The 57,671-nt window shown below is 45.0% G+C and carries 44 protein-coding genes, 1 tRNA gene, 1 other RNA gene and 2 other annotated features (1 of these 48 running past the window's edge); of the genes, 8 read left to right on the plus strand and 38 right to left on the minus strand.

The features are described 5' to 3' along the window. Positions 1–158 precede the first annotated feature (158 nt). Positions 159–320: a hypothetical protein gene (locus tag NE671_RS12270; RefSeq protein ID WP_256164038.1), complete on the plus strand. Its 162-nt coding sequence runs from the start codon at positions 159–161 to the stop codon at positions 318–320. Between the two features lie 582 nt (positions 321–902). On the opposite strand, the gene NE671_RS12275 is transcribed toward NE671_RS12270, so the two are convergent. The 16 genes from NE671_RS12275 to NE671_RS12350 all read right to left on the minus strand — a co-directional run bounded on the left by NE671_RS12275 (position 903) and on the right by NE671_RS12350 (position 24,718). Beyond that, on the minus strand, positions 903–5,960 hold the full coding sequence (locus NE671_RS12275) for a leucine-rich repeat protein (RefSeq protein WP_173740885.1): 5,058 nt from the start codon (positions 5,958–5,960) through the stop codon (positions 903–905). 6 nt (positions 5,961–5,966) lie between these two features. After that, on the minus strand, positions 5,967–7,040 hold the full coding sequence (locus NE671_RS12280; RefSeq protein WP_173740884.1) for an OmpA family protein: 1,074 nt from the start codon (positions 7,038–7,040) through the stop codon (positions 5,967–5,969). Between the two features lie 14 nt (positions 7,041–7,054). Continuing rightward, positions 7,055–8,716 carry a MotA/TolQ/ExbB proton channel family protein gene (locus NE671_RS12285; RefSeq protein WP_256164039.1) on the minus strand — a complete coding sequence of 554 codons (1,662 nt, stop codon included), beginning with the start codon at positions 8,714–8,716 and terminating at the stop codon, positions 7,055–7,057. A gap of 145 nt (positions 8,717–8,861) precedes the next feature. After that, positions 8,862–9,074: a ferrous iron transport protein A gene (locus tag NE671_RS12290; protein ID WP_044962386.1), complete on the minus strand. Its 213-nt coding sequence runs from the start codon at positions 9,072–9,074 to the stop codon at positions 8,862–8,864. 296 nt (positions 9,075–9,370) lie between these two features. Further along, a complete protein-coding gene (locus NE671_RS12295) occupies positions 9,371–9,979 on the minus strand; it encodes a histidine phosphatase family protein (protein ID WP_022427216.1) in 609 nt (202 codons plus the stop codon). Continuing rightward, entirely contained in the window at positions 9,979–12,396 is a 2,418-nt protein-coding gene (pheT, locus tag NE671_RS12300) for a phenylalanine--tRNA ligase subunit beta (protein WP_256164041.1), read from the minus strand. Before pheT ends, NE671_RS12295 begins: the two co-directional genes overlap by 1 nt. A gap of 66 nt (positions 12,397–12,462) precedes the next feature. Next, positions 12,463–13,482: a phenylalanine--tRNA ligase subunit alpha gene (gene pheS / locus NE671_RS12305; protein WP_044962388.1), complete on the minus strand. Its 1,020-nt coding sequence runs from the start codon at positions 13,480–13,482 to the stop codon at positions 12,463–12,465. Positions 13,483–13,577: 95 nt separating this feature from the next. After that, positions 13,578–13,799 (minus strand) — a binding site (T-box leader). Positions 13,800–13,846: 47 nt separating this feature from the next. After that, positions 13,847–14,740 carry a YihY/virulence factor BrkB family protein gene (locus tag NE671_RS12310; RefSeq protein WP_021652921.1) on the minus strand — a complete coding sequence of 298 codons (894 nt, stop codon included), beginning with the start codon at positions 14,738–14,740 and terminating at the stop codon, positions 13,847–13,849. A 24-nt stretch (positions 14,741–14,764) separates the two neighbouring features. Further along, on the minus strand, positions 14,765–15,352 hold the full coding sequence (locus tag NE671_RS12315) for a GNAT family N-acetyltransferase (protein WP_015526760.1): 588 nt from the start codon (positions 15,350–15,352) through the stop codon (positions 14,765–14,767). Positions 15,353–15,387: 35 nt separating this feature from the next. Beyond that, the gene (locus NE671_RS12320) at positions 15,388–16,446 is read right to left on the minus strand and encodes an aldose epimerase family protein (protein WP_129975317.1); all 1,059 of its coding nucleotides are present in this window, start codon (positions 16,444–16,446) and stop codon (positions 15,388–15,390) included. Positions 16,447–16,505: 59 nt separating this feature from the next. Further along, positions 16,506–16,683: non-coding RNA, 6S RNA (gene ssrS / locus NE671_RS12325), on the minus strand. Between the two features lie 82 nt (positions 16,684–16,765). Further along, entirely contained in the window at positions 16,766–18,256 is a 1,491-nt protein-coding gene (thrC, locus tag NE671_RS12330; protein WP_059086358.1) for a threonine synthase, read from the minus strand. Between the two features lie 216 nt (positions 18,257–18,472). Next, entirely contained in the window at positions 18,473–19,306 is an 834-nt protein-coding gene (locus NE671_RS12335) for a cell wall hydrolase (protein ID WP_022427220.1), read from the minus strand. Between the two features lie 486 nt (positions 19,307–19,792). Beyond that, a complete protein-coding gene (locus tag NE671_RS12340) occupies positions 19,793–21,739 on the minus strand; it encodes a DUF2142 domain-containing protein (RefSeq protein ID WP_173722727.1) in 1,947 nt (648 codons plus the stop codon). A 123-nt stretch (positions 21,740–21,862) separates the two neighbouring features. Continuing rightward, entirely contained in the window at positions 21,863–23,518 is a 1,656-nt protein-coding gene (locus tag NE671_RS12345) for a 2-isopropylmalate synthase (protein WP_173722725.1), read from the minus strand. Positions 23,519–23,615: 97 nt separating this feature from the next. Then, positions 23,616–23,889 (minus strand) — a binding site (T-box leader). Between the two features lie 148 nt (positions 23,890–24,037). After that, complete coding sequence (locus NE671_RS12350; RefSeq protein WP_227589151.1) at positions 24,038–24,718, minus strand: VanZ family protein; 681 nt, start codon at positions 24,716–24,718, stop codon at positions 24,038–24,040. A gap of 256 nt (positions 24,719–24,974) precedes the next feature. Between NE671_RS12350 and NE671_RS12355 the strand changes: the two genes are divergently transcribed. The 4 genes from NE671_RS12355 to NE671_RS12370 all read left to right on the plus strand — a co-directional run bounded on the left by NE671_RS12355 (position 24,975) and on the right by NE671_RS12370 (position 29,488). Next, positions 24,975–27,245, plus strand: a complete 2,271-nt coding sequence (locus NE671_RS12355) for a glycoside hydrolase family 3 C-terminal domain-containing protein (protein WP_173740881.1) — start codon at positions 24,975–24,977, stop codon at positions 27,243–27,245. A gap of 569 nt (positions 27,246–27,814) precedes the next feature. Beyond that, on the plus strand, positions 27,815–28,297 hold the full coding sequence (locus tag NE671_RS12360) for a hypothetical protein (RefSeq protein ID WP_114002949.1): 483 nt from the start codon (positions 27,815–27,817) through the stop codon (positions 28,295–28,297). A gap of 134 nt (positions 28,298–28,431) precedes the next feature. Continuing rightward, positions 28,432–28,505, plus strand: a tRNA-Pro gene (locus NE671_RS12365). 86 nt (positions 28,506–28,591) lie between these two features. Beyond that, the gene (locus tag NE671_RS12370; RefSeq protein WP_173740880.1) at positions 28,592–29,488 is read left to right on the plus strand and encodes a LysR family transcriptional regulator; all 897 of its coding nucleotides are present in this window, start codon (positions 28,592–28,594) and stop codon (positions 29,486–29,488) included. Between the two features lie 162 nt (positions 29,489–29,650). On the opposite strand, the gene ilvC is transcribed toward NE671_RS12370, so the two are convergent. The 3 genes from ilvC to NE671_RS12385 all read right to left on the minus strand — a co-directional run bounded on the left by ilvC (position 29,651) and on the right by NE671_RS12385 (position 32,469). Further along, on the minus strand, positions 29,651–30,670 hold the full coding sequence (gene ilvC, locus NE671_RS12375) for a ketol-acid reductoisomerase (RefSeq protein WP_059086364.1): 1,020 nt from the start codon (positions 30,668–30,670) through the stop codon (positions 29,651–29,653). A 96-nt stretch (positions 30,671–30,766) separates the two neighbouring features. Beyond that, the gene (gene ilvN / locus NE671_RS12380; protein WP_021652933.1) at positions 30,767–31,264 is read right to left on the minus strand and encodes an acetolactate synthase small subunit; all 498 of its coding nucleotides are present in this window, start codon (positions 31,262–31,264) and stop codon (positions 30,767–30,769) included. 164 nt (positions 31,265–31,428) lie between these two features. Next, entirely contained in the window at positions 31,429–32,469 is a 1,041-nt protein-coding gene (locus tag NE671_RS12385; RefSeq protein ID WP_092070937.1) for a tyrosine-protein phosphatase, read from the minus strand. Positions 32,470–32,622: 153 nt separating this feature from the next. Here NE671_RS12385 and NE671_RS12390 point away from each other — a divergent pair, with 153 nt between their 5' ends. Next, on the plus strand, positions 32,623–33,567 hold the full coding sequence (locus NE671_RS12390; protein ID WP_173740879.1) for an AEC family transporter: 945 nt from the start codon (positions 32,623–32,625) through the stop codon (positions 33,565–33,567). Between the two features lie 182 nt (positions 33,568–33,749). On the opposite strand, the gene NE671_RS12395 is transcribed toward NE671_RS12390, so the two are convergent. The 17 genes from NE671_RS12395 to eno form a co-directional block, all read right to left on the minus strand. Further along, on the minus strand, positions 33,750–34,559 hold the full coding sequence (locus tag NE671_RS12395; RefSeq protein WP_173740878.1) for a Cof-type HAD-IIB family hydrolase: 810 nt from the start codon (positions 34,557–34,559) through the stop codon (positions 33,750–33,752). 17 nt (positions 34,560–34,576) lie between these two features. Beyond that, positions 34,577–35,845: a M18 family aminopeptidase gene (locus NE671_RS12400; RefSeq protein ID WP_015526779.1), complete on the minus strand. Its 1,269-nt coding sequence runs from the start codon at positions 35,843–35,845 to the stop codon at positions 34,577–34,579. An 84-nt stretch (positions 35,846–35,929) separates the two neighbouring features. Beyond that, positions 35,930–36,988, minus strand: a complete 1,059-nt coding sequence (locus NE671_RS12405) for an FUSC family protein (RefSeq protein WP_022426516.1) — start codon at positions 36,986–36,988, stop codon at positions 35,930–35,932. Positions 36,989–37,211: 223 nt separating this feature from the next. Continuing rightward, positions 37,212–38,486 carry a peptidoglycan-binding protein gene (locus NE671_RS12410; RefSeq protein ID WP_274603120.1) on the minus strand — a complete coding sequence of 425 codons (1,275 nt, stop codon included), beginning with the start codon at positions 38,484–38,486 and terminating at the stop codon, positions 37,212–37,214. Positions 38,487–38,566: 80 nt separating this feature from the next. Then, positions 38,567–39,391 (minus strand): hypothetical protein, encoded by an 825-nt coding sequence (locus NE671_RS12415; protein WP_173740877.1) that lies wholly within the window; start codon positions 39,389–39,391, stop codon positions 38,567–38,569. 157 nt (positions 39,392–39,548) lie between these two features. After that, positions 39,549–40,826, minus strand: coding sequence for an RIP metalloprotease RseP (rseP, locus tag NE671_RS12420; RefSeq protein ID WP_286188030.1), 1,278 nt, complete (start codon positions 40,824–40,826; stop codon positions 39,549–39,551). Positions 40,827–40,836: 10 nt separating this feature from the next. Then, complete coding sequence (gene dxr, locus NE671_RS12425) at positions 40,837–41,979, minus strand: 1-deoxy-D-xylulose-5-phosphate reductoisomerase (RefSeq protein ID WP_015526782.1); 1,143 nt, start codon at positions 41,977–41,979, stop codon at positions 40,837–40,839. An 11-nt stretch (positions 41,980–41,990) separates the two neighbouring features. Next, a complete protein-coding gene (locus NE671_RS12430; RefSeq protein ID WP_173740876.1) occupies positions 41,991–42,785 on the minus strand; it encodes a phosphatidate cytidylyltransferase in 795 nt (264 codons plus the stop codon). Positions 42,786–42,788: 3 nt separating this feature from the next. Next, positions 42,789–43,496, minus strand: a complete 708-nt coding sequence (locus NE671_RS12435) for an isoprenyl transferase (protein ID WP_015526784.1) — start codon at positions 43,494–43,496, stop codon at positions 42,789–42,791. Positions 43,497–43,562: 66 nt separating this feature from the next. Continuing rightward, on the minus strand, positions 43,563–44,114 hold the full coding sequence (gene frr / locus NE671_RS12440; RefSeq protein WP_015526785.1) for a ribosome recycling factor: 552 nt from the start codon (positions 44,112–44,114) through the stop codon (positions 43,563–43,565). A 44-nt stretch (positions 44,115–44,158) separates the two neighbouring features. Further along, positions 44,159–44,854 carry a UMP kinase gene (gene pyrH / locus NE671_RS12445; protein WP_173740875.1) on the minus strand — a complete coding sequence of 232 codons (696 nt, stop codon included), beginning with the start codon at positions 44,852–44,854 and terminating at the stop codon, positions 44,159–44,161. Positions 44,855–44,868: 14 nt separating this feature from the next. Continuing rightward, entirely contained in the window at positions 44,869–45,894 is a 1,026-nt protein-coding gene (locus tag NE671_RS12450; RefSeq protein ID WP_022426542.1) for a hypothetical protein, read from the minus strand. A 150-nt stretch (positions 45,895–46,044) separates the two neighbouring features. After that, complete coding sequence (locus NE671_RS12455) at positions 46,045–46,536, minus strand: acyl-CoA thioesterase (RefSeq protein ID WP_021652953.1); 492 nt, start codon at positions 46,534–46,536, stop codon at positions 46,045–46,047. Positions 46,537–46,590: 54 nt separating this feature from the next. After that, the gene (smpB, locus tag NE671_RS12460; protein WP_021652954.1) at positions 46,591–47,061 is read right to left on the minus strand and encodes an SsrA-binding protein SmpB; all 471 of its coding nucleotides are present in this window, start codon (positions 47,059–47,061) and stop codon (positions 46,591–46,593) included. Between the two features lie 11 nt (positions 47,062–47,072). Then, a complete protein-coding gene (rnr, locus tag NE671_RS12465) occupies positions 47,073–49,364 on the minus strand; it encodes a ribonuclease R (RefSeq protein WP_173740874.1) in 2,292 nt (763 codons plus the stop codon). A gap of 155 nt (positions 49,365–49,519) precedes the next feature. Next, on the minus strand, positions 49,520–49,753 hold the full coding sequence (gene secG / locus NE671_RS12470; RefSeq protein WP_021652956.1) for a preprotein translocase subunit SecG: 234 nt from the start codon (positions 49,751–49,753) through the stop codon (positions 49,520–49,522). A 70-nt stretch (positions 49,754–49,823) separates the two neighbouring features. Next, the gene (gene eno / locus NE671_RS12475) at positions 49,824–51,173 is read right to left on the minus strand and encodes a phosphopyruvate hydratase (RefSeq protein WP_256164044.1); all 1,350 of its coding nucleotides are present in this window, start codon (positions 51,171–51,173) and stop codon (positions 49,824–49,826) included. Positions 51,174–51,794: 621 nt separating this feature from the next. On the opposite strand from eno, the gene NE671_RS12480 reads away from it, so the two are divergent. Then, a complete protein-coding gene (locus NE671_RS12480) occupies positions 51,795–52,652 on the plus strand; it encodes a polysaccharide deacetylase family protein (protein ID WP_092070896.1) in 858 nt (285 codons plus the stop codon). 177 nt (positions 52,653–52,829) lie between these two features. On the opposite strand, the gene NE671_RS12485 is transcribed toward NE671_RS12480, so the two are convergent. Continuing rightward, complete coding sequence (locus tag NE671_RS12485; protein WP_015526804.1) at positions 52,830–54,137, minus strand: O-acetylhomoserine aminocarboxypropyltransferase/cysteine synthase family protein; 1,308 nt, start codon at positions 54,135–54,137, stop codon at positions 52,830–52,832. Between the two features lie 261 nt (positions 54,138–54,398). Then, the gene (mnmA, locus tag NE671_RS12490) at positions 54,399–55,487 is read right to left on the minus strand and encodes a tRNA 2-thiouridine(34) synthase MnmA (RefSeq protein WP_092070899.1); all 1,089 of its coding nucleotides are present in this window, start codon (positions 55,485–55,487) and stop codon (positions 54,399–54,401) included. Positions 55,488–55,692: 205 nt separating this feature from the next. Between mnmA and NE671_RS12495 the strand changes: the two genes are divergently transcribed. Next, positions 55,693–57,671 carry the 5' portion of a SulP family inorganic anion transporter gene (locus NE671_RS12495; RefSeq protein WP_173722685.1) on the plus strand. 181 nt of this gene lie beyond the right edge of the window, so the window shows 1,979 of its 2,160 coding nt (coding positions 1–1,979); its start codon is at positions 55,693–55,695; its stop codon lies off the right edge, out of view.

The following is a 57,671-nucleotide window of genomic DNA, read 5'->3' on the forward strand; positions in this document are numbered from 1 at the left end:
GAATGTAACATAAAGAATCATCTACAAAATGTTCTATCTAAATGGCATTGGCCCGAAGGCCCTCCCCCTGCACCCCCACCCTCTTGGGCACGGAAGTAGTTCTTCGTTGTTGTGTGTGCTGCGTTGTTGACTTTTTTCTGTATGCTGCGGTACTCAGAATGGAACGTTGTGCCGATCTGGTTTCTGTATTCTTCGGTACTTATGGTGGTACGCTGTGCCGATCTGCGATCTGGTTCTGGGATTCTTCGGTACTTATGGTGGTATGCTGTGCCAATCTGGCTCCTGGATTCTTCGATATTTATGATGTAATGCTGTGCTGATCTGCGATCTGGTTCCTGGATTCTGGATCCTTTGATATTTCTTTGATGTTTGCTTCCGTCCCATGCTCCGTTTTTTTCCTGTCGGTTGGAAGTGTCAGCCAGAGGAAGGTGGCATCGGGCCGGGCTGCTGCGGAGGAGGGGTGATTACTACTTGGGCTGCGGGAGACGGCGTTATTGCGGCAGGGTCTGCTGTCTGAGCCGCAGGCGAGTTCTGGCCCTGCCGCAATGCTTTTAGCCGTCTCACGGAGCCCTAGTAGTATCCCCCGACGGAGTCCCTGCCCGGACCGATGCCACCTTCCTCTGGCGTCCCTCTATACCTCCACACCACAAAACCTTAACAACACCCCCGACTGCATCCCCACAGACCAATTCCACCTTCCTCTGGCGCCCCCTCTATACCTCCAACAAAAAAGCCCCGGTGCCCAGCAAATACAACACTGCCAGACACCAGAGCAAAAAGAACAAATGTCAAGCGGATATTCACAATCCACTTCGCTACTTGCTCATAACCGAATAACTGCTCCACAGCTTATCGCTTTTCGCAGCCCCGCAAAGGACTTAATTGATCCAGTTAAACCTCAATCACTTCCCATACACTGCATTAGACTTACATCCCGAAATATAAGCTTCATAATTCAACGCACTATCATAACGAGCCAAATGCCCCTGCATAACATACGGATTCCTCACAACTGACGCCACATATCCCCCGGACTTCTTCAGGCAAGTCAGATAAGTCCTCATCAGTAGCTGATAATCCCCAATCTGCTGATTCGAAGCTCCACCATTATTCTTCGCCTGAATGATCTCATTCCGAAGCTGCATAGCAGAATTTCTCAAAGTCATCGTATTTGACACCGAAACCCATGCCTGCTTATAACCCTCGATCGTCGGTCCAGGGATCATTGTACCGGTAACGTTAAAGATCAGCTCCGCGAGCTCAACATAACAGCTGCCAGTATACCCCTTATGAGTCCATACTGTATCCAGAACCTTCGTCAATGACTTCGTCAACATCTTCTTCACTTTCTTCATACACCTGTCTGACGCATAATCCACCATCAGAGTTTTCAGCGGCTGGTCATAATACTGCTTCAAAAGATCGATTCCCCTCTTCAAAGAAGAATCCTCCTGCAACCGATAATTCAGTCTGTCAAGGCAATCCCGTCCAACCGTAACCAACGTCAGAAAATTCATCAGATAATCTCCAGCACTCATAATAGCATCTGCACTGTTAAAAGTTTTATCAATGGTATCCCACCTGGAAACCCCTTTATCGTTTTTCTTGTAAAACCAATCAAGCATATCATTAAGCTCAGTTCTGCTATACTGCGTCACACCCTCCAGCTTCATAGCCAGCTGATATTTCGTGTCACCATTTTCAAAGAAATGATCCGAAAGATCCTTTGTATTATGAATGATATCATAAGCCTCTGCCAAAGTATCGTTACCATACGTCAGCATAGAACTCTCCGCAGTTTCCACAATAAGCTCCATAGCCAGACTCTGTTTCAGTTTATCATCTGAAAAATCCGTCCCATACGCCTTATTAAACAAATTACACATCGAATACGCAAATCCGTTCAGCATATTGGATTTAACCGTAGCCCAATATGTTGAAGTGCCAAAGCCCGAAGTAGCACTGGTATCCGCACTTAACGCATCAAACATCTCACCCTGAAGATCACCTGTAACCTTATCAAAACCGGCATTGTTCAGAAACTCCGGATACTTTCTGAAAAGATCATCCGTTGAAAGCTTCGTATCCACGCTGGAATCAACACCACCACCTGCATTAAAGACCACATTCGCTGTCAGCTTCTCGTTGCCACCTGCGATTTTAATCTGAGTCCATTTATATTTCGGCCCCGCATAATAAACCTTATTAATATTATTGCAGCCTCTGAATGCATTTGCCTCAACACTGGTCACATTGGAATACACCATTACCGTACGGATCTTAACACAGCCATCAAATGCACTGCTACCGATCTTCTTGGCATTTTTCGAAATATAGACAGAACCTGAAAGCGAGCTACACCCCTTCATCAGACTTGCGGAAATCTCTTTCAGACCATCCGGCAGATCAATAGAAGTCAACGATTTACAGCCGGAAAAAGCCTCCGCACCAATAGATACGGTCTTACGGTTAAGAGAAACCGATTTCAGTGCAGTACAATTCTTAAACGCCTTTTTACCAATAGTAAGAACACCCTCTTCTGCGATTACAACCTTCTGTATCTTCTGTCCTTCAAAAACACTGTCCCCAAGTCCTTTTACCCGAACCATTTTCATTCCGATCGTGATCGTCGTAGGAACTGTAACATTCACAGCCTTTCCGGTATATTTCATCAGGATCACTTTTCCATCACTATCCTGTTTAAATACCCAATCACTATTCTGGACTTTTCCCGTCAGATTGATCGTAAATACTCTCTTGGAAGCCAGGTATACCTGATCTGCACTTGTCTTCGTAGTAACCGTCACAACAACTTTGCCCTGGCCTCTCACCATCAGACCTTTGCCGCTTTCATACCATGCCGCTGTTTTTCCGGAATTTGATACTGCGCAGGAATATTTTGCTCCTCCAAGGACAAAAATCCTGATCGGCTGATTAAAATTATCACTGGATATCGTATAGCGGTTCAGGCCACTACTCTTCAAGGCTTTGGAAACCAGTCTGATATTCTGCCGCCCCTGGAAAATAACCTTCATTTTTCCGGATGCAGCTTTATAATGCTTTGTCTCAGCCGCATGGACCGTGATCGTGGCAGCTCCCGGTTTTTTCAGTGTAACCTGCTTTTTCCCCTTCACCACAGCAATACCGGAAAAATTACTGGACAGGCTGATCCTGGCATTCTCTTTCGCTGAAACACTTAAATTCTTTGTTTTTCCATTCTCTGTTGCTGCATAGATCTCATTCACTGCCTTGATCGTCTGCTTTGCCTTCGCAATGGTAAAGCTTCCGTTTTTGCTCTTAGATTTCGCAAAAACCCCTTTACCTTTAATCGTGACAGTAACTTTACCCGGCTCAATATTTTTCCCGGAAGGATAAGAAACCGTATAGTGTGTTTTTTCTTTTAAGGTCTGTCCGTAAAACTTCACGGTAACCTTTGGTTTCTGTGGCTTTCCATTCCAAGTACAGTTTTTCACTGTGATCTTTGCCTTCCTCAGATCTGTTTTTGCCCAGTGGGCATACAGCTTCTGATTCCGTTTCAGATTAAATTTTGTTTTTGCGGTAACCTTCTTACCCCCATCCTTAGGAGTCGTATACCAGCCAAGAAAATAGTAATTCTTCCTGGTCGGAGTCGGAAGTTTACCATAGACACTTCCATTTTTTACAGTTTTTGTTTTATCTTTTGACGCAAGCTTCGCATCCTTCGCATTTTTATCAAACGTGATCTTAAAAGTTGTTTTCTCTGTGATTCCCACTGAAATGAACGGTATGGAGAATTTTTTTGCGTAAGCTTCCGCAAAAGAACCTGTAGAACCTTTTATTGCAAAGTCGGATGAAACATTAACAAAAATCGTATCTTCATTCAAATATGTAATATCATTATACCACGCCATTGTTTTTACACTTGGCGGAATCATAACCCATTTCAGTGATTTACAATCCTCAAAAACATACTCATTGATTTTCTCCACAGAGGAAGGTAATGCAAGGTTTTCCAGCTTCTCACACTTGTAAAACGCCTGTTTCCACAAAACTTTAAGTCCGCTGTTGATCACAACTTTCTGCAGATTTACACATCTTCCGAATGCGATATAATCAACTTCTGTAACCGTTGAAGGAATCTCTATGGATTCGATTCCCGTACATCGGTAAAACAGTCCCTGTGGGATTTTCTTGATCCCTTTTCCAAAGGTTACCTTTTTCAGATTCACGCAATCTGCAAAAGGGCCGCCCATATCATAGTGATTTCCTGTAGCTCCATTTGTCTCCACACCAGCCGGAATATTCACTTCTGTCAGACTCTGGCAGTTATAGAACACACTTATCCCAAGATACTCCAGGGAATCTGGAAGTACAACATTTTCCAGGCTTGTACAGTTAGCAAAAACATTATCACGGATCGTTTTCAGCGTTTTCGGAAGGTCGCGTTCTGATAATTTCATATTTTTGCAGTTCTGAAAAGCTTCTGAATCAATACCCTCCAGCTTTTTGGAAAGAGTCACCTTTTTGAGATTTTTACAGCCATAAAACGCACTGTACCCGATCCATTTCACACTGTCCGGAATCACAATTTCCTCCAGGCCTATATCACCGGAGGGTGCATAAAAAATCCCTCTTGGAACTTCCTCCATTCCGTTGTCCAAAGTCACATTTTTCAGATTTTTACAGCCATAAAAGGGACCTGGCCACTGCCGATTCGCCGCTGTGGTATCATGGGTCTTCATTTTTGGCGGGATGTTGATCGTTGTAAGACCTGTACAGTCTCCGAAAGCTCCTACATCCAGAAATTTCAGCGTAGATGGAAGCTTCACGGAAGTCAACCTCTCACTGTAGGAAAACGCTCCATTATAAATATTTTCCAGACCTTCCGGAAGAGTCACTTCCGTAAGTGCAGAACAACTCCGAAACGCATATGCCTCGATATTTTTTACAGTATCCGGAACAACGATCTTTCTCACACCAGGACACTGCAAAAATAATCCCTTGGCGATCTTTGTGATCCCTTTCCCAAAGGTGACCGTCGTCAGACCTGCATCTCCCGCAAAAATCCCCGGATACGCCGGACTCTCACCCACATAACCATGCGTTACCATTGATGCGGGGATATGGATACGGGTAAGACTTGTACATTGCTTAAATGCACCTGCTTCTACCACCACCCCATTATCCGGAATGCGGATGGACGAAAGGGATGTACAGCCGAAAAAAGCTTCTCGTCCGATCTCTTTTACAGAATCCGGAATATTCAGACTTGTCATATTAATACAGTCTGAAAATGCCCCGGTATCGATCCGGACAACCGGCTTGCCATTGATCGAAGATGGAATGTTTCCATTCACATAAGCGCATCTGTCACTTTTTATCTTATTGTTATTCTTATCATAATGGTCATCGTTAATGACCGCTTTGATCGTAACCTCACCTTTTTCATTGGAAGCACAGCGCAATCCGTTCCATTCAAATTCTGCATTATCCGCACCTGCAGAAAATGCATCTTCACTGCCATCCTCAAGCTGAGCTTCTTCCACTTCCTCAGCATCCCCAGATTCAAAATCTTCTGCCAGCCTTTCCGTGTCCTCTTCCAGCTCTGTGTCCTCTTCGGGCTCCGCTTCCTCTTCCAATTCCGGTTCTGTTTCCAGTTCCGTAGAAATATCCGCTTCATTCACACCGGACTCTGTCATTTCTGATCCATCTTCTCCGGGATCATCAACCTGCTCTGTCTCAGAAGCAGCTGCCTCATCAGATGGCAGCTCCTCCTCTGCATCCGTCAATTCCTCAGCACCGTTTTCCTCGGTTGGCTGCGGTTCCTCTTCCACTGCCTGTTCCACACTCTCTTCTGCTGAAAAATCAGCTGCACTGACCAGCATTCCCGAATCCAGGCTGCCAGCCAGAAGCGTCATTTCAGCATCAATGCCAGTTTTCTTTTCATACCCAATCCTCCTTAAAAAATATAAAGCAGCCATATTTTATTACTGCTTATTATCCTGATTTTCTTTCTGATTCTTTTCTTTTTTCTGAGCAGTACTGTCGGACTCTGCAGAATTTCCCTGCATGATCTTATTCAGTTCCTGGATCATCTCTTCATCCTTCAAACGGAATTTTACCTCTACACGTCTGGACGCATCCTTATCTACATTTCCATCTGCATCCAGAACCGGATCTGACATGGAATGCCCATTCACTGTCAGACAATCCTTCAGTTCCTGAACCTGTGAATCCTTCAGAAAATCACTCTTAATATCCAAAAGATACTGCGCTACCGCCAGAGACCTCTTCTGTGACAGCTCCAGGTTATAACTGTAATCTCCGTCTGTATCCGTATAACCATCAATAATAATCTCGCCAAGATATTTCTTATAGGAATCATCCAGCAACACCTTACAATATGTCGGCAGTACCATAGACAATGTCATCTTACCGGAATCGGTAAGCTCTGCCTGATCATAATCAAACATAACATTGGCATTCAGCGTCAGCGCACCTGTCTGTGGATCAATATCCACATTGAGGTTCTTTTTCTCAAATTCCTTCTGCAAAGCTTCCACAACCTCAGCTTTCACGCCGATGATCTTGTCAATCTTCTCCTGTTGCTCTTCCAGAAGCTCTGTTTTTTCATCCAGCGCAGACTGCTGCTCTTTCAATGTATCCTGTTGGCTGGAAAGCTTCTTTTTCTGAGAGGCCAGCTTTTTCTGCTGCGCCTCAAGCGTTTCCTGCTGTTTGGCAAGCTTCTCCGCCAGAGAAGACAATTCTTCATCCTGAGATTTGATCTGCTTGTCCTTGGACTTGATCTGCTCATCCTGGCTTTTTAATGTCCCCGCCTGCTCATCCAGCGCATTCTGTTTTTCCAGAAGCTCTTCTGTATATTTTTCCTGAAGAGCGATTTTTTCATCCCGTTCCTTCAGACTGTCCTGATAGCTCTTCTGTGCCTGAAAAAGTGTCACACACATGATCAGAACAAAAAGCAGCAAAACTCCTGCCATCATATCCGAATAAGAACGCCAGACATTAAACCCATGCTCCTCCGGCTTTCTTTTTTTGCGCATTGACAATTCCTCTCTTATTTAAATAAACCAAAACGACTTTTCTGTGCTGCCTTCGTTGCCTCACGGATACTGCGCTCGATCTCATCCAGCAGCGCTTCCTGTCTTGCACCCTGTCCCTCCAGAAGATCCTCCAGATCCGTCAGCTTATCCTTAAGTTCTTGGATACCGGCATTGCTTCCATAGCCCCAGGGCTGTCCGGCGATCAGATGGATATCACGGTTATTTTTTGCCGTCTTGATCTCAGAAAGAAGCCTGCGTACCTCATCCAGAACACTATTGACCATCTTCTGGCTCTCGGTAAATTCTTTCACTCTGGCTTCAAAATCTTCGATCATCTTCTTATCTTCTCGAAGAAGCTCCTCGCTGATCCTATTGGAATCCGCAACTGCTTTCATCCCTTCTGCAGCACTGTCCACATACTGGCGCATAGATGCATTGCAGTTTTTCCAGAGATCTGCGGATTCTTTTTCATTTTCATGCATATGCCGGGCAAACTTTTCGTAATCCTGTTTCTGCAGCTGCTGGATCATCTGATTATCCCGGATAATACGGTCTGCAGTCTTCATATAACTGCTCTGCATCTCATCGATTTCCTTAATGGCATCCTTCATGGCACGTTCCTGCTTCGTAAAAGTTTCACTCAGCTGACTGCTCATGGTCTTGTACAATTCTGATGTATATTCTGTATTCTCCTTCTGCACCTTCTTAAGTTCTGCCAGAGCATCATTAAAATCTTCAAACTGCATCTGAAAGGAACCATGCATCTCGCTTAAAAACGTATCCAGGATCTCCCGGATCGCATCCTGCTGCCCTTTTGTCACAGATGCGGTAAGAACGTCCAGAGAATCATTCATCTTCTGAAAAGTAGGCGTGATCACTTTCTCAAAGCTATCTGCCATCTGCACAGAAAACTGTTCCGCCATCTGTTTCATGGCTTCTGTCTGCGTCTTCTGGCTGGAAACAAGGAGATTCCAGGACTCATTCTCCGCAGTAGGGAGCACCAGTGCGTGAAAACGATCCAGAAAATCCTGCATCGCCTGGGACATCGCAGAATATCCGCTTTTCATCCCAAATGTGTACACAACAGAAAGTGCAACTCCATAAATGGAAGTCAGAAACGCAACTTTGATGCCATCTACAAGAGCGGATACCGAGCTTGTCATCACTTCATAATCTGTGGGCTGAAAATTCTTAAGTCCCCACACAAGACCGATAAATGTTCCAAGGATACCAAGGCTTGTAAAAATGTCCGGAGCCATCTCAAGGAGTCTCTTGTGGATATGTACATCTACATCCTCAATATTCACAAAATCCTCTACTTCAGCGATCCCTTCTTCCGTTCTGCTGATGCTGTCAACAAAATCATCCATCTTTTTGTCGAGATAGCGGTCACCAAAAATCCCTCGCAGCTGCCCAATCTCTTCTTTTCTGGCTCTTCCCGGAAGCTGAAACACTTCTGTGATCTCACCAGAGCCATGCTTCAGTGCTCTTGACAGGTTATCCATCCGATATAAACCTGCAAAAAGCCCCACTGCGTATATGATCAGCATAAGTCCCAGAAATGTAAAATTATAAAGCAACACATTCCCGGAGCCTTTTCCAACATAAGCAGTCAGGGTTGCCGCGGCCACTGTTACTGCCAGAAACAGCACTGTATTCATAAACTTTTTTCCCATAATATGCCTCCCCTGTCTTTATTTTTGAAAAAAGTTACTCTTTTGTTCCCATACTATCATAACATCTTCCCTAAAACAACCAGAAAGGACAATTCCTTCGCCAAAAGAATTGTCCTTTCGTCTTTTTTCTATTTTATACTTTTATTTATACTTTTATACGGCAGGCTGCATCATCGCTGATCAGGATCCTGCGTCCGCAAACACCTACGATCACTCCGCCAAGTATCCTGCTTATGATCTGTACGGTCTTTCCTTCACTGACATCATATTGCCTGATCTGTTCCATAGTCTCCGGCATTCCGGTCATCCACTTGATCGTGTAGCTTTCCCCTGCTTTTGTCTCATTTAATGACTGCATATACTCACCCCATTCCATATATCACATCACTATCAGTAATTATCCTCTATCCGTAGGCGGATATTCGCAATCCGCACTTGGTTAAATGATTTCATATAATCCCAACACAATTCTGCATCTTTATATAATTAGTAAAGTTTAACTTTTATTTTTCTGAATTATCCATTACTTTTATATATTTTATCTCATTTTATCTCAATTAGTCAATCATAACCTGTGAAATTCCACCAATAAAAACAAGCAAAAAAAGAAACGCAGAACAGCCATTACAGTTATTCTGCGTTTCTCATTATTTTCTATGCATAAACTCTATCTTCTTCCAGAAGCGTTGTCTTTCCATTCTTTACTTCCACAAGATTAACACAGCAGTTTGGCGGCACGGAGCCTCTCCAGAAATTCTCCGGATCAGGATCTACATTCTGAAGAAGAGCACGGACTGCACATCCATGAGAGGCAACAAGAATTGTTTTATCCGCAAGAGTCGGATCTGATGTTATTTCATCCCAGAAATCCTTTGTCCTGGCGATTACATCAAAAATATCCTCGCCCTTTTCCGGTCGTTTAAAATTTACCGGAGCACGGAAAAAAGTCTCGATCTGCGGATCGATATAATTGCCATCTGCATCTCTTACCTGATCACCCTCCAACACACCAAAATCGATCTCCTGAATCCGCTTATCCGGTATAATCGGAACATCACGTTTCCCCAGAACATATTCTGCTGTCTGTTTTGCCCTTGAGAGCGGACTTGTAAAACAGATATCAAACTTCACATTACGGAGAGCTTCTCCGGTTTTTTCCGCAAGAAGGATCCCTTCCTTCGCAAGAGGTACATCCGCTGCACCCTGAAGCTTTTTTAATTTATTCCACTCAGTCAGGCCATGTCTTACAATGTAGATCAGCATCAGCTTCTCAGCTCGATTCCAAGTCCGTTAAGACCATTCATGATCTTTTTCATTACTGCGGAGATCTCGTTTTCACCAAGAGTCTTGTCATGGGCACGGAATACCAGAGAATAAGCCATGGATTTGAAACCTTTCTCAATCTGTGCGCCCTCGTAGATATCGAACAGCTGATAACTCTCAAGAATATTTCCGCCTCTCTGATCAAAAATCTCCTCAATCTGTCCTGCGAGAACTGCATGGGGAACTACAAGGCTCAGGTCACGAGTTACAGCCGGATATTTGGCAATTCCTGTATATTTGTGGTTGAAACCAGCAAATTCCAGAACATCCAGAATGTCGATCACCGCGATATATGCCTTTTCTCCGATAGAGTAATTATCTGCAACAGCCGGATGAACCTCACCTAAGTATCCAACTACCTTACCCTCGTAGATCATGTTAGCCTGTCTTCCTGGATGAAGGAATGGTTTTCCGCTGTTTGGATCGTAGGTAACCTTTTTCTTCATTCCGATCTTCTCGAAGAACTCCTCGCATACACCCTTCATATCAAAGAAATCGCCTTTTCCGTACATTCCAAGTGTAAACATGGTACGCTCATCCGGAAGCTCTGTAACCGGAAGGGACTTCGGAAGATAGATATTTCCAAGCTCGTAAAGACGAACATCTTTATTACGTCTGTTATAGTTTGTGGAAAGGGATGCCAGCATACCGTTCAGTGTGCTTGTACGCATGATACTGTAGTCCTCTCCAAGAGGATTGCTGATGGTGATGACTTTACGAAGATCACTGTCCTCAGGAATACAAAGCTTGTCAAATACCTTCGGGCTTTCGAAAGAATAGGACATTCCCTCTGAGAATCCGCAGTATTCTGCGATATCTCTTGCAACCTCCTGGATACGAAGCTTAAATGGCAGCTTACCTGTAGTAGCCTCTCCTGTAGGAAGTGTCATCGGGATCTTATCATAGCCATAGAATCTTGCAACCTCCTCTGCAACATCTGCATTACAGTGGATATCCTGACGGAATGTCGGTGCAACGATCTCGTCTGTTTTTTCATCATAAGCCAGTTCTACACGTCCAAGATAATCGATCATCTCTTCTTTTGTAAGGCTGGTTCCAAGAAGCTTGTTGATCTTCTCAGGCTCAAATTTTACTCTGGATGGCTCTCTTGTCTCGCTGCAGACATCAACCATCCCGCCTACAACCTCACCTGCACCAAGCTCTTCCATCAGCTGGCATGCACGGTCAATTGCAGCCTGTGCATTGTTCGGGTCAAGACCCTTCTCAAATTTACCGGATGCATCTGTACGAAGTCCGATCCTCTTGGAAGAAAGACGGATGCTGGTTCCATCAAAGCACGCCGCCTCAAAAAGAACCGTTTTTACATCGTCTGTGATCATGGAATTCTCTCCACCCATGATACCTGCGATGCCGACAGCCTTCTCACCGTCACAGATCATCAGAACGTTCTCATCCATGATACGCTCCTGGCCATCCAGTGTGACGAATTTCTCATCTTTTCCTGCACGGCGTACAACGATCTCCTTATTTGCGATGGTATCCAGATCATATGCATGCATTGGCTGTCCAAACTCTTCCATTACATAGTTTGTGATATCAACCAGGTTGTTGATCGGGCGGATTCCATTGGAAGCCAGACATCTCTGCATCCACTTCGGGGACGGACCGATCTTGACATTTTTTACAACTCTTGCGCAGTAACGCGGGCAAAGCTCCGGATCCTCTACAGTAACCTTTACATAATCGGAAGCTTTCTCATCATTTTCCTTAACCTCTACAATCGGCGGGCAGAATTTCTTCTGGAAGGTTGCTGCTGCCTCTCTTGCGATTCCAAGAACACCGTAGCAGTCTACACGGTTGGAAGTGATCTCATACTCAAATACCACATCGTCAAGGCCAAGTGCCTTAACAGCGCTTTCACCCACAACTGCGTCCTCAGGAAAAATATAGATTCCGTATTCCGGTGCTTCCGGATACATTTCTCTGGTGCTTCCAAGTTCCTCGATAGAGCACATCATACCAAAGGACTCAACGCCACGGAGTTTGCCTTTTTTGATCTTGATCCCTCCGGGAGTCATTTTTCCATCATGGCCGCCTGCAACACGTCCGCCATCAAGAACAACCGGAACTTTATCTCCTTCTTTTACATTTGGAGCGCCTGTTACGATCTGCACACTCTCAGTTCCGATATTTACCTGGCAGATGATCAGCTTATCTGCATCCGGATGCTTCTCGATCTTATCGATCTGGCCGATCACGATCTTATCGAGATCTGCATCCAGCTCTGTAAAGCCCTCTACCTTTGTGCCTGTTAAGGTCATGGCATCTGTATATTCCTGTGCCGTTACATCCAGATCCGGCACATATGTTTTAATCCAAGATAATGAAGTATTCATTTTGGTTGTCCCTTCTTTTTTCTATATTTACTGTCAGACGGATACTCATGATCCGTGTTCACTGTTTTAGAACTGTTTCAGGAATCTGCTGTCGTTCTCATAGAGAAGACGCATATCATCGATCTCATATTTCAGAAGTGCGATACGCTCCAGACCTACACCAAAGGCAAATCCTGTATACTCATCCGGATCGATCCCGCACATACGGAGAACATTCGGATGAACCATACCACAGCCAAGGATTTCGATCCAGCCGGAACCTTTACAGAAACGGCAGCCTTTTCCGCCGCATTTGAAGCAGGAAACATCAACCTCAGCGCTCGGCTCTGTGAACGGGAAATGATGCGGACGGAATTTGGTCTTTGTCTCCGGTCCGAACAGCTCTTTTGCAAACTCCTGAAGGGTTCCCTTAAGATCTGCAAACGTAACATTCTTATCAATAACAAGGCCCTCGATCTGATGGAAGGAAGGTGAATGTGTTGCATCTACCTCGTCAGAACGGAATACACGGCCAGGTGCGATCATACGGATCGGAAGCTTGCCTTTTTCCATCTCACGTGCCTGCACCGGTGATGTCTGGGAACGGAGCAGAATGGAATCATTGATAAAGAATGTATCCTGCTCATCTCTTGCCGGATGATCCTCCGGAATATTCAGCTTTGTAAAGTTGTAGTCCGCATACTCAACCTCCGGACCTTCCACAACCTCATAGCCCATTCCGATGAAAATACGCTCAACTTCTTCCAGAGCGATAGTATTCGGATGGCGATGACCGATCTTCGCTTTCTTTGCAGGAAGTGTTACATCGATCACTTCTGCCTTCATTTTTTCCTCACGGACCTTCTCCTCGAAATCCTTTTTGGAGGCTTCCAGAAGTTCTTCGATCTTAGCTCTTGTCTCATTGACAAGCTGTCCAACCTTCGGACGCTCTTCCGGAGCAACATCCTTCATACCTTTTAAGATTGCAGTAAGCTCACCTTTTTTTCCAAGATATGCAACACGCACATCATTCAGCTTATCCAGGCCCTCGGATTCCTCGATCCGTTTTCTGGCATTTTCAGCCAGTTCCTGAAGTCTTTCTTTCATATCCATGGTCTATTTCTCCTTTAATTAAAATGATCAAATGATCCGCCGCCCACCCCGAAGATCCAGATATGGGCAATAAAAAAACCGTCCCTCATAAAAGGGACGGAATATCCGCGGTACCACCCAGTTTCCCATGAAAAGATCACGGGCACCTCTTGTCTGCTTAACGCGCAGCTTACGTCATCTCCTACTGTTACTTCAGAGATGAAGCTCCGGTGGGAAATTCAAGAACCATCTGAACCCGGGGAAGCTTACAGCCGGTGACTTCCCTTCTCTGTGAGAAAATGATCCTCTATAAACACCTTCACAGCTTTTCTGTCTTTTAATACTATGCCACAAGGTCTGCCTTCTGTCAAGCGCAAAGTCAGGATTCTTTGGAACTGTTTTTTTCATTTTCTTTCTTGGAAAGAAGTGTTTTTACAGATCTTTGGGCCTTTCGGAATTCATTTTCGAAGTAGGCATTGATCTCCGCCCCGTAAAGAAGCAGGTTCATACACACATACAGCCACAGCATTACCATGATCAGCGCAGTCAGACTTCCGTACATATTTCCAAAATTCGGAAAAAATTCAAAATACAGGGAAAATCCATAGGAAAATATCATCCATGCCACTGCGATCATAAATGCACCCGGAAGCTGGCTTTTAAAGGTTGCCTTTCGGTTTGGAAGCACTTTATAAAGGACCAGAAACACTGCAAACAGCACGGCAAATACAAGCAATGTCCTGGCCCCTATAACCTTGGCCAGCAGCCTCCCGAGAATCGGAATGGTTCTCTGTGCAGCTACTTGGATTCGATTACCAAGAACCAGGACCAGAAGAGTGACAATGATCGCCAGCACAAACAACAGCATATAAAAAACCGAATAGATTCGGGTCATCAGCCAGTTTCGGGTTTCCTTTACATGATAAATGGTATTTAAGCCATTGGTGATCGCCTGCATTCCCTTTCCGGACGCCCAGAGCGCCATCAGCGCAGACAACGGCACGATGGCTGTACTTCTTTTGTATACTTCTACCACAATGCTCAGCACAAAGGTCTGCAGATTTCCGGGCACAAACCCGATGATGGCATCCCTGACAACATTATAGCTTAACGGTGTATAACGGATCAGCGTTGTAAGAAACAGTATAAACGGGATAAACGACATGATCAGAAAATACGCTGCCTGGGCCGCATATGCACTGACATGATCTCCGTTTGCCCTGCGCACAAATCCCAGCATGAGCTGGATTATATTTTTCTTTTCCTCGTCCATGCTGACCTCCCTCAGGTTTCTTTTTTACCAGGAAAAGCGTTCAAATCCAATCTTATCCTGGATTTCCGGAAAAAGCTTTACTTCCGGCTGCAGGCTCTTATGTTCGCCTATCATCTTTTCCATCCATACCATATTATACCAACGGTTAAACTTATAGCCGCATCTGTGGAACTCTCCCACACGCTTATAACCGAAATGTTTATGAAAATCCACACTGGCACTGGTCAGGTATTCATCATCTTTTGGTGCAACTGCAATGCAGGCGTTCAGGTTCAGAATTCCCATCTCTGCAAGAAGACTCTCCAAGGCTCGATAGAGTCTGCCTCCTGCACCGCTGCCCCGCCGGTCATGTCTCACATAAACAGACATCTCTGCACACCAGCCATAAGCAGCCCTCGGGTGAAACGCCGAACCATAGGCATATCCCAGGATCTCTCCCTTCTCTTCTGCCACAATATACGGATATTTCACCTTTATATCATGGATTCGCTGCGTAAACTCTTCTATGGAAGGTGTTTCGTATTCAAATGTGATCGCAGTTTTTTCTACGTAGTAGGAATAAATCTCTAAAAGTGTTGCTGCATCCTTCTCTTCTGCCACACGTATCTGCATTGCCTTCTCGCACCTCTTTTATTTCTGTTTGTCTGTTATTTCACAAAGAAACGGTAAACCGTTTCAGAGCTGTACTCTTCACCGGGAAGCAGGATCGGAGAATGGAAATCCTCTACATTGACTGCATTTGGCTCCACCTGTGTCTCCAGGCAGAATCCATAACGTTCATGATAAACATGACCGTTCTTTCCCTTCTCATCCTTAACAAAATTGCCTGCATAGAACTGCACACACGGACAGTCGGAGGAAACCTCCATACCGATACCGGATTCCTTACAGTATGCAGTAGCGATCGAACGGACATTGCCCTTTGCATAATTATCGGTTACATAGTTATGGTCATAACCGCCTGTGAACTTCAGCTGTTCAAAATCCGCCTCAATGTCTCTGCCGATCGGTTTGGAAACATTGAAATCCATCGGTGTTCCCGCCACCGGTGCATATTCACCGGTAGGAATGGACTGGCTGTCTTTTACCGGAGTAAAATACTTCGCATGAATACATACTTCCTGGTCAAGCACATCTCCGCTGCCTTCTCCGTTCAGATTAAAATAAGAATGGTTGGTCATATTGGCAACGGTAGCTGCATCAGAGCGTCCTCTGTAAAAAATCTTCAGTTCGTTTTCCTCTGTGAATTCATATTTCACAACAATGGAAAATTCTCCCGGAAATCCGTTCTCTCCATCCGGACTGATGCGGAAGAAATCCACGCTATTCTTCTCCTGGGAAATTTCTTTTACTTCCCACAGCTTTTTCTCAAAACCATCCGGACCGCTGTGAAGATTGTTATGATTCTCATTCTCTGCAAGAACCACTTCTTTATTATCAATAAAAAATCTGGAATTCTCGATACGGTTTCCACTTCTTCCAATGATCGCACCGAAAAAGCATCCATTAATCTCATATCCTCGGATATCGTCATATCCAAGGACCACATCCTTCAGATCTCCGTTCTTATCCGGAACACATATCTTCACCAGGATCGCACCATACTGAAGCACTTCCGCATAGGCACCTTTTTTATTCTCAAGATGATAGATTTTTACTTCTTCTCCTGTAGGAAGTACCCCAAATTTCCTTTCAGAAACACTCATGTTTTAATTCCTCCCATATATGAAAAAAGAGCCACTAACCGGCTCTATGTCTTTAACCGATTAATCCCGGGATGCCGTTCCCTTATTTTTGACGCCTAGCAGATGCTAGGTGGGTATCCTCAACAGTGTCTTCTGCCTACCACGACGTGAGGTCTGACATCCAACCTGCGATTTTGGATTCCCAAAATGTCAATGTAGGTTCAAAAAGAAAAGGGGGATCGAACATTCCAGGATTCGGTTTTCGTTGTTTTTATTATAAACCAGTATTTGTGCTTTTTCAACAGAAAATACATTTTCTTACTGATTTTATTATCAATTATTATTTGATCTTAAGGATATCCTTTACTGCTGCCGGCATATCCACTGCATCTACCACCCTGTCATGAAGAACCGGGGCAGTACGGATTTCTTCAACTGCACGTGGAACAGGTACTCCGGAAAGCGCACTTAATGCGTCTACAAGGCCAAAATCATCCAGATCTTTATGCTCCTCACCAAGTGCTTCCATAACACTTCTTGTGAATTTATACGGACTTGCAGTAGAGGCGATCACTGTCGGAAGATGATCCGCTGTCTCACTTACATACTTCTTATATACGCCGGCTGCAACTGCAGTATGCGTATCGATCACATAATTGCTGTTTTTGTAGATATCACTGATGGCCTGTGCAGTCTCATCTTCACTACAGAAATTACCATAAAAATCAACAAGCTGTGCTTTCATATCGTCAGTAATGGTATATTCGCCACCCTCACTTAAGGATTTCATAAGCTCTGCACATTTTTCAGCATTTTCTCCGGTAAGACGATAGATCAGTCTTTCCAGATTGCTGGAGATCAGGATATCCATGGAAGGAGATGTCGTAAGGATGAAATCTCTCTTTCTGTCATAGGTTCCTGTGCGGAAGAAATCATAAAGAACACGGTTCTCATTCGATGCACAGATCAGCTTGTGGATCGGAAGTCCCATCTGTTTCGCATAGTATGCAGCAAGGATATTTCCGAAGTTTCCGGTAGGAACTACCACATTGATCTCCTGTCCGTCTTTGATCCTGCCGTCGCGTACCAGTGATGCGTAGGCATATACATAATATACGATCTGAGGAACAAGACGACCGATGTTGATAGAGTTTGCAGAAGAAAACTGGAAGCCTGCCTGATCCAGCTCTGCTGCCAGCTCATGATCATTGAACATCTTCTTAACTGCAGTCTGGGCATCATCAAAGTTACCGGTAATACCTACCACATAAGTGTTGGCACCCTTCTGAGTTACCATCTGTTTCTCCTGGATCGGGCTGACACCATGCTTCGGATAAAATACAATGATCTTCGTTCCCGGCACATCTGCAAAGCCTGCCATGGCAGCTTTACCGGTATCTCCTGATGTTGCGGTAAGGATCACGATCTCATTCTTAACATTATTCTTCTTCGCTGCAGTTGTCATCAGATGCGGAAGAATGGAAAGCGCCATATCCTTAAATGCAATGGTCGCGCCATGGAACAGTTCCAGGAAATATGCCCCATCCGCTTCATGAAGAGGCGCGATCTTTTCTGTATCAAATTTGCTGTCGTATGCTTTGTTGATACAGTTCTTAAGCTCATCCTCGGTAAAATCTGTAAGGAAACGGCTCATTACCTCATATGCTGTCTCCTGGTAGGTCATCTGTGCCAGCTTGTCCATTGGTACATCCAGCTGTGGAATGCTTTCAGGCACGAACAGTCCGCCGTCCTCAGAAAGGCCCTTAAGTATGGCCATAGACGCTGTAACTGCCTGCTCTTTTCCTCTGGTGCTCTTGTACAATACCTGCATTGGTGTTCCGCCTTTCTATTGTAAGATATTCGTTTTCTTTTCAACGTTATCACATTATAGCATGGAATTATGGAAAATGCCACCACTTTTAAAAAAGAATCTGTATTGCCCAATCCCACCCTGTGATCAGACAGATATTCACAGCTTTCGGATAAAAAGAAACCGCCGGTCTGTTTCTGCCGGCGGTTGGTTCCTTCTGTACTGCATCAGTTCTTCCTATTTATATGTATAAAATTCATGGACCCCGTATTTAAAGAGCCTCTTCAGGTCCTTTTCAAACCATTTCACATTATGTTCCTCTGCTGCAGATTTCTGGATAAAGAACAGTGCACCTTCAGAATAATCCGTACCCTTCAGCGCCTGCTTGACCGCTTCCCTTGTTTCATCGGAAACTGCAACTTCATTGATCCTGCCATCATAGGTCGGTGAAAACTGCGGAACGCCGTCACTGTTATCCCAGACAACCTCTGTCACCGTATTCGGAAAATCTTCGCTTTTTACACGATTCATGATGACGTTAGCCACCAGAACACGGCCCTTGATATCTTCACTTCCTGCTTCTGCCTCCACGATCCTCAGAAGTGTATCATAGTCTTCATCTGACATCAGTGTGGGATTTTCTGCCAGTGTGATCGACCTTGCATCAAGTTCATTTACTTTGTTTTCCATAGAGGAGCTTACATTAAGATCTGCAGCAGTATTGGTTACTTTCTGTACTCTCTGGCCTACGATCACCTGCTCACAGGAACTTCCGATCCTTGTAACCGTGCTTCCGGATAATGGTGTATCCGTAACTCCTGAAACCACACCTGCGATCCCGGTAGGAACAGCAACCTCTTCATAGGGAGAGCCCTCTCCTCCATCTGAAGCTGCATAAACCCTGCCTCCCTCACTTTCTGCAAATGTCCTTGTCCCCAGAGAAATAACCATCGCCAAAACTGCACATAATGTCAGCACTGCAAAACTGCGCGCGGAATTTCCTCCGGTTTTTCCATTTCTACGTTCATCCTGCACTCCGTCAGCCTCGCGTAAATCTTTCTCAACTTTCATAATCTCATTCCTTGCGTTTCATTTTCTGTAACAGCCCATAATCCTCCGATGCGACATCACAGCCCCCATTATCATCGCTTCCCGGATAAATACGGATCATTACGATTTCCTTTACATGTTTGTAACATTTTTGTAATGTATGGGAAAATTATATTTAATAATATTGAATATGTCAAGCTTTTTCCCGTATTTAACGCTTCAACGGCGGTATTTGTGTTTTATCCACACCTTATCCACATGTATTCCACATAAAATCCACATAAAACCGCAGAGTTATCCACACTCATGCCGTATTTCATTTCAGAAAAAAAGGCAGATAGCGTCTCCATCTCCGTCCAATGTTGTACACCCACTTTCCGGAAATCGTACTTCTATCTGCCTGTTTATCCTTTTTCAGAACAGTTTTTTCTTCTGTTATTTACAGATTTGATTATAATATTTTGTTTTCAGCCAGTCAAGGATTTTTGCTCGACCAGATCCGACACCTTATGCAAAACGGCACAGGGCCTGCACGAAAAGTGTCGCATAAACACACAGATCGATACTCCAGGCTCCCAGAAACAGTCCCCATGGTGTTTCCCCGGCTCCTTCGGCAAACCGTTTGGGCTTCAGCGCAAGGATCAGCGGAAAAAGAAGCGGCAGAAAATACCGTCCCTGCACGCCCAGGATCTTATCGTAGCCATAGGCTGTCCACTGTCCATATAACGTTACAAAGATCAGCGCAAATACCAGGAGACTGACTCCTCCCAGAATGCTCTTTACCGGAAGATCCAGACGGATTCCCGACATATCATCATTCCCGGAAACCTGAAGGACCAGGATCAGAAGATATCCTATTGCCAGCAGGGCACAGACAGGAATGTTCAGCCATCCAAGATTACTTCCTATCATTTCTGTAAGATAGGTCACACCAAAATTATCTAGGCTCCGCACAAAAGTCAGGACAAAGGCAGCCGGATCCTTCAGGATCCCCACAAGCTGTGCAGCTGTATCCACACCTGGCTGTGACTCACAGAGATATCGGGATGCAATGACCAGCCAGCCGAAACTTAAGATCAAGATCACAGTTCCTGCACAGACCACATGAAACCAGTAATTTTTTCTGCTTTTAAACCGTTCTTTCGGGATCAGGAACAGGAGCAGGCAAAACGGCATGTAAACCACTTTGCAAAGACACAGGAATCCGGTCAGCACGTACATCCATATCAGCTGTCTTCTACTCATCACTTCTTTTTGTTTATATCGCATAGCCAGTACAAAGGCAGCCAGAGCAACCGTCAGAGCCAGGGCCAGGGCATCTGCTGACATGGAATTTGCTGACTGGATATTCACAGGTACCAGCCCCAGAAGTACGAGGAAATTTTTCCCAACAGGCGTCAGACGAATGGCAAAGAAAAAGAACAGTCCAAACATAAGCATATTGGCGATCCTTCCCGCATAGGCAAGAACCATCGGCCGGTCCGTAAACAGATCTGCAATGCGGATCCCTACTGCCTGGGGAAGATACGAAGTAGGTGCATACAAGGCTGTATTTCCAAATCCGTAAAACTGTGTTTTTTCCCGGTCGATACGCTGATCTGCATTCTCTCCGATATCCCATAATGATACATGATCCTTGGCGGAAAATTCCGGAACCAGACCACTGTTAAACGTCCTTCCATATGAGAATAAGTCGTTTCCTCCGTTGCCTTCCGACGTCAGATATCCTCTGGAAACCTCATAGCTTCTCAGATAATGGCTGTACTCATCCGGCGAATTAAAGGCCGGAACCGCCGCCAGCGTACAGATACTCATAAAAATATAAACAACGGCAAACACCACTTCTGCCCGGAGCTGTCTGCGTTTCAGAAATGCAAAGATCACCAGCATCACAGCTGCCGCCGCTCCAATCACCAGAAACACCAGTGATTTTGGAAATGGCCTGGAAATGATCCGATAGGCAAGTGTCTGTGTATCATCCTTCTGGCTCACCAGCCCTGCAGCCACTCCGGTATCCCCTTTTGCGCCATCTAAAACGATCCGGAATTTCTGCCCCTTACATTCCGTAAGCTTCTGGTCAAGCCGGAAATACGTGGTATCCCCCGACGATATGGTCAGTCTGCTGGCCTGCCAGCTCTGGATCTCCCTTTCATTCTGATACAGCGTTACCTGAAACGTTCCAGCAACCGATGCACTCTCTGTAGAAAGAAAAAGCTCCACACCGGACAGACGGTTCGTTTTGCAGGTAAACTCCTCTTCAAAGCTTCCTCCCGCACCGATCATAGACCAGGTATCCGGTCTTGCCTGCTGCTTTACATTTCCGAGGATCTCCGAATCACTAAGCAGATATGCGGAAAAGATCAGGATCATTCCCCATATCAGCAGATATTTCAGAGCGTTTTTCAGCTCTGCAGACAGGCTGTATGAGCTCCTGTTTTTTTTCTTATTTTTCATAATATCCCTCTTACTCACTGTTATTTTCACATTCCGCACTATTATAGCATCTGCACGGCAAAAAAAGAAGCTGCGTTTTATGGCAGCTTCTCATTTTTTATAAACCTATCCGGAACCGGATGCTTATCGATTGTTGATCGCAGTTACCAGTGCATCAATAGAGGCACGAATGATATCCTGATCAACACCCGCTCCCCAGGCAAGCGTTCCATCCGGTTTACGGATTCCCACATAAGCGATAGCCTTGGAAGAAGAACTCTGCTCCAGAGCATGCTCCTGATAAGTCTCCAGTGTGTATTTCAGTTCGTAAGCTTTCTTCAGTGCATTGCTTACCGCATCCAGACGACCATTTCCGGAAGCCTCTGTAACGATGGTTTTTCCACGGAATGTAGAAGTAACCCGTGTTACGATGCCGTCTTCCTTCTGCTGGAAATGAGCCTCATTGATGCTGTATGGTTCAACCACATTTTCGAAGGTAGATTTGAACAGGCTGAAGATCTCGTCCGGATGAAGCTCTTTGTGCTTGTGATCGGACACTGCTTTGGCTGCATAGCCCATAGCCTCGCGCATTTTCGGAGGAAGGTTCAGGCCAAACTTTGTCTCCAGTATATAGCCTACACCGCCCTTTCCGGACTGGCTGTTGATACGGATAACATCTGCGTCGTAGTTTCTTCCCACATCTGTCGGATCGATCGGCAGATACGGAACAGTCCAGTGCTCCAGATCTCCGTTCTCTCTCCAGTGCATACCCTTTGCGATGGCATCCTGATGAGATCCGGAAAATGCAGCAAATACAAGAGCTCCGCTGTATGGACTTCTTTCATAGATCTGCATTCCGGTACATTTCTCATAAACCTCACAAATATGCGGCATATCAGAAAAATCAATCTTCGGGTCCACACCCTGGGAATACATATTCATACCAAGCGTTACAATATCCACATTACCGGTACGCTCACCATTTCCGAACAAAGTTCCCTCAATTCGGTCAGCGCCTGCAAGAAGACCCATCTCGGAGTCTGCAACGCCACATCCACGATCATTGTGCGGATGAAGAGAAACGATCACGTTTTCACGGTATTTCAGATTATCACACATGTATTCCACCTGACTTGCATACACATGCGGCATAGAATGCTCAACCGTAACAGGCAGGTTGATGATCGCTTTGTTATCTGCAGTGGGTTGCCATACATCCAGAACCGCATTGCACACCTCCAGTGCATACTCCGGCTCTGTTCCCGTAAAGCTCTCCGGGCTGTACTCAAACTGAAAATTGCCTTCTGTCTCATCAGCCAGTTTTTTCAGAAGTGCAGCGCCATCTACTGCGATCTTCAGGATCTCCTCTTTTGATTTTTTGAATACCTGCTCTCTCTGAGATACGGATGTGGAATTGTATACATGAACGATCGCTTTTGGGGCGCCTTTAACAGCTTCAAAAGTCTTACGGATAATATGCTCTCTTGCCTGAGTCAGCACCTGGATCGTTACATCCTTCGGGATCAGATCCTGCTCGATCAGCGTACGGAGAAACTCATACTCTGTCTCAGAAGCAGCCGGAAATCCAACCTCGATCTCTTTAAAACCAATCTTTACAAGAAGCTTGAAAAATTCCACTTTCTGCTCCAGGCTCATCGGGATCACAAGTGCCTGATTTCCGTCACGAAGGTCTACAGAGCACCAGATCGGGGCCTTATCCACATATTCTTTCTCCGCCCATTTCATACATTTCACCGGCGGCATGTAATACTGACGTTTGTACTTGGATGGTGTCATCATTTTGTTTTCCTCCACTTTCTGTTTCCATTAAAATTTCTCTTTGGTTTCTGTTTTTGATATAAAGACATAAAAAAAATCTTCCGACTCTGCAGATTCTGCAAGAGACGAAAGACAACTGCTGTCCTACGCGGTACCACTCTTATTTCATGAATGAAAATTCACACACTTGACAGATACGGAATGTATATACATCCTTATATCCTCTCCGGATAACGGCGGACACCGTCTGCGTCTACTCTCTTATATAATATATAAAGATTTCAGGCAGATGCTCCGAGGCGAGTTCCACAAATCCCTTCCGCTGCTTCTCACCGGCCAGCAGCTCTCTGTGCTCCGTTCTCTTGTGTACTATTCCTCATCTATGCATTTTCTTTTTGAAACTGGTATTAGGTTAACACGTTATGGAAGATTTGTCAACGAAATTTTAACGATGCACCGCGCAAAAATTTCAGTGCATCACTCACGAACAGCAATCCGGGCTGATCCGTTTCTCTGTCTTCCTGCTATCTGCGGCAGACATTATTCGGCTCCCCGCCTGACTGAAAGCTGATGACCAATCCAGTACACAGCCCCGCCAATACCTCCTCCAAGAGTATTATATGTCAGATCAGAAACCTGGAACGTCCCAAGCCTCAGGAAAAGCTGCAGAAGTTCAATGGACAGTGAGAATACAAAGGTAATCTTAAGTCCGGTCCACACAATATTCAAGAATGTTGTTTTTTTCAATATTTTCTTTCCTGCGGTCCAGAACAGCAGGATCGTGAACGGAATGAACAGCATCAGATTCTCAATACACTCGGTTGTGAGATATCTGGTACCATCCTCTCCATATTTCCAGATCCACCAGTTCGCCATCACATCCGAAAGGGGATTCATCCACATATCCCGGTTCAGCAGCGTGCGAAACAAGATCATGGTTGTATAAAAGGTCAGAAAAAACAGCTTCCGAAAAAAAGCATTTCCTCTGAAATACTGCCACCACACGGAAAAAGCTCCCCTGATTCCCCTTCCACCTGTCTCATTATGGTAGGCAAAGAGATAAAAAAACAGTACCATCACAGACAGGATCACAGAAAACCAAAATGGCTGGTACAAAGCTGTCAGTACACTTGTAATAATACTTGATATGATGTCTTTCATTATAAGTCCTTTCACATAAGCCAGACAGTCGACCATTCTTCTGTCCGGCAGCTCTGTCATTATTCCTACCTATATTACTACACTCTTCCCACAAAAGCCAGAAAAAGATATCTCTCACCGCTCTGTCAATCAACCTGTATATCGTTTTTATATTTCTGAAAATGTGAGAGGCAAGGGATATTCGCAATTGAAGCAGGGGACTTACTTGATTCGGCTAAACTGCAATATTTTTTTATTTTTAACAAATTTTTGTTATATTTTACCAGCAAAACATGCTATAGTTCATAGTAAGAAAAACATTTCGGAGGTATTTTTAATGAAACGTGATCTGAAAAAAATCGTAAGCCAGATGACACTGGAAGAAAAAGCCGGCATGTGCTCAGGTCTTGATTTCTGGCATCTGAAACATGTGGAACGCTTGGGGATCCCGGAAGTAATGGTCAGCGACGGCCCTCACGGACTTCGTAAGCAGGATGACAAGGGCGATCATCTTGGAATGAATGACAGCATCAAGGCCGTCTGCTTCCCGCCGGCCGCTTTAAGCGCCTGCTCCTTTGACCGCAAGCTGGTGGAAGAAATGGGCAAAACCATCGGAAAAGAAGCTCAGGCCAACGATGTATCCATAGTTCTCGGACCGGCCGTAAACATCAAACGTTCTCCTCTCTGCGGAAGAAACTTCGAATATTATTCCGAGGATCCATATCTCGCAGGTGAGATCGCAGCCGCTTTTATAAACGGAGTACAGTCCCAGCATGTAGGAACCTCTATCAAGCACTTTGCAGCAAACAACCAGGAATATCACCGCATGAGCAATTCTTCCGAGGCTGATGAGCGCACTTTACGTGAGATCTATTTCCCTGCATTCGAAACCGCAGTAAAAAAAGCTCAGCCATACACCTTCATGTGCTCCTACAACCAGATCAACGGCACTTTCGCATCTGAGAATAAATGGCTTCTCACAGATGTTCTCCGCGGTGACTGGGGCTTCAAGGGCTATGTAATGTCCGACTGGGGTGCAGTCAATGACCGCGTCAAAGGTCTTGAGGCAGGTCTTGAGCTGGAAATGCCTTCCTCCAATGGGGTCAACGATGCCCTCATCGTACAGGCCGTAAAAGACGGCTCCCTCAAGGAAGACATTCTTGACCAGGCTGTTGAACGCATTCTACGCATAATTTTTGAATATGCAGACAACCGGGCACCGCAGGAATTCACCATGGAAAAAGACCATGAAGAAGCACGCCACATTGCCGAAGAATCTATGGTTCTTCTGAAAAACGATGAGCAGATCCTCCCTCTGAAAGCATCCGAGAAAATTGCTTTCATCGGTGGTTTTGCAAAGAAGCCTCGTTTCCAGGGCGGCGGAAGCTCTCATATCAACTGCTTCAAGATCACAAACGCACTGGATTCCGTTCCTTCCGATGCACAGGTTACTTATGCAGAAGGTTTTCCTGCAGACAAAAATCTCTACGATGACGCACTTGCAGCTGAAGCGATCAAAACTGCTGCCGCCGCTGACAAGGTTGTGATCTTCGCCGGACTTCCGGACAGCTTTGAATCTGAAGGATACGACCGTTCCCACATGAGGCTTCCTGAATGCCAGAACCGTCTCATTGCTGAGATCCTTAAAGTACAGCCGAATACCGTGATCGTCCTCCACAACGGTTCCCCCGTGGAGATGCCATGGCTCAATGATATAAAAGGCCTTCTGGAAGCATACCTCGGCGGTCAGGCAGGCGGTACCGCTGTCGCAAACATCCTTTACGGAAAAGTAAATCCCAGCGGCAAGCTTGCCGAGACAATGCCGCTCAAGCTCTCCGACAATCCATCCTACCTGAACTTCGGCGGCGGTGAAAAGGTTGAATACCATGAAGGCGTATTCGTAGGCTATCGCTACTACGATACAAAAGAAATGGATGTAGCATATCCGTTTGGCTATGGACTCTCCTACACTACCTTTGCCTGCAGCGACCTGAAGATCTCCAATGAAAATCCTACAGACAAAGACACCATCACCGTTTCGGTTGATGTAACAAACACAGGAAATATGGCAGGAAAAGAAGTCGTACAGCTCTATGTCAAAGACTGTACCAGTTCCGCGATCCGTCCGGAAAAAGAGCTCAAGGGCTTCGAAAAGGTTTTCCTGAATCCAGGCGAAACCAAAGCAGTAACCATGGAGCTGGATAAGAGAAGCTTCGCATGGTACAATACAGAACTTCATGACTGGTTCGCAGCCAGCGGCGAATATAAGCTCCTTGTCGGTACATCTTCCAGAGATATCCATCTTGAAGGCAGGATCCATCTGAACAGCAGCCAGGAGCTTCCGATGCATGTTCATATGAACACCACCCTTGGCGAACTGTTCCGCAACCCAAAAACAAGCGAAACAGCAAAAGAATTGACAGCAAAATATATCTCAGCCATGAACGTTGGTGAAGAGTCCTCTTCTGAAGCCGCTTCCGAAGCTATCACTGAAGAAATGACAGAAGCCATGACCGACTCCATGCCATTACGTGCGCTGGTAAGCTTTGGCGGGTATTCCAGAGAAGAACTTACAGAAATTATTGAAAAATTAAATAAACTGGTATAATTTCACAGGACATCCTCTGCCGAACGAATTATACTTACATAAAAAGCTGCATAAAACGGCACAAAAAACGACATAATTGGACAGCTATGGCAGTTTCAGATCGCTTGACAAGCATTAAAGCGGATGTTATCATTACATATGGTTCAAAATCTTGGATCAAACAACAGAATAATCCGAAAAAATTACTGTCGCTTAATCTAACATTAAGCGGCAGTTTTCACATTCTCTTCATTTTCCTTTCACACAATGCACACATTTTTTTACTATATTATTAACTGTAGATAGCAAATGCTAAACAATCTTTTTCTTTTTCATACTTTTTTGCCGGGAGTCCGCACAACTCCCGGCCTCCTTTTTTTATTCTTCAGGTAGTTCGCCTGCATTTTCTATTATTATTAAAGATATAAAAATATGTCTTGTTTTTTCTTATTATATATATTATACTAGTCAAGAACTTATTGTTCCTGTCCATTTTGTTCTTTGATAATTTCATAGACTTCATACTCGAAACATGATACAATATCCGCACAGAGAAATATGCGGTACAATTTTTATAGGAGGATGCGCATATGCTAGATCAGAAAGATTTGGAATTATTAGCCGGTATGATAAACCCGATCAATGTCCAGCTGGGCAATATAAATAACCGATTAGATGGTATCGACGCCAGACTGGATGCAGTGGATACTCGTCTCGACGGTATTGACGCTCGTCTCGATGCTATGGATGTTCGTCTCGACGGTATCGACGCTCGTCTCGATGCTATGGATGTTCGTTTTGACGGTATCGACGCTCGTCTTGATGCTATGGATGTTCGTTTTGATGAAATAGATGCCCGCTTCAACCGGGTAGAAAACAGACTTGAAATGATCGATCTGAAATGTGATACCAACAGAAAACGCCTGGACGACCTTTCACTGGATGTTAAGCTTGCAGAACGGAATATCCGAAAAGATATCAAAAATTTACAGGACACAACAGAAACTCTTGTCGTTGTACTTCAGGGAAGAGGTATTTTACCTGACCCAGGTAACACAATACAGACAGCCTGATCATATTATGTAAAGAGTGTGAAGCCTATGAAAGTATCAAGGGATCACACTCTTTATTATCATCCATACAACCATCTTTCTCCTCAAAAAATGGTTGCATTTACAATTCGTTTATGTTATAGTTATATGCGTTGCGGGGTATGGCGTAGCTTGGTAGCGCGCACGGCTGGGGGCCGTGAGGTCGCAGGTTCAAATCCTGTTGCCCCGATATTTCTAACAAATTCAAGGATTTCCGAGGTCTGATGACTTCGGATTTTTTTATTACCTTACTATTTTTCGAAAGGAAGGTTTTGCATGCAGGATAATCTGTCTCTTTATCATATTTTTTATACGGTAGCACGTACCGGCAGTATCTCCCACAGTTCCCGGGACCTTTATATCAGTCAGCCTGCTATCAGCAAGGCGATCCAGAAGCTGGAGCAGAATCTGGATACCGTTCTTTTTAAACGCAGTTCCCGGGGTGTCACTCTGACCCCGGACGGTGAGCTTCTTTTTGAAAAAGTAAAAGAAGCTCTTTCACTTCTGGATGAAGGAGAAAATTCCATTCGCCATAACCGTTCCCGGGACATTCCAAAGCTGCGTCTGGGTGCCAGTTCTACTCTTACCAGATATGTACTGCTCTCCCACCTGGAAAACTATATTGCACGTTTTCCTCATGTACGTATCACAATTTCCTGCCAGTCTACTTATCAGACGCTGCAGCTTCTGGATGAGGAAAAAATCGATCTGGGACTCATCGGACGGCCGCAGAAGCTTCGGGGATATTATTTTCAGCCTCTTTTGAAAATCCAGGATACCTTTGTCTGTACACAGCAGTATCTGGAAAATCAGAAAAAGCTCTATCCGGATGAACCTCTGATCCAGGCAGCAACTTTCATGATGCTGGATGAGGACAATATTACACGTCAGACCGTGAACACTCAGCTGAAAGAACATCATGTGGAATTAAGCCATATTCTGGAAGTAACAACTATGGATCTTCTGATCCAGTTTGCGGAAATTGGTCTTGGGATTGCATGTGTGATCCGTGATTTTGTAAAAAAAGAGCTGGAAGAAGGAACTCTGGTGGAAGTACCGGTAGGATTTTCTTTTCCGCTGCGTGAAATCGGGTTTGTATGCAGACAGAAAGATGCTGATTCGGCTTTGATCGCGCCATTTTTTGATGATGAAACAGGGCATCCGGATAAATAAAGGAATGAAAAAAAATCCCATCTGATCATTGCGACCAGATGGGATTTTTAAATTTCAAAAAAGTTTCCTACCACTGTATTACGTGTGTGACTTCTTTGACTCAAACTTCGCTGCGCTTCGTTCGAGTAGCGCAAAATTTATTGCACCTGCAATAAATTTTGCTTAGTTATTAATAAGCTTATCCTCGCCGTTCCAGCTGTAGAGTTTACGGATCTCTTCGCCGACTTTCTCAGACTGATGCTCAGAAGCTAATTTTCTCATAGCCTTGAAGTGTACCTGTGCACCTGCATCGGACATGTCGAGTAAGAACTCTTTTGCGAATGTACCATCCTGGATATCGGAAAGAACTTTCTTCATTGCTTTCTTTGTATCCTCTGTGATGATCTTCGGTCCTGTGATGTAATCGCCATACTCAGCTGTATTGGAGATAGAATATCTCATTCCGGCGAATCCTGACTGGTAGATCAGGTCAACGATCAGTTTCATCTCATGGATACACTCAAAGTATGCGTTTCTTGGGTCATAACCAGCTTCAACAAGTGTCTCGAAACCAGCCTGCATAAGTGCGCAAACACCACCGCAAAGTACAGCCTGCTCACCGAAGAGGTCTGTCTCTGTCTCTGTACGGAATGTTGTCTCAAGAACACCAGCTCTTGCTCCGCCGATTCCAAGTGCATATGCAAGTGCGATATCCTGAGCTTTACCTGTAGCATCCTGCTCTACAGCGATCAGACAAGGAACACCTTTACCAGCCTGATACTCGCTTCTTACTGTATGTCCAGGTCCTTTCGGCGCGATCATTGTAACATCAACATATGCTGGTGGTTTGATGCATCCGAAATGAATGTTGAAGCCATGAGCGAACATAAGCATGTTGCCTTCCTCAAGGTTCGGCTCGATATCCTTCTTGTAAAGTGCAGCCTGTTTCTCATCGTTGATCAGGATCATGATGATATCTGCTTTCTTAGCTGCTTCAGCAGATGTATATACCTCGAAGCCCTGCTCCTCAGCTTTTTTCCAGGATTTGCTTCCTTTGTAAAGACCGATGATTACATTACATCCGGACTCTTTAAGGTTCAGTGCATGTGCATGTCCCTGGCTTCCGTATCCAATAATCGCAATTGTCTTACCATCTAATAATCCAAGATTACAGTCTTCCTGGTAAAAAATCTTATTTGCCATTTTACTTTCCTCCTCTGATGTTTACAACATCTTCTTCATAAAAATTATTTATCGTTAAGAGAGTAGCTGCTCTCCTAGCAAACATATGTAAAAAATTTACAGGTAACGGACATCGTCACTGCCTCGTGACAGACCTGTGATTCCTGTTCTTGCAAGCTCAAGGATCTCATAGTCAGCCATCAGCTCCACAAACGCCTGCAGCTTGTTCTGGCTTCCGGTCATCTCCATAATAAGAGAATCCTTACTTACATCCACCACCTTGGCACGGAAGATATCTGCAACAGAAAGAGCTCCCTGTCTCTGTTCCGGCTTCACAGCAACCTTGACGAGCATCAGCTCACGGGCAACGCTGTCGTCCTGTTCAAGGACCTTAACATCCCGTACATCTTCCTGCTTCGCCAGCTGCTTAGTGATCTGCTGGAGCATCTGATCATCTCCCTCACATACAACTGTCATACGGGAATATCTCTGATCTGCAGTCACTCCTGCGGTAATGCTGTCAATATTATATCCACGGCGGCTGAAAAGACCAGCCACACGGCTAAGGACTCCGGAGGTATTATCCACAAGGATGGATAGTATTCTCTTTTCCATAATACACCTGCTTTCAACACTTTTATGTATAGAAAACCGACTTCGTCAGTTAACGCTTTAATCTAATAAACCCTTGCTTTCTTACCATTATAACAACTTCGAAAATTTTGTCAATCAAAATTTCCTGCAAAATTCCTTCAGGATGATAAGAAATGTTTTTATCCTCAGATCAGATATTTTTTCTTAAGCTCCTCGGATGCCTTTGGTGTCAGATAGAGTTTTTTCCGAAGGAATCTTTCAATTCCTCCGTTTTCTTTTTCGATGACATCAAAAACTGTATTGATATAAGACTCCTTCACCTGATAGAAGGCTTTCAGATCTGCAAGCTTCCGGCTGTTTTCCGGCCGGTCTGCCCGGTAAAGCCTGCACATATATTTCAGTTCATCTTCCAGACATGGATTTGACCGCATATAATCCCTTCGTATCGTTTCCTTAGGTACACCCAAAGCAAAGAGCAAAAGTGCTGTTCCGACTCCTGTCCGGTCTTCTCCTGTGGCACTGTGAAAAACAACAGCTCCATTCTTTACATGAAGCAGGACATCCAGAAAACGTGCATACTGCTTCAGAGAATACTCATCCGTAACGAAATTCCGGTACCAGTCCTGCATATACTGGTCTACATCACCATAGCAGGACATCACATGTTCAAAAAAGCTGTTTCCACTGCTGTCCTCATCCCGGATTGGAATATGATAATATTCCACTCCTGCCATGATATCGTCCGGTTTTTTCTTTACTTCTGCGGCTGACCGGAAATCAATCACTGTTTTTACATTATATTCTTCTGAAAGGATCCGGTTGTCTGCAGCAGAAGCATGATAGATTTCTCCGCTGCGCAAAAGCTTTCTGGGAAGAATATGCGAACCGTCTACTGTCATCAATGCACCCAGATCTCTTGTATTCGGAAGATTCTGAAGCGGAAGCCTGCTTCCTTTTGGAAAACCAACCGCAAGATCCGGATTCAGTACTTTAAGAAGCTGAAGGCAATCCTGTACCTCCTGCTCCGTCATATCAAATTTATAACGCTTCTGACGTCTGGTTATGATCACCAGATAATTGATGATCAGCTGCTTTTCACCGGTTTTATCGGTTCCCTCACGGCGCATGTACGCCCAGAGAATATCTTTACACGGAAGACTGTTGAGCATCATATGTCTGGTAAACACAAAAAAGCCATCTTCGATCCGTATTTTTCCGTATCTCATTTTCTTTCCTTTCTCCTTCTCAACCCCTGTGCTGCTTTCTTCGCAACACTTTTTATCATACCAGAAATCTCCAGTCCCGTATACCTCGTTTGACAATTTTCGTAGTTTGGATATAATAAACAGAGAAATTTTACCACAGGGAGGCTTTCTTTTATGGACAATCTTATTTTCTGTCTGAATGTTACCGTGCCCATCTTTCTTACGCTGCTCCTGGGATATTTTTTCCGGAGGATCGGACTGTTTGATGAAACATTTGTCAATCGTATGAACAAATTTGTGTTTGTCATCCCCCTGCCTGTGCTTCTGTTTCAGGACATCGCTAAAATCGATATCTATGAGGCCTGGGATCCCAAGATGGTTCTTTTCTGTTTTGCGATCACATCGCTCAGTATTATGATCTCCGTGCTCCTGTCCCGTTTTCTCCACCCTTCCGATATCCGGGGCGAGTTTATCCAAGCATCCTACCGCAGCAGCGCAGCGATCCTTGGTATCGCCATTATCCAGAACCTTTACGGAAATGCAGGTATGGCACCACTGATGATCATTGCCAGCGTCCCTCTTTACAATGTAATGGCTGTTGTAGTTCTCTCTGTCTTTAAACCAGGTCAGGGAAAAATAGATGGTACCGTTCTGAAGCGCACTTTAAAGGGAATTGTCACCAATCCCATCATTCTCGGCATTGCAGCCGGTACACTCTGGTCCCTTCTTCGTCTTCCATTTCCGAAGATCCTGGACTCTACGGCAGGCAATCTTGCAAAAATCGCCACTCCTCTTGGCCTCATGGCTATGGGCGGATCTCTGCACTTCGGAAAAGCCTTTTCCCGGCTGAAAGCATCTGTTGCCTGTACATTTATGAAACTTGTCGGTTATGAAGCACTTTTTCTTCCTCTTGCCCTCCGTTGCGGTTTTACAAAGGACAAGCTGGTTTCCATCATTATCATGCTGGGGTCTGCCAGCACCGTTACCTGCTTTGTCATGGCAAAAAACATGGGACATGAGGGCTCTTTTTCTTCGGGAGTCGTGCTTCTTACCACATTATTCAGTGCCTTTACCCTGACACTCTGGCTGTTTATCTGCAAAGGTCTGGGACTGATCTGATATTGCAGCTTCTGCATATTATCTACCCGGAAAAATCTGTAACATAAAATGCTGTAAGAACTATGATTTCTGGTTCTTACAGCATTTTTTTATAAAAGCATATTCACATAAAGCTATCATTTCTGATGTGGATGTTTCTGTTCTTACAATCTCATAGCCTACAAAACAAACGAAGCATTCTCTCAGATCAGCTTCAGATATTTCAAGCCATCCCGAATGCCGTAGTGGAACATATCAGACGTAACATAATCTGCCAGTTCTTTGATCTTCGGAGAAGCATTTCCCATAGCAACCTTTGTTGCAGCGTATTCAAACATGGCAAGATCATTGTTGCTGTCTCCAAAAACAACGGTATTCTCCCACGGAATATCAAACAGGCGGATCACAGCTGCGATCCCAACAGCCTTGTTAAAGTCCTTTGGCACCAGTTCAATGGTATTTCCCACAAACGAACTGCTGCCTTCATGGCGGATGATATCATAGTATTCTGATAAAATGGATAACGCTGCCTCCGCATCACATCCCTCCGTCATTTTTGCACTGATCTTATTGATCCGCATACAATCCTCATTTCCACGGATAGGCCTCCATTTATCGCCCAGGGATTCTGTGATCAGACTGGCATACCAGTTCACTTCATCGGTATACTCCTCTTTGTCATAATACATAAAATCCGCGCCTTCCATTACCGGGATCAGTCCGTATTTTCTGAGAACCTCCACAGAAAGCTTTGCAACCTCCGGCGTCATCTCTTTATTAAAAAGCCTCTTCCCGTCCTTCTCAATGGTGGATCCGCAGGCACTGATCATTCCCGTAAAAGGGATCTGCTCCAGATACCAGGATACAAACGCACGACTTCTTCCTGTGCAGAGCCACGCTTCATGTCCGTTATCTACCAGCGCACGGATGGCTTCTATGGCACTGTCCGGCACTCCTTTTTTCATATCACAGACTGTTCCGTCCGCATCAAAAAATACTGCTTTTCTGCTCATTTTCCTGTCCTCCGATATCACCTGTAAAATACCTTTGCCGCACGGATCAGACTTTCCGTATCTTTCACTCCGGCTGTTTCATAAGCGGAATGCATCGCCAGCTGCGGCAAACCGATATCGACCGTATTTATGGCTGCCTGGGTATTGGAAATATTTCCCAGAGTGGAACCACCGGCAATATCAGAACGGTTCACAAATGTCTGATATGGCACATCTGCTTCTCTGCAGAGTTCCTTAAAGATTGCTGTGGAAATCCCATCGGTACAATATTTCTGATTGGCATTATATTTGATCACAATTCCACCATTCATCACCGGACGGTTTACAGGATCTGCCTTGTCTGTATAATTCGGATGTAATGCATGTGCATTGTCCGCAGAGATCATAAAGCTCTCTGCAAGGGCCATCAGATAACTTTCCTGATCTCCGCCAAGGGCCAGATTGATACGAAACAGTACATCTTTAAGAAATGTGGATGCAGCTCCCTGCCTGGTAGTGCTTCCCACTTCTTCATTATCCAGTACACAGTGGACTGCAATGCCCTTCTTCTTATCTGCCTGAAGAAAGCCTTCCATTGAAGCGAAAGCACACTGCAGATCATCTAATCTTGGACTGGAAACAAATTCATTCCTGGATCCCCAGATCGTTCCGGGCATCCGGTTATAGAGAAACAGATCATGGCCCAGGATATCCTCCGGACGGATCTCTGCCTCTTCTGCCAGCATCCGCATGAAGTTTCCTTTTTCGCCACTGCCACTGTACAATGGAAGCATATCCTTCTGGACATTATAATGATAGCCTCCATTAATATCCCGGTTCATATGGATCGCAAGGCTCGGGATCATGACCAGATCTCTATCAATATCTACAAGCTTTTCCAGAATTTTTCCGTTTTTGTGGACGATCATGCGGCCTGCCACAGAAAGGGGACGGTCAAACCAGGTAGAAAGGATCATTCCTCCGTACCGCTCCACATTCAGCTTCACATAAGCTCCGTTTACAGACATCTCCGGATTTTCTTTTATTTTAAAAGACGGGGAGTCACTGTGACTTGCAATGATATGATATCTCCTGCAGTCATTGACAGGAATGGAAAATCCGATGATCGCAGAATGATTTCTCATGACAAAATATTTTCCGCCCTTTTCCAGCTCCCAGCGCTCCTCTTCCTTCAATTCTGTAAAGCCTTCCTCCAAAAAACGTCTTCTTGTTTCCTCTGCCGCCTGAAAGGCTGTAGGACTTTTACTGATAAATTCCAGCAGTTTTTCTGTTGTTTCTTCGTACATAATCTTCTCCTCTGTCGGCCCGGTAATATCCAGGCTGTTATGCTATTACCCATTATACGGCAAAACTTTTTTCAGGGCAATATCTCAGATTTCTGCACTCTTTCGTACCCACATATGCTGCACAAGCTTATCCCCAAGCTTATTTGCGAGCATAGTATAAATTGAACTAAATACATTGGCTCCAATACGGAGCAGCACTGCTGCCGGCATTCCAAACAGTCCTGATGCAATGGACAGTGCTCCAAATGTATTAAATGCAGTCTGCCACGCATAACCTGCGGAATATCCCACACCGATTCCTCCGATCATTCCAATATAGGGATACATAGATTCCGGAAGTATCAGATAAAGCACTGCAAACAAAATACATCCAACGATATTGAACATCCCCCTTTTTCCGGCTCTTCCCTTGCAGTCCTCGGTAAACGGCAAGCACACGGACATACAAGCAATTCCGGCCCACATTGCTCTTGGGAGTCCTAGAAGAGACATGATCAGCATAGCGCTGGAAACGATCAGCGTCAGTCTTAAATACCACCTGCCTCTTGCGGAATGCAGGTCAAATTCCCGGAACAGGTCCAGAAACGTCCTGCGATACGGGCGGTTTTTCTGATTCTTATAAAAAACTACCATGCAGAGAACCATTCCGGCCAAAAGCCCCTCTACACGAAGCAGATACGCCTTTCCGGTTACGTCATATCCCATCAGAAGCAGATATCCGAGAACAAATGTGGAATGGTTATACATAATTACATTATGGCATCCCAGGATCATCAGTAACAGGATGCTTATCGCATTAACAAAAAATGCCGGTACCGGTGAAACCATATTGGATAATCTCGGTCCTGCGATCAGAATACAGAAAATCCCGGCAATGGACAACAATCCGTGGGACGTCCGGATTCCGAAATCCGCCTGTCTTAAAACCAGCACTGCCAGTAGTACGGTTACTCCTACAACACTGTTGTCATTGCCGGTTATCTTACTGTACAATGTCACAACCGCCACACAAAATGCCATGACAAGATACACTTTAAAATTATAGATCAGAATATGCCTTCTTTTCTCCTTTTTGTCTGTGGTATTTCTGATCAGCTGTTTTGATCCGGTTGAGCTTAACTGCAGTTCCTGATAAAATGTCATTTTCATCACTCCTTTTGTAAAACAGACATTCTCATTTCGCTTTTTTCACATGCTCATAAACGCAATCTCTTTACAATTTACGTTCAAAGATACAAACAGCCATTATACTTGGTTTATTCTGAAACGTCAAACACTTTTTCTGAAATCATGTTCACGCATTACACTCCCAGCCCCGATCAGATCACTCCGAAAATGGCCAGGAACATTTTTATTATTTTTATATTTACTGCAGCTCCGCTATCCTGGTCACTGCTACATAAATGTCCTGTATCTTATACCAGGTTGGATAATCCACCACTCCGGATGCGGGAAGTCCGAATATATTCTGGAATTTTTTTACAGATGCAGCAGTAGCCGGACCATAAATACCATCCACAGTCACTGACGGGATGGCAGGATAGGCTTTTGCTATGGCATTAAGCTGTTCCTGGATCTGCTGTACCTTTTCTCCGGTAACACCGATAGTCAGGTCATATCCCGGCCAGGACGCGGGAATCCCGGAAACTGCTTCCGCCACATTGATATACATATCGTTTCCATAGAAGCTCCGCAGGATCTCAATTGCGGAATATCCCTGATCTCCCAGAGCTTTGCTTCCCCACTGGGTCATCCATCCCCGGTTCCTGCACTGCACCTGGTGTCCGTCACAGTACTGGGTCAGGATCGGCTGACGTACATCCGGTCTGGAAAGGTAGTTTTCAAAAAGTTCATCCACGATCCGGTCGATACTCTCAAAAATATTCCTGCCATGGATCCATTTGTGGTCGTATGCTGTGGAGGATGTAATGGTGAAATCATAACCCTTATTTCGGTACCACTCTGTATAAACTCTGTTCAGAGTAAACGACATGATTGCCAGAACATTGGCACGTATCGTGTCCTCCGGCCAAGTTGCGTAGATCTCACTGCTGGCCACGTTTTTGATATAATCCTTATATCTTACATAATAATCCTGTGCAGAGGTATCCCCTATTGGCCCGTCGTGGACTACGATATACTCCGGGATCACCACTTTGTTTAATACGATCTCGCCGGTTTCATTTATCGGCTTGATCTCTGCTTCCGGATTTTTGGGAGGATATTCCCCAAAAAGCGTATGGGGTCCGATGACGATCCGCTGATAGTCCTCTCCACTACCCTGCTGTCTGCTAAGGGATGCTCCCTGCCTGGCAATGGAATGGGGAAGAACTTCTGTCCCGGCAACTTCTTTTGGTGTAAAACCTTCTGCACTGATCCGAACTGTATATTCTGCATAAGGCTGCTGCTCCACCGGTTTCATGCTGTATTCCAGTGGAGGAGCTGCCAGCTCCAGCATGGGCGTTTTTCCGGAGGAATCCGTACGGATTTCTTCGATCACATTATCCGGGACTCCTGTGTACGAGATCCGCACTGTAGCATTTTCCACCGGACGGTTACTGGCACTGTCCAGCACCGTCACCTGCAGCTGTCCCTGATCCGGCATATCCTGCTGCATGGAAATATAAGAATAATTTTTCATAAACAGAGGCTCCTTTTTGTGCCTGAAAGCACACTGGTTCTCTGCTAGTATATGTACAGAATCTCAAAATGCCATATCTCCTACTGTGCTTCCTCCCAGTAATCTTCCGCATCCTGGATATCATCAAACTCATCTGCATGATCATAATAAAAATCTTCCGGATCATCATAATCCTGCACATCGTACATATCTTTTCTGTCATTATTCCTGCTGGTATTTCCACGGTAAGTTTTTTTCCCGGATGTTGTGGATGAAACAAATTCCACTACACTGCTGACCCGTCCGTTTCTGCAGACTGCCATGAATTTTTTTGCTCCATTGCTGTTATACCACATATATCTGTACTGAATGTCCTGTGTTCTTTTTCCCGGTGTGTCCCGCCAGTAATGTTCTGTTCTTTTCTCTTTTGCCCTTCCCAGAAGCGTAATGTTTATGTATTTTTCTTTCATTCCCTTATATGGCTCATCCTCCTTTCGCATTCTTTCTTCCTCTTCTTTTTCCTTCTGTGCCATATATTTTTTGTATTGTTCTTCTGTATCTTTCTGGGCCTTCCTCATTTCTTCTATATATTTGCTACTGTACTCATCTCCCTTTGGAACATACCATATAAGCTTATGCAGCTCCTCAATTCCTTCTCCATTCTGAACAGCATCGCAAAACTTTGCATATTGGATAATATATTTTACATCCTCATAATATCCCGGAAGTTTTTCCAGCAGCTCTATCGCCTCATCATATTTGCCTGCATCCATGCATTCTTCCGCTTTTTCATAACATTCCCTGTTCTGTTTTTCCTTAAATTCCTCATTTTTAATCTGGATTGCCTCTTCTGCCTTTGTAGCCAGAAAAGGAACTGCTATAACAACTGCTACCAATACCGCCAGTATTAAAATATCCTTTTTCAAATTTATATATCCCCCTTTACTCTGATGCCTTTATTATATAATAAATATCTGCACAAAAAAAGTGCTGTATCATCTCCTCACAGATCATACAGCACTTGATAGTTATTGTTCACTCCGTTCTCAGTAACACTTGATATTTACCTTCTTCCGCCAGATATCAGAATATCTTCAGAATATCATTATACATAACGATAACCATCAACGCCATCAGAAGCATCAGCCCCGCAAAATGGATCATGCCTTCTACCTGACGGTTTACCGGTTTTCTCCGGATCGCTTCTGCCACCAGAAATACCAGCCTTCCTCCATCCAGCGCAGGAAGAGGAAGAAGGTTCATCACTCCCAGGTTTGCAGAAAGAAGAACTGCCATATTCAGCAAATTCATCCAGATCATCAGCGTTCCCTCACTCTTGGACTGTTCGTAAGTGTCGCCAATGGCATCCGCAATACCCACAGGACCACTTAAGTCTTTCATTCCAAGGTGACCGGTCACAAGCTCTTTCAGGCTTAAGATCGTAGTACGGATCATGTATTTCACTTCCACAGCACCATATTTCAGAACATTAAAGCCGGAAGTTTTTTCACTGTATGTGTTATATCCGAAACCGGAAACCGGTGTTCTGTATTCCCTTGGTGTTATCTCTGCCTCATATTCCAGTCCGTTACGCTCATAGGTGATCGTCACAGGTTTCTTGGATAACGGATGCTCCTCGATGTATTTTTCATATGCATTTCCATCCGGAACCTCCACACCGTTGATCTTCGTGATCACATCGCCGGCTTCCAGACCTGCCTCTTCCAGTGGCATTCCCTTGATCAGTGATTCCACTGTCATGGAATTTACATCGGAACGGTTAAAGCCAAGAAGATACCGCACATTTACATCTGGTTTATAGGAAATCTCCTGTTCCTTTCCATCACGTTTTACTTTCAGCCGGATGGTATCTCCCTCTTTCAGTTCGTTGAGATACGAATATACATAAAGATCTTTCCCCAGATCAATATGGTAGCCCTGATATTCCGTGATCACATCGCCCTTTTTCAATCCGGCCTTTTCCGCAGCAGAATTTTGGGTTACTTCTAATACGGTTGCCGGATCATAGCCCATACAGCCTACAATGATCACAGACAAAACAAATGCCAGCAGAAAATTAAATATCGGACCTGCAGCAACCACTGCGATCCTGCCCCACACAGGAGCCGAATTAAAGGTTCCCGGACTGTCATCTTCCGCATCCTCTCCGGCCATGGCGCAGGAACCTCCAAGAGGAAACAGTTTCACGGAATAACGTGTGCCGCCCTTTACCGTACTTATGATCCTGGGTCCCATACCAAGAGAAAATTCCAATACCTCGATATGGTTCTTTTTTGCCAGAAGAAAATGTCCCAGCTCATGGATCAGTATCACAACACTGAAAATAATTACAGCAATCACAAATTTCAATTTACCACCTGCTTTCGATCCACTGATAAGTATCCTGCTCTACAGAAAGGATCTCATCCAGATCCGGATGTGCGATTTTTTTATGTCTTTCCATAGACTGTGCAATAATCTCATAAATATCCAGAAAGCCGATCTTTTCCTCCAGGAATTTCTTTACTGCAAGCTCATTGGCTGCATTAAAGACAGTCGGCATACTTCCGCCCTCCCGGGATGCCTGGATCGCCATAGGAAGTCCCCGGAATGTCTCCATATCCGGAACCTCAAATGTGATCTCATGAAGCTTCGTGAAATCAAGGCGGTCTCCATCCAGATATCGTCTGTGCGGATAGTACAGAGCGTACTGGATCGGAAGTCTCATATCCGGAGTTCCAAGCTGTGCCATGATCGCACCATCCTTAAACTCCACCATGGAATGGATGATACTCTGCGGCTGCACCACCACCTGAATATGATCCAGATCCATGTCAAACAGCCATTTGGCTTCCATAACTTCCAGCCCCTTGTTTACCAGGGTTGCGGAATCTACGGTGATTTTTCGTCCCATTACCCAGTTTGGATGCTTCAGAGTATCTGCAACAGTGACCCTTCGCAGCTCTTCTGTGGTACGTCCGCGGAAGGGACCACCGGATGCCGTGATCAGAAGCTTGTGGATCTCTTTGTTTTCTTCTCCGTGGATAGCCTGGAAAATAGCGCTGTGTTCACTGTCTACCGGAAGGATAGATACGCCATATTTCTTTGCCATGGGCATGATCAGATGACCGGCTGTGACAAGGGTTTCCTTATTTGCCAGGGCAATGTCCTTTCCGGCACGGATTCCCTCCATGGTAGGACGGATCCCGATCATTCCCACGATCGCAGTGACAAGAATTTCTGATTCCGGCATGGACGCAAGCTCCAGAAGTCCCTCCATTCCGCTGACTACCTTTGTATCCGTGTCCGCAATACGCGTTTTCAGATCCCGGGCTGCTTCTTCATCCCAGACTGCTGCCAGAAGCGGATGAAACTCACGGATCTGCTCTTCCAGCTTCTCCACACTTTTGCCTGCACTGACTGCAACAACCCGAAGGTCTTCGTTTTTTCTTGCCACATCCAGTGTCTGGGTCCCGATGGAGCCGGTAGAACCTAAGATTGCAATATTCTTCATTTTAATGTCTCCTAAATTCCAAGAATCATTTTTGCAAGATAGTAAATAACAGGGGCTGTGATGATCACACTGTCAAAACGGTCCAGGATTCCTCCATGGCCCGGGATCAGCTTTCCATAGTCCTTGATGTTCTGGTTTCTTTTGATCGCAGATGCAGCCAGATCACCCACCATGGAGATCAGAGCTCCAACTGCGCAGATCAAGGCATACTCAGCCATTTTTCCCTGTGTTGCCGCTGCATAGATCACTCCAAGAAGCGCCGCTCCCGCAACGCCTCCTACAGCTCCCTCGATGGATTTCTTCGGGCTTAAAACCGGCGCCATTTTATGCTTTCCGATAAGCATTCCCACACAGTAAGCACAGGTGTCACATCCCCAGGAGCACAGGAATATCAGCCATACCAGGAATTTTCCGTCCGGAAGGCTTCTGGTAAGATAGATAAAGGAAAGCATCACAGCAACATATACAACTCCAAAAAATGCTGCCATCACCTGTTCTGCATGGTATTTCGGATAACCGAATACATAAACAAACAGGATCAGGATCATACTGATGATGATCGCCATTGTTCCGTAATTTCCAAAATCAGCTTTCATGGCAATATAATAAAGCACTGCTCCAAGATATCCTACAAGTTCCAGCACGGTAACATGCTCATCGCTTACCCTCATTACCTTGTAAAGCTCTCTCATTCCGATCAGTGAAACAGCCAGAAGTGTAAAAAATAAGATCCAGCTTCCGGAAATGATAGTTGCCAGGGCAATAACGACAAGGACGATACCACTTATCAGTCTTGTCTTAAACATGATCTACTCCTCCTTGACGCCACCGTAGCGTCTGTCTCTCTGATTGTATTTCTCGATGGCTTTGATCAGCTCTTCTTTATTAAAATCCGGCCATGCAACCGGTGTAAAATAAAACTCGGAATAGGCAAGCTGCCAAAGCAGGAAATTGGAAAGCCGCTGCTCACCGCTTGTGCGGATCAAAAGATCCGGATCCGGTACACCTGCAGTATCCAGATAGCTCTCAATTGTATCTTCTGTAATGCCATCCGGCTCAACTTTTCCGTCTTTTACATCCTGTGCCATCTTCTGCATTCCACGGCGGATCTCATCACGGCTTCCGTAATTTAATGCCAGCTGAAAATAAATACCGTCAAAATCTTTGGAATATTCCTCCAGTTCCCGGACACTCTGCTGGATATCCGGTGCAAAGGCAGTAACATCTCCGATGACTTTCATCTTCATATTATTTTTCTTGGAAATCTTGATACATTTCTTAAGATAACCGCGGAACAGTTTCATCAGTGCTTCCACTTCTTCTCTGGATCGTTTCCAGTTTTCTGTGGAAAAAGCGTAAACCGTAAGATATTTCACCCCAAGGTCTTTGATATCATAACAAATGTTTTCAAGATTGGCGCATCCCTTTACATGTCCGTAGGTTCTCGGCATTCCTCGTTCCTTTGCCCAACGTCCGTTTCCGTCCAGAATGATCGCGATATGATTTGGTACGTTCATAAATCTCCTCCATACAGAAAGAGAGCTTCTTCAAAGAAGCCCTCTCTATCCTCGTATTTCTTACAATTATACAGTCAGAATCTCTTTAGACTTGTTCTCGATCGCCTTGTCAACTTCCTTGATGTACTTATCTGTAAGTTTCTGGATCTGATCCTCAAGCTCTTTGATCTCATCCTCAGAAACATCCTGTTTTGCAAGTTTTTTAAATGCATCGTTGGCATCACGACGGATATTTCTTACTGCAACCTTGGCACCCTCGCCTTTTTTCTTAACGTCCTTCACCAGCTCTTTACGACGCTCCTCAGTAAGCTCCGGGAAAACAAGACGGATCATTTTTCCATCGTTGCTCGGGTTTAATCCCAGATCAGAGCAAAGGATCGCTTTCTCGATCGCTTTGATCATGCTAGATTCCCACGGCTGGATCTGGATCATACGTGCCTCCGGTACAGAAATGTTTGCAACCTGCTGGAGCGGAGTCGGTGCTCCATAATAATCTACGGTAAGTTTGTCAAGAATATGCGGGTTTGCACGGCCGGCTCTGATGGTTGTCAGCTCACTCTCCAAAGCATTCAGTGTTTTTCCCATTTTTGTTTCGTATACCTGAATTCTCTCATCCATTTCACATATCTCCCTGTATGGTTTTTTTTATTATTCCCTTTTGATCACACGGTTACCTTTGTTCCGGAGAACTTGCCATGTACGGTATTGACGATGCTGTCCTTTTCATCAAGACCGAATACCAGCATCGGCATCTTCTGCTCCATACACATGATGGAAGCGGTAAGATCCATAGCTGCCAGCTTCTTTGCAACTACTTCATCGATGGAAATCTCATCATACTTCTTGGCATCCGGATTTACCTTCGGATCACTGTCATAGATTCCGTCAACAGCCTTGGCAAGAAGAATGGCATCTGCGCTGATCTCAACAGCACGAAGTACAGTAGCTGTATCTGTAGAGAAATACGGATGGCCGGTACCACCTGCAAAGAATACAACCTTTCCTTCTGCGAAGCTCTCTTCTACAGCATCCTTGGAATAAAGTGTGGTAAATGCACCACATACAAACGGGGTAAACACCTCTGTCTTAAGTCCCACATATCTGCAGATGTCAGACACATAGATACAGTTCATGATAGTAGCAAGCATGCCGATCTGATCCGCCTTGCTTCTGTCCATGGCTCCGCTGGTACGTCCTCTCCAGAAGTTTCCACCTCCGATCACGATACCAACCTGAAGTCCTTCATCCACGATCGTCTTGATCTGTTTGGCAACCTCTGTAACAGTTGCTTCATCAAAGCCTCTCTTCTGCTCTCCTGCAAGAGCCTCTCCGCTTAATTTCAGTAACACTCTTTTCATATGTTTATTCTCCTTTACCATACGCCGGATACAACTTCATTGCCGTCATTGTCAAAAGTTGTGGATACCGTAAACGTATCATAATAATAATAACCTGTCTTACCGGACTCCGGCTCGTCCTCATAATCACTGCCATTTGGGCTGCCGCATGCATTCTCAAGCTCAGACATGGACTGACCGATATATCTTGCTGCTACAGATGCCGGATCATCCTCGCCGGATGGTGCTTCCGTAGGATCCGCATCGGAAGAATCAGAAGAAGCTGGTGCAGATGTTGGATCCGGTGTGGATGTGGAGTCCGAACTGCCGGACGAACTGCTGTCTGTACTGTCTCCATTATCATCAGAACTCTCCGGAGTCGGAGTCACAGCCGTACTGTCTGAAGAATCTGTACTGTCACTGTCACTTTCACTGTCATCCTCAATGCCAAGCCTTGCCTTTACATCCTTCAGGGTAGACACCTCCTTGGTGCTTCCGCTCGCCAGATATGTAGCATATGGGATTCCGTCTTCACCCTCACCATCCATACAAAGACTCAGCTGTGAGATCGTCAGAAGCGGCAGCTGGCGGAAGAAACATTCATTCTGCTCTTCGTCAGAAAATGTGATCCTTACATCAAAGCTTGTTGCTGTATCTCCGTTATCGTCCTTCTGGCTCTTCTCCATATAATAAACAGCCTTGTCGTTGGAAGCCAGTGTGAATTTACCATTTACAAGATCGCTTCCCCAGGTCTCATCACTGTCATCGCCATCATCTCTGGTAGGACGGACATAAATTGCAGAAATCGTGGAATTCATCTTATTGGTAAATACAATACTGGTAGTGGTCTCACTCTTGGTTCCCATTACGTTCTTGATATTTGCTGTTTCATCCGTAGAGGTCTGCATCTCCACCACATCCGTTTTCGCAGCTTCCGTTACCGTCGGGGTTGCCGTTGCCTCCACCTTCTGCTCCGGTGCCACAGAGTTCTTCTTTCCGCAACCGGCTGCAAGCATGCTCGCTGCAAGAATTCCGGCAAGAATCAAATAACGTTTTTTCATTATATCTCCTCCATATAAAATGGTCCTATTCGCTGTCAGGTTTTCCTTTTCTATTATTACAGAGTATCACTTTCTTGTCAACCTGACCGTTCTGAATTTCATAGAATCTTTAGATATTTTAAACTATGTCAAAAATTGGAACAGCTGAGGTCAGAACCCGTTTTCCCTTCGCTGTCTGCGCATATCACGGCGCATTTTCGCAGCTTCATTCCGGGCTTTTTCCGCTTCTGTGGTAATGATCAGTTCCGGCACCTGGATCGGTTTCTGGTCTTCATCTACAGCCACCATCACAAAAAATGCCCGGTTTACAGTATGACGCATGCCATCCGGCTGTTCCACATACGTATCGATCTCGACCTCCATGGAAGTTCTTCCCACATAAGTCACATATCCCTTAAGTACTACGATCTCTCCCTCATAGATCGCATGCTTGAACTGAAGATTGTCCACTGCCGCAGTTACCACCCGATATGTCTCCGCATGACGCATAGCTACCACTCCGGCAACCTCATCCAGCCACTGCATCAGTGCTCCGCCAAAAAGTCTTCCGCCTCCGTTCAGATGCTGCTGCATGATCAGATGAACCTGCTCCGTCATCGATGCTTCTACCGTTTTTTTACGTCTTTCCTGTACCTCTGTCATTTCTCATTCCCCGCATTTTATCATACTTTTACTTTTTCAGTTGAAACCAGCCGATCAATAAAGATTTTTTACTTTAAAGTCTCGCTCCGCTTCTCTTCTCTGATCCTTCTTTGCAATATCCTGGCGCTTGTCATAAAGCTTTTTACCACGTGCCATGCCAATCTCTATTTTTACCAGGCTGTCCTTGAAATAAACCTTCAGTGGTACCAAAGTCAATCCTTTTTCCTTTAATTTAGCTTCGATCTTATTGATCTCGTAGCGATGCAGCAAAAGCTTACGCACACGAAGAGGATCTTTGTTAAAAATGTTTCCTTTCTCATAAGGAGTGATATGCATTCCATATACATAAACTTCTCCGTTTTCCACACGGACAAAGGCCTCCTTGATGCTGCATTTACCGGAACGTAAGGATTTCACCTCGGTTCCTGCAAGTGCGATCCCGGCCTCATAAGTATCCTCGATAAAATAATCATGAAAAGCCTTTTTATTATTTGCGATCAGTTTCATTCCTGTTTTTTTTGCCATTTCGCGCTCCCTCAGTCTTCCTCAGCCAGGACAAAATCCACGGTTTTCAGCATTTTATCCGCATCTGCCACACGGACACGGACCTTCTGCCCAAGACGGAAGATCTTTCCTGTCATGTCTCCCCGCAGTTCATATGCATCCTGGTCAAATACATAATAGTCATCTCGTAATGTATTGATATGGATCAGTCCTTCCACGGTATTCGGAAGCTCCACATAAAGTCCCCATCCTGTAACGCCGGAGATGATCCCCTCATACTCCTCGCCCAGATGATAGGACATATACTCTGCTTTCTTCAGCTTATCGGATTCTCTTTCTGCTTCGTCTGCACGCCGTTCGCACACACTGGACTGGCGTGCTACTTCATCCAGGATCTCCTTGTAATGCTCGGTACGTCCTTCCCTTACCAGTCTGCCTCTCAGACGGTCATGGATGATCCTGTGGATCTGAAGATCCGGATATCTTCGGATCGGAGAAGTAAAGTGGCAGTAATACTTCGCTGCAAGTCCGAAATGTCCGCTGCATTCCGTAGTATATTTTGCCTGTTTCATGGTACGCAAGGTCAGGCGGCTGATCTGTGCCTCATTGGGCATTCCCTCAATACTTTCCAGGATCTCCTGGATCTCACCAGGCGTGATCTCCTGTCCGGATTTCTGTATGTTGACTCCTTCATTATGAAGAAGCATCAAAAGACTTTCAATCTTTTCCGGATCCGGATTTTCATGTGTTCTGTATACAAAGGGATAATCTCCGGTGCAGTATTCCTGTGCCACAGTTTCATTGGCAAGAAGCATAAAATCCTCAATGATCCTGGTTGCCACATTGGCCTCATAGGGCTGCACATCAATAGCTCTTCCTGCAGCATTCAGGATGATCTTACTCTCCGGAAAATCAAAATCAATGGAACCTCTTGTATGCCGACGGCTACGCAGGATCCCGGAAAGCTCTTTCATCAAGAAAAACATGGGGATCAGAGCTTCATAGCGTTTCTTCGCCACCTCATCAGTATCTTCCAGAATATTTTTCACATCTGTGTAACACATACGCTCATCTACACGGATCACGGTTTCTGCGATCTTATGGGAAATCACCTTTCCTTTTTCATTAACATCCATCAGACAGCTTAAGGTCAGACGGTCCTGTCCCTGGTTCAGAGAACAGATACCGTTGGAAAGCCGCTCCGGGAGCATGGGAATGACACGGTCTGCAAGATAGACGGAGGTTCCGCGCTTCAGTGCCTCTCTGTCAAGGGCACTGCCGCCCTGAACATAGTTGCTCACGTCTGCGATGTGCACACCCAGATGGTAGATTCCATCCTCCTTTGTCAGGGAAATGGCATCATCCAGATCCTTTGCATCCTCACCGTCAATGGTAACTGTAACAAGATTTCTGAGATCCAGTCTTCCATCCAGATCCGCTTCCTGTACATGATCCGGCACACGGTCAGCCTGACGAAGTACTTTGTCAGGAAATACACTTGGTATATTAAAGCTCTTCACAATAGCAAGGATATCTGTTCCAGGTGAACGTAAGTTTCCCAGCACCTCTGTGATCTTTCCTTCCGGCTTCCGGTTTCTGGAGCCGTAATCTGTGATCTCTGCAACTACCTTGTCTCCGTCCTTTGCTCCCATGGAGTTTTTTCTGGAAACAAAGATATCTTTGGAAAATTTGGGGTTATCACTGATCACAAAGCCATAATCACGGCTGCTCTGGTATGTTCCCACGATCGAAGGCATTCCCCTTTCCAGAACCTTCAGCACAACGCCTTCCTGACGTTTTCCCTCTTTATGTCCGTTCCGTACAAGGATCTGCACCTTATCCTGATGCATGGCGCTTCCCGTGTCATTTTCCGGAATAAAAATATCCTGTTCCTGACCCTCCACTTCCACAAAGCCAAAGCCCTTGTAATGGCCAATAAAAGTTCCCTCCATGATGGTTCCGTCCTTCTCGGAGAAACGATATTCCTCATGATTCTTCTCTCTGCATTCTCTTCCCTTACGGCCACGCTCCGGCTTTTCTGCCTTCAGAGCTTCTTTATTCTTTCGTCTGTCTCTGCGCTTGCCGGAAACCTTGCTGTATCTTCCTTTATTATCTACTTCAGCCTTGCCCTGGGCGCAAAGCTCGTCCAGCACGTCAAAAAGCTCTTTTTTCTCACTCTTATCCAGCTGAAGAAGAGATGCGATCTCACGCAGGCGCATGGGCTTATACAGCGGATCTCCCAGAAGCTCCATTATAAACTTTTTTCTTTTTTCAAAATTTTTCGATCTTTTCACATTTTCTCCTGTTTCATATTTATATTTCATTTTTACCCTGTTATCATTCCGGAGGAAGGCTCACCCGTGCCTCTGTATCAACGCAAAAACACTCCTGCTGATTAACAAAAGAAGTCCCCATCCGAGTTTCTTCTGCATGCTAACGCAGCAAGAGTGTTACCAACTTCTGTTCTGCCCCTGGCAGATCAGATAATGTTCAGTACGATTGACAGTACAAAGAAAATAACTCCCATGATAATGGTACCTCTTACAAGACCACCTTCCATGGAACGGCCCTTATTCTTACCCCAGTAAGTATCAGCTACTCCGGCGATAGAGCCAAGACCCTGCTGCTTGCCCTCCTGCATCAGTACGACAACAGTCAGAGCGATACAATCTATTGCATAAATTACAGTCAGAATAATTTTCAAAATGTTCACGCGGTTACACCTCCTAATCAACTAGAGGTTATTTTACCATAGCTAAACCGGGATTTCAACCATTTTCCGTTTATTTTATGCAGGGCTTTTTCTGAGATTTTTTTGCAAAAGGATCTTTATATCTTCCAAGAGCTCCGAGCTGTTCGTGGATCCGCAGAAGCTGGTTATACTTGGCGTTCCGGTCCGAACGGCAGGGTGCGCCTGTTTTGATCTGTCCCGCCCCACAGGCAACTGCCAGATCTGCGATAAAGGAATCCTCTGTTTCCCCGGATCTGCGAGAGATCACTGCACGATACCCGGCATGCTGAGCCATCTCCACCGCATCCAGAGTTTCCGTGAGAGTTCCGATCTGGTTTACTTTAATAAGGATAGCATTGGCAACATCAAGTCCGATGCCACAGTGCAGCCGTTTGATATTGGTGACAAACAGATCGTCGCCTACCAGCTGGATCTTTTTTCCCAGGTGTTCCGTCAGATATTTCCAGCCTTCCCAGTCATCCTCCCAGAGACCGTCTTCAATGGAAACAATGGGAAATTTTTCCACCAGTTTTTCATAATACTCTGTCATCTCACCAGCATCCCGGTAGATCTTTTCTCCTTTCATGCGACTCTCCCCAGGGAAAAAGTACACGCCCTTTTCCTCATCATAAAGCTCGCTGGAGGCTGCATCAATGGCAATGGTGATCTCTTCTCCTGGTTTATATCCTGCTTTTTCTATGGCATGAACGATCAGGGTAAGCACTTCCTCCGAATCTGAAAGATCCGGAGCAAAGCCGCCTTCATCTCCAACCGCTGTGGAGAGTCCTTTTTCCCTGAGAAGAAGCTTTAAGTGCTGGTAGACTTCCGCACACATGCGGATACCCTTTTCCAGACAGCAAGCTCCTGTTGGCATGATCATAAACTCCTGAAGATCTACCGTATTGTCCGCATGCTTTCCCCCGTTTAAAATATTCATCATCGGTACCGGAAGCTGCATGGTATGGCAGCCGCCCAGATACTGATAAAGAGGAAGCCGAAGGGCCCCGGCTGCTGCACGGGCTGCTGCCAGAGATACTGCCAGCGTGGCATTGGCTCCTGCGCTGCTTTTGTTCTCCGTTCCGTCGGTTTCGATCAGAAGATGATCGATCCATGCCTGGTTCAGGGCATTCTCTCCGATAATGGCATCTGCCAGACGTGTATTGATATTTTCCACTGCCTTTTTTACACTCTGGCCCAGATATTCCTCCCGGTTTCCGTCTCGCAGCTCCACAGCCTCAAATTTACCTGTGGATGCTCCGGACGGCACCATGGCTCTTCCTGTGTATCCATTAATCCCCACAATTCCTTCACCTACCGTCACTTCCGCTTCCACTGTAGGATTCCCCCTGGAATCAAGGACCTGTCTTGCATGAACTTTTCGAACAGGCAGATAACGTAGCATAAGTTTTTCCCTCCTTGAAAATAATAATACTGTTTATGATCTCCTGCACTTTGTGATTCTCTTCTTATGTTCATAAAGGTATCTTGTCCGAAAAGGTTTTGGTCTATACCTTTTATCTGGTTTCGATATTATCTGATTTTTTTGTTGTTTTATTTTTATTATTTTTCTTTTTAAATATATTCTTATTATTTTAAAAATTTAGTATTGACATTTTCTATTTTATCTGTTATAGTTTAACCATCAAATAAAACAAACGGAAAACAAAAAACTAAATCAAAAAGGAGCGTGAACCCACCGAAAACATAACTTACTTCCCATAATCTAAGAAAGAGAGGTACAGTCCACCAGAAGATTTAACGATTTTACATTATAATTAAAACAAGGAGGTACGGACCACCGAGAACGTAAATTTTAATTCCGTATAAGTTTTAAATCTAAGAAATGAGAGGTATATTCCATTGGATAATGAAAATTAAAAGAGTCATCGGCAGAAGAAATCAATCGCTGATGGCTCTTATTTTTATCCCTTTCTTACAAACATAGCCTCATGATCTTCTGCTTTCATATCTTCTTCTCTGTGTTCATAAACATATTAATAACTCCATTTTCTCTGAGGTTCCCATGAAACAAAAACACATCTACCGTCTTATTTTTTTCTTTGTCATGGCTTTTGCTCTTGGCAGTCTTGTAGGAAAGATCTATTCTCATTTTACTTCCAACCCACGATCCGATCCGAATTCTGCCAAAAGCAACCAGACCTCTTCTGCTTCTATGACATTCCAAAATGAAAACTGGGGGCTCGGTTTTCAGGAAGAAGGCAAACGGCCCACAGGAAATGCTTCTATGGAAGAATTAAAAAAATACAATGCCTGGTATGCAGCCGATACCGATGAGAAAAAAATCTATCTTACCTTTGACGCAGGCTATGACAATGGAAATATGCCTGCCATTCTGAATGCCTTACATAAGCATCAGATACATGCCACATTTTTTGTTGTGGGGACTCTGATCCGTGAAAAACCGGAACTGATCCGTGAGATCGTAAATGCAGGCCATACCATAGGCAACCACACCATGACACACCCGGATATGTCCGGCATCTCCACAAAGGAAGCCTTTCAGAAGCAGCTTGAGGATGTGGAGGTTCTTTATAAGGAAGCCACCGGAAAAGAAATGACAAAATTTTATCGCCCGCCCCAGGGCATTTACAGCGTGGAAAATTTAGAGATGGCAAAAGAGATGGGATACCACACCTTTTTCTGGAGTCTGGCTTATGTGGACTGGTATCAGGATAAGCAGCCTTCGAAAGAAGAAGCTTTTGAAAAGCTTCTGGGACGGATCCATCCGGGTGCCATCGTGCTACTGCACAGCACCTCTTCCACCAATGCTTCCATTCTGGATGAGCTACTGACAAAATGGGAAGAGATGGGATATACCTTCGGAACATTAGAAGAACTTGTGGCATCGGGATCCGCCTGAAAAAAAGCGCACATGATCCATGCATCCTCAGTGCCATCGACACGGATCTTCCCACTTTTGGATTTTCCAGATAAGCACAAAAAAAATCTGCCCCGGGACTATGTTCTCATATGTCCTGGGACAGATTTTTCTGTGCTATTGATTTCAGAAGGTGTTCTTCTTATTTAATTGTCTTATTTACTGGACAGCCTTGAATGCCTCATCAAGATCCTGGATGATATCATCGATATTCTCAGTTCCGATGGAAAGACGGATCGTGTTTGGCTTGATTCCCTGATCAAGAAGCTCTTCCTCTGTGCACTGGCTGTGTGTTGTAGTAGCCGGATGGATAACAAGGGATTTCACATCTGCAACGTTTGCAAGAAGTGAGAACAGCTCAAGGTTATCAATGAAATCCTTTGCCTTCTGTGCGTCTCCCTTGATCTCAAATGTAAAGATGGAACCGCCGCCGTTAGGGAAATATTTCTTATAAAGCTCCTGCTGGCTTGGATCTGTGGATACAGACGGATGATGAACCTTCTCTACCTGCGGATGATCATTCAGATACTGTACAACCTTCAGTGCGTTCTCAACATGACGCTCTACACGGAGAGACAGTGTCTCAAGTCCCTGAAGGAAGATAAAGGAGCTCACCGGAGAAATTGTTGCTCCTGTGTCACGAAGAAGGATCGCACGGATCTTTGTAACAAATGCTGCCGGTCCGCATGCTTTTGTGAAGCTTACGCCATGATAGCTTGGGTTTGGCTCTGTAAGAGATGCAAATTTGCCGGATGCCTCCCAGTCAAACTTACCACTCTCTACGATCACACCACCGATAGTAGTTCCGTGGCCACCGATGAATTTTGTTGCGGAATGAACAACGATATCTGCGCCGTACTCAATTGGTCTTACGAGGTATGGTGTTGCAAATGTATTATCTACAACAAGCGGAATTTTATGTTTGTGAGCAATTTTTGCAAGAGCCTCAATATCTACAACATCAGAATTTGGGTTTCCAAGAGTCTCAATATAAACAGCTTTTGTGTTCTCCTGGATCGCATTCTCCACTTCCTCGAGATTGAATACATCAACAAATGTTGTTGTGATTCCGTATGCCGGAAGCGTATGCTCCAGAAGGTTTGTTGTACCGCCGTAAATATTTTTGGCTGCTACAATGTGATCTCCCTGCTGTGCAAGATTCTCGATCGTGTATGTGATAGCTGCTGCACCGGATGCTACTGCAAGTGCTGCGGAACCACCTTCAAGTGCTGCGATCCTCTTCTCAAATACGTCCTCTGTCGGGTTTGTAAGACGTCCGTAAATGTTACCGGCATCTGCAAGTCCGAAACGTGCTGCTGCATGATCGCAGTTGCGGAATACATAGGAAGATGTCTGGTAGATTGGTACTGCTCTTGCATCTGTAACCGGATCCGGCTGTTCCTGTCCTACGTGAAGCTGTAATGTCTCAAATTTGAATTTTCTCTGATCTCTTGTAATTTTGCTCATGTGTTTGTCCTCTTTTCTTTTATTCTTATATTCGGTAAAATAGTAATTTCTTATCTTATGATCATCTGCTTATCAGCGACAACAACACATTCGCTTTTCTTCGATAAACACCCTTGTTGACTTCTGTAAAACCTTCATGATTTCCTCCTGATCATCACGTTGCTCACCTTGTTTTGTGTGCTCCGTTTTTTGATGATGCAATCATATCACCCTTTTCCTAGTATGTCAATGGGGTTTATCTATTTAGGTTCTCACCTTTATTTATGACTGGCTATAGATTTTATTTATAACGCCACCACCTACAACCTCATCTCCGTCATACATCACTACAGCCTGGCCTTTTGTGATGGCTCTCTGCGGTTCATCAAATTTCACATGAAGGATGCCATCCTGTGTCTGCCATGCAGTGGCAGGCTGCTCTTTGTGACGGTAACGGATCTTGGCAGTCACTCTTTTCGGCTCAGCTAAGCAGTCCACAGAGATCAGATTTACACTGTCTGCCTCCAGTTCACTACTGAAAAGATCTGCGTTGTCCCCGAGAACTACCGTATTGGTCTTCGGAGAGATCTCACAGACATAAAGACGGCTGGCCGCCGGAATGCCAAGGCCGCGGCGCTGGCCGATCGTGTAATGGATGATCCCCTTATGGCGTCCGATATAGTTTCCCTCTTTATCTACAAAAGCACCCTCCGGTGTTTTTTTGCCTGTGTACTTCTCAATAAATTTCGCATAGTCGCCGTCCGGTACAAAGCAGATATCCTGACTGTCATGCTTTCTGGCATTGATAAAGCCATGTTTTTCGGCAATGACACGAACCTGGTCCTTCCGAAGACCTCCAAGCGGAAGCTTTACATGTGCCAGCTGTTCCTGGGTCAGCATATAGAGAACGTATGACTGATCCTTTGTATCGTCCACTGCTTTTTTCAGAAGGTAGCGGTCCCGTTTCTCATCGTACTCCACTCTTGCATAATGTCCGGTTACAATATAATCGTAGCCAATCTCCTGCATGCGGTGAAACATTTTATCAAATTTCAGATATCGGTTACAGTCGATACATGGATTAGGGGTGCAGCCATTTTCGTAGGCATCTACAAACCTGTCCATAACCTCTGTATGGAAATCTGCGGTAAAATTAAACACGTAGTAAGGCATATCCATCTGATAGGCTACGCTTCTGGCATCCTCAACATCGTCTAGGGAACAGCAGGTCTTTTCCCTGTGGACACCGATATCTTCGTTGTTGTAAAGTTTCATGGTAGCGCCGATGCACTCGTCACCGGATTCCTTTGTCAAAAGAGCTGCCACGGAGCTGTCTACACCGCCGCTCATTGCTATGATCGCTTTTTTCATTTATATCTTAACCTTTCCTGATGATTGATAATTTCTCAGCTTTGCAGCCTGTATTCTCTTACGGTTACTGCAATTTCGCATTTATTATAATATGGCAGTTATTCTTTGTCCACGATTTTTCACCCGGAACCTTTGCTTTGCTTCTTTCCTGCAGGCTCTCTTTGGTATATAATAGAAAATATTTTTCAGAAAAGGATGTGACTATATGAAGCTTTCCCTATTTTCCACGCTGCGAGGATATCGGAAGGAATACCTTCCCAAAGATATTTTCTCCGGCATCATCATAGCAGCTGTTTCCATCCCTATCTCCATGGGATATGCCCAGATTTCCGGGATCCCGGCGGTATACGGACTATACGGTTCTGTTCTGCCGATCCTTTTGTTTGCTCTATTTTCCACTTCAAGACAGTTTATCTTCGGAGTTGATGCGGCACCTGCTGCCATTGTAGGTGGTGCACTGTCTACTCTTGGCATTGCTGCAGAGTCAGAAGCTGCCATGGATTATGTTCCTGCCATCGCACTTTTTGCAGGTCTGTGGCTGTTTATCTTCTTTCTGCTCCACGCTGATAAGATCGTGGACTTTATCTCCACACCTGTGATGGGCGGTTTTATCAGCGGTATCGCAGTTACCATCATCCTGATGCAGATCCCGAAACTTATGGGAAGTCCTGCAGGATCCGGAGAGCTCCTGGAACTGGCAGAGCATATCTTCGCTGCTGCCAAAAATATCAGCTGGCTTTCCCTCTTCATGGGGCTTGGTGCTCTGGTGCTGATCCGCACATTTAAAAAGCTGGCGCCGAAATTCCCCATGGCTATCGTTATTATGGCTCTGGGTGTTCTTTCCACCGTTGTTTTTCATGTAAACGAAAAAGGCGTAGTCCTCCTGCAGTCTGTAGAACGTGGGCTTCCCTCCCTGGTGATCCCGGATTTCGGAAATGTTGATCTGACCCAGGCGGCAGGCCGCGGTCTTATGGTTGCTGTTGTCATTATGGCAGAAACTCTTCTTGCAGAGAATACCTTTGCGTTCCGCAATGATTATAAGCTGAACGACCGTCAGGAAATCCTGGCCTGTGCCGCCGGAAATATTGCTGCCGCCGCAGTAGGCTGCTGCCCAGTAAACGGCAGTATCTCCCGCACCTCCCTCAATGAACAGTACGGTGGAAAATCTCAGGCGGTTTCCATCACTGCCGGGATCACCATGGCTCTGATCCTTCTTTTCGGCACCTGTTTTATCGGATATCTTCCAGTTCCTGTACTGACAGCCATTGTGATCTCTGCTCTGATGGATGTGGTGGAAACCCATCTGGCTGTACGTCTTTTCAAAGTAAGCCGTACAGAATTCTACATCTTCATGGCTGCCGGTTTCAGTGTGCTCTGTCTTGGAACCATTTATGGGGTTATCATTGGTATCCTGCTCTCTTTCGTAGCTGTGATCCTGAAGGCCACCAACCCGCCGCGCTCCTTCCGTGGTATGATCCCTGGAAGAGATGCTTATTTTGATCTGTCCAAAAACCGTTTCGCCTACCCTATTAAGGGCGTTGTGATCTACCGTTTCAGTGAAAACCTGTTTTTTGCAAATATAAAGATTTTTCAGGAAGATATTGAGAACAGCATCCGAAAAGACACCAGGGTAGTGATCGTAGATGCCAGTGCTATCAACAGCATTGATGTCACAGCAGCAGACCATCTGGATGCCATCTCCGCAAGCCTGAAAAAACGTGGGATCCGTTTTTACCTCACAGAGCATTCCACCCAGATCAATGACCAGCTGCGTCAGTTCGGCATCGGTCATATGATCAAGGACGGTATGGTCCGCCGTACCATTCTTGCTGCTCTGCATGACGCAGGGATCGAAGCCCCTTATGAACTGGATGTTCCAAAGGAAGACGAGACAAAGCTTCTGCGCCGCAGTATCGCTTTTCTTCCGGCAGAGGAAGAAAATACCCTGGAAGAGTTCGCCTGGGCTTTTGGTGATGATGCAGTAAAAGAGATCGAAGAATCTGTCCATCACATTATTGAACAGCTGCATCAGATCCCGGATATCCAACGTCTCTCCGAAGAAGGTCTGGAAGAGCTTCTGGATAACTGGCATGGGCTGGGTGTTCTGGATGAGGATGAACTGCTTCGAAGAATTGAATTACATATGGATGAGCTGCCTGAGGAATTAACTTCCGACCGGAAACT

Origin of the sequence: Blautia sp. DFI.9.10, from assembly GCF_024461705.1 — a bacterium.
GTDB lineage: Bacteria > Bacillota > Clostridia > Lachnospirales > Lachnospiraceae > Blautia_A > Blautia_A fusiformis.

Coding starts and splice junctions, on each gene's coding strand:
- NE671_RS12395 (WP_173740878.1), bottom strand. CDS start 34,559: ATGAGCAGAAAAGCAGTATTTTTTGATGCGGACGGAACAGTCTGTGAT.
- NE671_RS12390 (WP_173740879.1), top strand. CDS start 32,623: ATGGACAATCTTATTTTCTGTCTGAATGTTACCGTGCCCATCTTTCTT.
- NE671_RS12270 (WP_256164038.1), top strand. CDS start 159: ATGGAACGTTGTGCCGATCTGGTTTCTGTATTCTTCGGTACTTATGGT.
- NE671_RS12350 (WP_227589151.1), bottom strand. CDS start 24,718: ATGACAGAGCTGCCGGACAGAAGAATGGTCGACTGTCTGGCTTATGTG.
- mnmA (WP_092070899.1), bottom strand. CDS start 55,487: ATGAAAAAAGCGATCATAGCAATGAGCGGCGGTGTAGACAGCTCCGTG.
- NE671_RS12430 (WP_173740876.1), bottom strand. CDS start 42,785: ATGTTTAAGACAAGACTGATAAGTGGTATCGTCCTTGTCGTTATTGCC.
- rnr (WP_173740874.1), bottom strand. CDS start 49,364: ATGAAATATAAATATGAAACAGGAGAAAATGTGAAAAGATCGAAAAAT.
- ilvC (WP_059086364.1), bottom strand. CDS start 30,670: ATGGCAAATAAGATTTTTTACCAGGAAGACTGTAATCTTGGATTATTA.
- NE671_RS12485 (WP_015526804.1), bottom strand. CDS start 54,137: ATGAGCAAAATTACAAGAGATCAGAGAAAATTCAAATTTGAGACATTA.
- NE671_RS12320 (WP_129975317.1), bottom strand. CDS start 16,446: ATGAGTGTTTCTGAAAGGAAATTTGGGGTACTTCCTACAGGAGAAGAA.
- NE671_RS12370 (WP_173740880.1), top strand. CDS start 28,592: ATGCAGGATAATCTGTCTCTTTATCATATTTTTTATACGGTAGCACGT.
- NE671_RS12400 (WP_015526779.1), bottom strand. CDS start 35,845: ATGTACGAAGAAACAACAGAAAAACTGCTGGAATTTATCAGTAAAAGT.
- eno (WP_256164044.1), bottom strand. CDS start 51,173: ATGCTACGTTATCTGCCTGTTCGAAAAGTTCATGCAAGACAGGTCCTT.
- frr (WP_015526785.1), bottom strand. CDS start 44,114: ATGGATGAGAGAATTCAGGTATACGAAACAAAAATGGGAAAAACACTG.
- NE671_RS12340 (WP_173722727.1), bottom strand. CDS start 21,739: ATGAAAAATAAGAAAAAAAACAGGAGCTCATACAGCCTGTCTGCAGAG.
- NE671_RS12295 (WP_022427216.1), bottom strand. CDS start 9,979: ATGCTGATCTACATTGTAAGACATGGCCTGACTGAGTGGAATAAATTA.
- NE671_RS12480 (WP_092070896.1), top strand. CDS start 51,795: ATGAAACAAAAACACATCTACCGTCTTATTTTTTTCTTTGTCATGGCT.
- NE671_RS12345 (WP_173722725.1), bottom strand. CDS start 23,518: ATGATGACACCATCCAAGTACAAACGTCAGTATTACATGCCGCCGGTG.
- NE671_RS12405 (WP_022426516.1), bottom strand. CDS start 36,988: ATGACATTTTATCAGGAACTGCAGTTAAGCTCAACCGGATCAAAACAG.
- thrC (WP_059086358.1), bottom strand. CDS start 18,256: ATGCAGGTATTGTACAAGAGCACCAGAGGAAAAGAGCAGGCAGTTACA.
- NE671_RS12355 (WP_173740881.1), top strand. CDS start 24,975: ATGAAACGTGATCTGAAAAAAATCGTAAGCCAGATGACACTGGAAGAA.
- dxr (WP_015526782.1), bottom strand. CDS start 41,979: ATGAAGAATATTGCAATCTTAGGTTCTACCGGCTCCATCGGGACCCAG.
- NE671_RS12360 (WP_114002949.1), top strand. CDS start 27,815: ATGCTAGATCAGAAAGATTTGGAATTATTAGCCGGTATGATAAACCCG.
- NE671_RS12275 (WP_173740885.1), bottom strand. CDS start 5,960: ATGGCTGCTTTATATTTTTTAAGGAGGATTGGGTATGAAAAGAAAACT.
- ilvN (WP_021652933.1), bottom strand. CDS start 31,264: ATGGAAAAGAGAATACTATCCATCCTTGTGGATAATACCTCCGGAGTC.
- NE671_RS12285 (WP_256164039.1), bottom strand. CDS start 8,716: ATGGGAAAAAAGTTTATGAATACAGTGCTGTTTCTGGCAGTAACAGTG.
- NE671_RS12310 (WP_021652921.1), bottom strand. CDS start 14,740: ATGGACGAGGAAAAGAAAAATATAATCCAGCTCATGCTGGGATTTGTG.
- NE671_RS12315 (WP_015526760.1), bottom strand. CDS start 15,352: ATGCAGATACGTGTGGCAGAAGAGAAGGATGCAGCAACACTTTTAGAG.
- NE671_RS12385 (WP_092070937.1), bottom strand. CDS start 32,469: ATGAGATACGGAAAAATACGGATCGAAGATGGCTTTTTTGTGTTTACC.
- NE671_RS12335 (WP_022427220.1), bottom strand. CDS start 19,306: ATGAAAGTTGAGAAAGATTTACGCGAGGCTGACGGAGTGCAGGATGAA.
- NE671_RS12450 (WP_022426542.1), bottom strand. CDS start 45,894: ATGAAAAAACGTTATTTGATTCTTGCCGGAATTCTTGCAGCGAGCATG.
- NE671_RS12435 (WP_015526784.1), bottom strand. CDS start 43,496: ATGAACGTACCAAATCATATCGCGATCATTCTGGACGGAAACGGACGT.
- NE671_RS12290 (WP_044962386.1), bottom strand. CDS start 9,074: ATGCAGTCATTAAATGAGACAAAAGCAGGGGAAAGCTACACGATCAAG.
- pheT (WP_256164041.1), bottom strand. CDS start 12,396: ATGAATACTTCATTATCTTGGATTAAAACATATGTGCCGGATCTGGAT.
- NE671_RS12280 (WP_173740884.1), bottom strand. CDS start 7,040: ATGCGCAAAAAAAGAAAGCCGGAGGAGCATGGGTTTAATGTCTGGCGT.
- pyrH (WP_173740875.1), bottom strand. CDS start 44,854: ATGAAAAGAGTGTTACTGAAATTAAGCGGAGAGGCTCTTGCAGGAGAG.
- NE671_RS12410 (WP_274603120.1), bottom strand. CDS start 38,486: ATGAAAAATTATTCTTATATTTCCATGCAGCAGGATATGCCGGATCAG.
- pheS (WP_044962388.1), bottom strand. CDS start 13,482: ATGAAAGAAAGACTTCAGGAACTGGCTGAAAATGCCAGAAAACGGATC.
- NE671_RS12455 (WP_021652953.1), bottom strand. CDS start 46,536: ATGACAGAGGTACAGGAAAGACGTAAAAAAACGGTAGAAGCATCGATG.
- smpB (WP_021652954.1), bottom strand. CDS start 47,061: ATGGCAAAAAAAACAGGAATGAAACTGATCGCAAATAATAAAAAGGCT.